The following is a 56,432-nucleotide window of genomic DNA, read 5'->3' on the forward strand; positions in this document are numbered from 1 at the left end:
CTGGAAGGACCACCGGACCGATCCCGGGGCGGCCCCGGGGCCGGCGGTCGAGGGAGGTGCCTCGCGATCATGACACTCTTCATGGACGTCCACCGCGGCATGACCGGGATCACCGCCGATCAGCTCATGGCGGCGCACCAGGCCGACCTTGCCATCGAGGCCGAGGAGCACGTCCACTTCAAGCAGGCCTGGGCGGACCCGGAGTCGGGGACCGTCTACTGCCTGTCCGAGGCGCCCTCGAGGGACGCCGTCCAACGCATCCACGAACGCGCCGGACACATGGCCGACGAGATCCACGCGGTTCCGCTGAGCGTCTGAGCGGCTTCCTGCTTCACCGCGTCCGCGCGCGCCCCCGGGGAAGCGGGAGGAGCGCGGGGACGCGCAGGCGGTAGGCGAGGAAACGGTCGCCGAACTCCGCCGCCATCATGTTGTCCTCCACGCGGACACGGTTCAGCAACCACGGGACCGCCGCCACGGCGTAGAGCAGCCACACCCCGAAGCCCAGACCCAGCGTCGCCCCGAGCACCACACCCAGGAACCCCGTGTAGATGGGGTGCCTGACGTGGCGGTAGGGGCCGGTCGTGCGCAGCTCGTGCCCCTCCTGGACCAGCGGGACGCTCGCCCACATGGCGCCCAGTACGAGCCGCGCCCAGACCAGCAACGCCGTCGCTGCGACAGCGAGCGCGGCGCCGGCCACCCCGAGTGCCGGGTTCCAGTACCGCAGGTGGCTCCAGAAGCCGCTGCCGCTGTCCGAACGGCGCGTCAGTGCCATCAGCACCACCACCCCGGCCGCCAGGGCGAGGCGCGCCGGCAGTGACGCGCGCAGTCCGCGCAGCCACGCCCCGCGGCGCTGCTGCGACCCCGCGCTGACCAGCCCGAACCAGATCGCGCCCGCCACCCAGGTCGTCCCGAACACCGCGAGGCAGCCGTAGATGACGCCGTGGACGGCCGTCTGTACTCCGCTCATGGCTCCACTGTCGCGCCGGTGCGGGACCGCCTGCCTCCACCCGGAGGTGGAGGCTGCGTGCTGCCCGGGTGGAGAGATTCAGGCCGCGCCAGTTGATCCGGTCACGATCGGGCAACTATGGTTCACTTTCGAACCGTTGCGCAGTCGATCTTCGAACGGAGATCCGCGACGGTTCCCGTCGAGTCCGTCGAGGGCTCGGACGCTCCGCGCACGCCGCGGGCGCCGGGGTCGGAGACGGAGCCGGGGACCCAATTCCCCGGGGTGAATCGGCATCAGGTCGACCGCGGCGCGCGGGTGCCCACAGGGGGCGCCGGTACCGGGGTCGTGAGGTGTCGTAGGGCGAGACTTCCGGCCCGAACCCGTCAGCTCACCCGGTAGACGGCCAGGAAGAAGGAGCCCGTCCAGGTGGCGTCCCACCGCCGTCCCGCCGCGCCCAGCCGCACCCGCACCCGAATATCCGCGCTCACCGTCGTGGCGGCCACCAGCGTCGGTCTCGCGACGCAGACCGCGCAGGCTGCGCCGCAGCCCACGACCGGGCAGCTGAAGTCGCAGCTCGACCAGCTGAACAGTCAGTCGGACAAGGCTGTCGAGGCCTACAACGAGGCCCAGGCCAAGCAGCAGCAGCTCCAGAAGAAGGTGTCGATCCTTCAGGACGAGATCGCGCGGGACCAGGCCAAGGCCAACGACCTGATGGACAGCGTGGGCGCGATGGCCGCGAACCAGTACACCGAGGGCGCGGTCGACCCGACACTGCAGTTGCTGCTGACCAGCGACCCCACCGCCTTCCTGCAGAAGGCCACCTCGATGGACCAGATGTCCAGCAACGAGGCCGCCAAGCTGCAGACGCTCGCCGCCGAGGAACAGACCCTCAACCGCGAGAAGGCCCAGGCGCAGCAGGAGCTCCAGGCCCTCCAGGCGGTCACCCAGCAGGCCGCCGCCCTCAAGGCGGCCGCGGCCGACAAGGTCAAGGCGACGCAGAAGCTGCTGGACTCCATGACGCCCAGCCAGCGCACCCAGCTGACCGGCGGCACCGGCTCCAACCTCCCCCACGGGGGCAAGGCGGGCGACTCCGTCGAGGCGGCGGCGTTCGCGGCGGCGCAGACCCGCATCGGCTACCCGTACCACTACGGCTCCACCGGTCCCACCCAGTTCGACTGCTCCGGCCTGATGATGTGGTCCTACGAGCAGGCCGGCTACCAGCTGGGCCGCGACACCTACGCGCAGATGGGCGACGGCACGGTTGTCGCCTCCGAGGCCGACCTCCAGATCGGCGACCTGGTCTTCTTCAACGGTGGTGAGCACGTCGGCATGTGGGCCGGCAACGGCATCATCCTGCACGCCCCGCACACGGGCGCGCTCGTGCGGTACGAGTCCATCACGACGATCGGCTCGATCTACGCGATGCGCCACATCTGAGACACACACGCGGGCGCCTGCCCGTTGCGCCGCCCCGGAGCCTTGAGGCGCCGGGGCGGTCTGTGTGTGCGCCCGTCAGAGGTGCCAGTGCAGGACCGTGGCGTCGTCGTGGCGCTTGCCGTGGAAGGCGCCCTCGGCGAGGGCGAGTTCCGCCTTGCGGACGGAGTCGACCAGCTGGGTGGGGCCGTTCGCGGCGAGGGTGTCCAGCAGTTCGGTCCAGGTCCAGCCGAAGCGCTCGACGAGGCGGCCGACCCCGTCGGACAGCGCGGCGGCCTCGCGGATGTGGCTGAGCGGGAACGACGCCGTCGCCGCGTGCTCGGCCGCCTCCGGGCGGGTGGAGGCGACCCAGAAGCCGCCGGGCGTGTTGCGCAGTGCGCTCACCGACGTGCGGTCGTAGGCCGGGAGGTGGTCGATGCGGTCGTCGGAGACGACCTCGATCCGGTCGTCGATGGTGCGGACCACGACCGGGGAGTCCGCGAGGACCAGGCAGTCGAGGCGGTCGGCCACGGCGTCCGCGCGCAGGAGTGCGACGGTGCTGGAGGGGCTCTCGGGGTTGCCGTGGTCGCACTGCGGGTGCAGGTCGCGGGTGCGCAGGATCGCCTGCCGCAGCACCTCCGGCAGCGGTTCGTCCGGGTGCGCGAGCAGGAACGCTCCGAGTTGGCCGGCCAGGCGCGCGACGAACCACGGGACGTCGTGGACGCAGCCGGTGGGCAGCCCGCTCGGGGTCGCCCCGTCGAGGACCAGCGCGAAGTGCGGCCCGGCCAGGACGAAGTCCTCGTTGGCGATCGTGTCCGGGCTCGGCTCGCAGCTGTAGCGGATCTCCACGGCTCTCCTCCAGGCTCCGCCCGTCGGGGCATATGCGACCTTCTCCGATCATGCCCCGAGTGGCCCCGGAGACGCAGGAGGCTTCTCTAGTCTGCTGGTATGGATCCCGAATCGGAGCCCATGACACCGGAGCCCTTCACATCGGAACCCGCGCCGGAGCCGGCCACTCCACCGGATGACCGGTCGCTCGACCAGTTGGTCGCCGACCTGTTCGACCAGCCGAGCCCGCCCGCCGCCGCCGAGCCGCCCGACGAGCCGCCCGCCGGGCCTGGTGCCGGGCCTGGTGCGAACGCCGCCGACGGTCCGGGCGGGACGTCGGCCGAGGCCGCCGCCGTGCCCGGTGCCGACGCCACCGAGGGCGTGCTCGGGCCGCGCAGGCTGGACCCGCCCGCGGCGGCGGCCCTGCTGCGCCTGGCCGCGCGCGTGGAACGCGACCTGCTGGCGGCCGGGCTGAACGCCAAGCCCTACGAGGTGACCCCGTCCTCGCTCGCGGGCGTCGAGGTGGAGGTCGACGCCTTCGACGACGCGGTCGGCGGCGTCTGGCTGCACTGGCGCACCCACCCCTCGGTGGCCGCGGAGGGGCAGGACTCGACGTCGGTCCGCGTGGTGATGGCCGAGGCCCTGGTCCGCACCCTCGCCGCGCTCGGCTACCGCGCCGAGCACGGCGACGACAGCCTCCGCCCCTTCGCGGTCCACGTGCTGGCCGGTCCCGCGTCAGCGTGACGGCGTGGTGGCCGAGGTGACGCCGGACGGCCGGGGCGATCGCAGCTCGCAGAAGCCGTCGGAGCCGATGTTCATGGAAGACTGGTCGGGATGAACGACGAGGAGTGGCTCGCAGCGCAGTTCGAGGAACACCGGCCGAGGCTGCGGGCGGTGGCCTACCGGATGCTCGGATCCTTCGCGGATGCCGAGGACGCCCTGCAGGACGCCTGGGTGCGGATCGCCCGCGCCGAGGTGAGCCCGGCGGAGATCGACAACCCGGCCGGTTGGCTCACCACGATCGTCGGCCGGGTGTGCCTGAACGCGCTGCGCAGCCGCAAGGCCCGCCGGGAGGAGACCTGGGACACCTGGGACGGGCACCTGCCCGACCCCGTCGTCACCGACGAGGGCCCGCTCGGGCCCGAGGAGTCGGCCCTGCTGGCCGACTCCGTCGGCCTCGCGCTGCAGATCGTGCTGGACGCGCTCTCGCCGGACGAGCGGCTCGCCTTCGTGCTGCACGACATGTTCGAGGTGCCGTTCCCCGAGATCGCCGCCGTGCTGGACCGGGAGGCCGCGGCCACCCGCCAGCTCGCGAGCCGCGCCCGCCGCCGCGTCGCCGACGCGGGCGCGCCCGCACCCGACCGGGACCTGGCCCGGCAGCGTGTCGTCGTCGACGCCTTCTACGCCGCCGCGCGCGAGGGCGACCTCGACGCCCTGGTGTCCGTGCTCCACCCCGACGTCGTCGGCCGCGCCGACTTCGGCGCCCTGCAACTGCCGCGCCCCGCGCTGATCCGCGGCGCGGAGACCGTCGCCCAGAACGCCCGCATCGGCTACACCCCGGGCGCGGAGCTCCGCCCCGTGCTGGTCAACGGCGCCGCGGCCACGCTCGTCCTGCGCGAGGGCCGTCCGTACGTGCTGATGGCCTTCACCGTCGTCGAGGAGCGCATCGTCGCCATCGACATCTACGGCGATCCGTCCCGGCTGAGCGAGGTCGCGGCGTCCGTGCTGTGAGCCGGCGACCGGCCTCAGTTCTGGCGCAGCGCAGGCATCGGCACCGGCACGCTGTAGGTGGACGAGCCGACCCCGACACCGCCCTGGCAGGAGTTGGGCGGGTCGGTGGTGACGCCGCGCGTCGACGGCATCTCCGCTGCCCAGAACATGTAGCCCAGCAGTCCCGGCGTCGTCCCGGCCCCGGCGGGCGCGGCGCTCTGCAACCAGCTGCCGGTCGTGTTCTCCAGCGAGGTCGAGAACGTGGTGCACTCGGGCCGCACGGACGAGCCCTCGGCGATGTACAGGCTGCCGGTGAACTTCGCCGGTGCGAGCGGCGGGATCGGCGGGCTGTAGGTCGGCTTGCCGGTCAGGTGCTCCTGCCAGTTGGACTCCGCGCCTGCGGCGTTGCCGGGCTGCTTGCTCGGCACCATCGCGTTGGCGTAGTCCAGCACGGGATTGCTGGTGTTCAGCCAGTTCGCGGTGGCGTACTGGTCCAGCCCGACCAGCCAGCGGTCGCCCGCGGCGACGTCGATCGTGAGCCGGGCGGTCGGGTCCGCGCCGGTCGCGTCGTAGGGGTGCGCGGCGCGGTAGGCGCTGATGAACGACTGCAGCCCCGTCAGGTTCGGGCTGGAGGAGTTCTCGTAGTCGATCTCGATGCCGACCCCGAGCTGGGTGGCGAGCGCTGCGGCCTTCTGCCCGAGCAGGGTGGGGTTCTGCGAGAGCGCGGTGTCCCAGTCGTTGGCGTAGGTGATGCCGCCGATCGAGAGCATCACGCGGATGCCGTGGCTGGTGTAGTAGTTGACGATCGCCTGGGTCATCCCGTTCGGCACGCCGCCCGTGTCCCCGGCGTCGGTGGTGCCGTTCAGCAACCGCAGCGGGTTGACGAAGCTCAGCACGACCAGGTTGACGGAGGGGTGCCCGTCGCCGCGGTCGATCAGCCAGTGGTTCTTCTGGTCGTAGTCCGTCATGTCCCGCACGGCCGCCCAGGTGCACGCGTCGTCGGAACACGCCCAGGCTCCGTACACCTGCATCGGACTCGTTGCCGTGGGCGCGGCCGCCTGGACCGCTGCGGTCCTCGTCGCGGCCTGCCCGGGCTCGGCGCCGCCGAGTGCGGCGCCGGTCAGCGCGAGCGTCGCGGCGGCGAGCAGGGTGGGGGTTCTGCCTATGTGCATGCGCATCCATCGCCTCCCGGCGAAGAGGGCTGAATAGGTCGCCCCAAGGTTGATGATCTGCTGATGCCCTGTCAATGGTCCGGACCAATACCGGGGTGAGGGCGGAGGACGTGCGGGGCTCGCGGGCCGTGTGAGGCATCCTGCTCGCGTCGCCGTGGCGCGGGTGACCCGGGAAGGTCGACCATGAGGCCATGACCTCCTCACCCCGCCCGCCGCACGCCGAAGGCCGACCGGATCCGACCGGCGGGACCGCCGCGCTCGGCGGAGAGTCCGCTCCCGCTCGCGGGTACCTGCTGGACAACGCGCGTGCCGAGGCGGGGGAGCGTTTCGTCTGCTTGGCCGAGCTGTTCGACGGTGTGACGCGCGGGCACTTCGACCGCCTGGGTGTCGGCGCCGGCTCGCGCGTCTGGGTGGTGGGGGCCGGCGGCCCCAGCATCCCGGAGGCACTGGCGGCGACCGTCGGTCCGACCGGGCACGTGCTGGCCACGGACATCAACCCGTCGTGGCTGAAGGACGGTGACGGGTACGAGGTGCGCCGGCACGACGTCGTCGCCGATCCGCCGCCGGAGCCGGGGACGTTCGACCTGGTGCACGCCCGGCTCGTACTCGTCCATGTGCCGGACCGAGCCCGGGCGCTGGCCAACATGGTGGCGGCGCTGCGGCCCGGTGGCCGACTGCTGGTCGAGGACGCCGACACCGCGCTGCAGCCACTGGCCTGCCTGGACGACAGCGGGCCCGCGCAGCGGCGTGCCAACCGGATGCGGGACGCGATCCGGGAGCTGTTGGCGGGTCGTGGCGCGGACCTGCGCTACGGCCGGACACTGCCGGGAGCCCTGCGTGAGGCCGGCTTGGTGGATGTCGCCGCCGCGGGTTCCTTCCCCGTCGGCGGCCTGGCCTGCGACCGCCTGGAGGCGTCGACCGTCCGCCACGTCCGCAACGAGCTGCTCGCGGCCGGCCTGGCCGACGACGCCGAGATCGACGCGCACCTGGCCGCGATCCACGCGGGCGAACTCGATCTGACACTCGCGCCGCTGATCTCGGCCTGGGGCCGCCGCCCGGCCTGACAGAGCACTACCAGCCGCTGTCCAGGGTCCCCAGCCTTCGGCCGAAGGCTGGGGACCCTGGACAGCGCCGGGCCGACAGGCTTACTGCGGCGGGGTGAACTGGATCCACTTCTCCGCGTAGTTGCCGTTGCAGAACCACAGTTCGGTCCAGCTGCTGGGGCTGGTGCCGTAGCCCGAGACGTTGAGGCACAGGCCGGAGTTGGGGTTGTAGATCGTGCCGTCGCTGCGGAGCTGCCACTGCTCGGCGGGGTTGCCGTTGCAGGCCCAGATCTCGGTGTGAGTGCTGGGACTGCTGCCGTAGCCCGGGGTGTTGAGGCAGAGGCCGGAGTTGGGGTTGTAGATGGTGCCGTCGCTCCGGAGCTGCCACGACTCCGCGTTCTGGTTGACGCAGTTCCAGATCTCGCCGTGGGCGCTCGGGTCCTGGCTGTAGCCCGCGACGTTGAGGCACAGGCCCGAGTTCGGGTTGAACAGGTGGACAGCCGCCGAGTCCTGGGGTGCGTTCTGCGGGGCGGCCGAGGCCGAGCTGACGGGTGCGGCGGCGAGGACGGCCACCGTGGCGCCGGCCAGGGCGAGGCCTACCTGGCGACGGCCGTGGCGAGCCCGCTGGGATCGTGTCATGGGAGTTCCTCTTCCATGGGGCGAATATGTCCATGACAATTTCTGCGCTGGCCGAGGCCCGCGCCACCGCCTTCGACCGTGGTCGAAATCGGGAGCAAGTACCCCCGCCTACTGGCAGGTAGGCAAGCTCGTGCCGATCGGATAACGTCCACTTGTCGCGCACATGACCTTCACATGTGACCCGGGGGGCTGATGCTTCGAATCCACTTCACCGCCGACGACCTGCGACGGATCAGCTGGGCATCCCATCCGGAGCCGCTCATGGAGACCGTGCTCAGCGTGCAACTGCTCCAACAGCCCCAGGCGGACGCCAGGCCGTTCGCCGGCTGGTCCGCCCGGGTCCGCCGGGGCCTCGGACGCCGCGAGCGGCCGGTGTTCGACCTGGCCACGCCTGACGACGGCACCGTCCCCGAGCTCCTGCTCGCCCCGACCGGGGCCAGGACCCTCGCCGACGGCCTGACCGCCGTCCGGTCCAAGCCGACGGCCCAGGCCGTCTCCGACCTGGCTGTGGCCCGCAGTCGGCGTCCCGATCTGCCGCAGTGGGTCGTCGACGTCCACCACCGGCGTCCGGCCGCCACCAGTCGACTGGCCGCGCTGCTGGACACCTACCACCGGCTGGCGATCGCGCCGACCTGGCGGCGGGTGAACGACGCCTTCCGGGCGGCGTTCGCCGGCGCGTCCGCCGCCGAGCCCGAACGGGGGCTGGGTGGTCTTCACCCGTCTGTCAGCTGGGATTTCCCGACCCTGACGGTCCCGTGCCATATCCCGCACGACGTGGACGTCCGGCTCCGTGGCCGGGGTCTCGTCCTGATCCCGGTCTTCTTCCTGCGCGTCCCGACAGCGCGCGTCGACAACTACGACGAGCGGGCGCCGGTGGAGCTCTACATCCCGGTTCACCAGCGGTTCTCGGCTGCCGGCGGTGATCCGTACGACGACCCGGGCCTCACCCACCTGCTGGGCCGCACGCGGGCGGCGGTTCTGACCGACCTCACCGACATCCGCAGCACCACCGAACTCGCCGCCCGGCTCGGCATCTCCGCGTCGACGGCCAGCCACCACCTCAACGCCCTCCGCGAGGGTGGCCTGATCACGACCGTGCGCGAGCACGGCGCCGCTCGGCACAGCCTCACCCATCTCGGGCTGCGCCTGCTCTACCGGCCGGCCCGCCGCTGAGCGCGCCGTCGCGGCACGTGGCCGATTGCTCCCTGTCGGATCGGGTGAAAGCACGGTAAAAGTGGAGAACTCGCAAGAAAACCAATCTAATTGGGGGGAATCATGCGTTTACGTTCACGTGCCTGGATCCTGACCAGCGCGAGCCTGCTGGCCGCGGGCCTCGGCATCAGCGCCGGTTCGGCGGACGCGGCGGACACGGCGGGTGCGGTGGGCGCCGCCGGCGCGGCGTCCGGGCAGTACTCCGTGCAGGACCTCGGCACCCTCGGCGGCAGCCACAGCGAGGCGACCGCCATCGACCGCACAACGGTCGTCGGCGACTCGCTGACCGACGGCGACGCCGCCGAGCACGCCTTCGCGTACGACCTGCGCCGCCACACCATGACGGATCTGGGCACCCTCGGCGGTGCCTCCAGCTGGGCGACCGGCGTCGCGGGGGAGTACGTCGTCGGCCAGTCGGACGTCGTGGGCGGAGGCGCGACCCACGGCTTCGCCTACGACCTGCGGACCCGCCGCATGGTCGACCTCGGCACCCTCGGTGGCAGCACCACAACCGTCGCGGGCCTGAGCGGCGACACCGTGGTGGGGACCTCGTCGCTGCCGGGCGACACGGTCAGCCACGCGTTCGCCTACAACCTGCGCACCGCGACCATGACCGACCTCGGCAGCCTCGCCGGGCCGTCCGGGGACAGCACCGCGGCGGCCGTCAACGGTGGGATCGTCGTGGGCAGTTCGTCCCTCCCGGCCACGCCCGCCGCCACGAGGCACGGCTTCGCCTACAACCTGCGGACCGGGGCGACGACCGATCTCGGCACGCTCGGCGGCAGCGCCAGCACGGCCACCGACATCAGCGGTTCCGTCGTGGTCGGCCAGTCCCGGACGGCCGGGAACGGATACGCCGGTTACGCCTACGACCTGCGCACCGGCGTCCGCACGGACCTGGGATCCCACCTGCTGACCGGCGAGCTGATCAGCGGGAAGGTCGTCGTTGGCGGTGACAGCGTGCTCGCCACCACCTACGACCTCACCACCGACACGACCGCCACGGTCGGCCCCGGAAAGGGGGTCACCCAGGTGAACCAGATCCTGGGCACCGTCATGGTCGGTGACAACTTCGCGCCCAACTCCCTCGCCTTCGTCGCCCGCACCGAAAACGGCGAGTTCACCTACCTGGCCTCCCTCGGCGGCCTCAACTCCTACGCGACGCAGGTCAACCGCCAAGGCGTCGTTGCCGGCAGCGCAGCGCTCGCGCCCACGGAGCCGTTCAACGCCAACGGCCCGTTCCACGCCACCGTCTGGGTGCCGGACACGCAGGGCTGAGGCACTAGCTGCTCGCGGTCAGCACGGCCTGCAGGGCTCGGGCCTCCTTCAGCAGCCGGGAGGAGCCGCGCTGCGCGGCGAGGGACGTGATCTCCGGCAACGGACCGGTCGCGCCGCAGTGGGCGGCGCAGTCGGTGGCGACGGCGAACAGCTCCGGGACGCCGCGTATCGGCTCCGGTGCCAGGAGCCCCGGCAGCGCGGCGCGGAGGACCGAGAAGACCGTGGCGTGGGCGCCGGAGTCGGCAGCCTGGCGGAGGGCGAGGGCCACCTTGTTCAGCTGGGCGACGCCGGAGCGGACCGCCTCGGCGAGGTCGGTGCCGAGGCGGGCCGGGTCCAGTGCGCCCTGGGCGGCCAGGAGCAGGAGCGCGTCCACGGCGGCGGTGCGGTCGGGCGCCGACGCGGCGCCGAGCGTGCACGCCACCGTCAGGTGGACCGCCGGGCCGGCCGGGCCGCCCGCCTCGACCAGTTGGAGGAGCAGCGGGGACCGGTTCGCGGTGGAACGGGCGTTGTCGATGATCGCGTAGCCGAGCCGGGCCGCCAACTCCTCGCGGTGGCACGGCAGCACCGCGAGCGCGTAGGGCGTCACGATGTCGCCGACAGCGAGGATCGGGCGCCCCTCCGGATCCACCAGCGGCCCGAGCGCCCGGCGCAGCACCGGATGCAGCAGGGCCTGGTGCTCGGGGGCGAGGCCGGGTTGGGTGACCATCGGACGGGCACCGGGCCTGGCCGGCACCCGATCGGTGCGCTGGCCGGGCAGCCCGCCCTCGGCGATCCACTGCGCGACCGCCTCGCCCTTCACCGTGCGCAGGCGCCCGGCGGCCTCCAGCACCGCCCGGTCGTCGGTCGGCAGGACGCGGAGCAGCGCCTGCCCGAGGTCGACCGCGCCGAGACGACCGTCCACGGCCTCCAGCGCGGCAAGGCGCTCCACCAGGACCGCCGCCTCCAACGTGCCGTCGGCGTGGCTCGGTGTGGCCAGCAGGAACGGAACCGTCCCGAACACGACCAGCGCGGCGGCCTCCTCCACCCGGGCGGCCGTCACGGCGCGGAACCGCTCCTGGTGGTCCGTCCGCAGCGGGCCCTGCCCCTGCAGCATCGCGTGCGCCCGCACGGCCGGGAGGTCACCCATCGCCGCAGCCGCGACCAGGGCGATCCACCAGTGCTGCGGCGACCAGTGGTTGAGCTCCGTGGCCCAGGGACGCTCGCCCAGCACCGGCTTGAGCGCGACCCGCAGCGCCTCGCCGTCCCGGAAGGACTCGCGGACCAGCCCGTCCAACGTCCGCTCGAAGGCGGCGACGCTCGGGTCGCCCGCCAGGACGGCGGCCAGCTCCTGCGCGACCGCGACCGGACCGTCCAGGCTCTCCCCGAGCGGCACCCGCTGGGGGAGCGGCGGCAGCAGCTCGACGTAGGGCCCGCTCCCGTCCGTCGCGGCCGGAGCGGCGAGGCCGAACAGCTCGGCCGCGCGAGCGGCCTGGGCCGGGCCCAGCAGCTCCGTGGCCGCCTGCAGCTCGGGCACCAGCGCCGAGCCGGCCGCGTCGAGGTGACGCGCCGCCACCTTGAGCGCCCGCTCCTGCAGGTCGACGTCGCTCTGCCCGAAGACCTCCACCGCACCGCGCACCGCGACCGCCGCCCACGCGGGCGAACGTCGCCCGGACCGGTCCAGCCAGGCGAGCTGGGCGCGCAGCAGCTTCTTCTCGCTGCGGAAGGAGACCGTGGCCGAGGCCTCCGCCAGCTGCTCCGGCTCCAGCAGGCCCGCGGCGTCCGCCTCGGCGAGCTGGGCCTGGCCGAGCCCGGCCACCGGCGACAGGCCGTCCAGCAGCGGAAGGTAGGCGCGGACCCGTGCGGCGATCTCCTCCGGAGTCGGCGCGAGCTGCTCCAGCAGCCGTTGGAAGCCGCGCTGGTCGCCCGGGCGTCCGCCGCGGCCGAGACGGGCCAGGCAGCGGTCGAGGATCTCGTCGCGCGGGACCACGCCGGCCTCGACGAGCCCGAGGATGGCGCCGCGCCACGCCTCGCCCAGCCGGTCGCCCGTGCCGGCCACGTCGAACAGACCCAGGACGAGGGACGGCGTCGACGGCGCCTGGATCAGCCGTTGCAACATCTCGCGACGGTGCTCGTGCGTGGCGGAGGGCCAGTCGTGGTGGCGCTGCCACGCCAGCACCACGCCCTCCGTCACCGGCACCGGCTCGCCCGCGGCGTGGGCGATGCGTTCGACGGCCGGGTACTCGTCGCCGAACCACACGCCAGGCCGCCGGTCGGCGATCCGGTGCAGCAGTTCGGCCTGCCACTGCGGACTCTGCCGGTCGACCACGGTCAGGGCGGCCCCGCTCTGCCAGACCACGATCCCGGCGGCGGAACCGATGCCGTTCGCCCAGGAGAACGCGGAGGAGGGCGCGGTGTTGCAGCCCAGCCCTGCCACCAGCAGCGCCAGGCTGCGGGGCCCCGCGTGCTCCCACCAGGCGACGGCCATCTCTTTGCGGCGGCGCTTCAGTTCGGGCAGCAGGGCGCGGCGTTCCGTCGGGCCGAGCTCGGCGAGCGCGGCCACCGCGCCGTCGACGTCGCCATGGTCCACACAGTCCAGCAGGCTCATCGCGCCGCCATCCCCCTCGCGTCGTTCACTTCGTTCACGTCTTGCTCGTCCTGCGCGGCGGATGTCTCCGCCGCCAGGCCCACGGCCAGCACGTGCTTGCACGGCCCGCGCCCGCCCCGGTACTTGGCCCACCACAGGCAGGTGCAGCCCAGGGAGCCGTCGGCGGCGCGTCGGACGCGCTGCACATGATCCTCCACCTGGACGAGGGCCCCGCCGTCCGCCTCCGGCCGGACCGCGCCGGCGGCGACCAGCGCGCGGGCGGCCCGCAGCCGCGGGTTGTGGGACTCCGCCCGGCCCGCGTCGTAGGGGAGTCGGCGGTGGAAGAAGGCCGCCTCGGCCAGCACGGAGGGGCGCAGGTAGCGGTATGCGTGAGCGGCGGCTTGCGTCATGTCGGGAACGCTAGGGCAGGCCACTGACAACGCCCGGGCCGCCCTCGAGGGAGCGGCCCTCGAGGGTGCCGCTCCCGGCCGGCTCAGTGCGCGGCGAGGTGGCGGCGGCGCAGCACCCGGCAGGGGAGGTAGGCCAGGAGCGATCCGCCGAGGCAGATCGCGATCTGCAGGCGGTCGGACGTGCTGTCGCCGGCGAGGGTGGTCCACGCGGCCCAGACGACGATGCCGGTCAGGGCGGTGGCGAGCAGCCCGAGGCCGAACCATCCGCCGGGCACCTTGTAGGGGCGGGGCAGGTCGGGCTCCTTGACGCGCAGCCGGACCAGGGCGGCCAGCTCGCCGAGAATGGTGAGGTTGGTCAGCAGTACGTCGAAGGTGAGCAGGTTGGTGAAGGAGTCGTTGCACATCAGGGCGTAGACGACGGAGCACAGCACCAGTGAGAAGACCGGGGTGCCGTAGCGGGGGCTGAGTCGCACCAGTCGCTTCGGCACCCACCCGTCCTCCGCCATCACGAAGGGGATGCGGGCGTTGGACATGAGCAGGGAGGCGAACAGCCCGCAGGCGGCGAACATCGCGCCGACGCTCACGGCGTACTGGAGCCACGGGCCGCCGAGGTCGCGGGCCACGTCGACGAACGAGCCGTCCTGCCAGCCAGCCCATCCCTTTGTCGCCATCGCGCCGAGCGCGGGCAGCACGTAGGCGGCGATGATCACGACCATGGCGAGGCCCAGGGCGCGGGGCAGGTTGCGGCGCGGGTTCTCGATCTCCTCGGTGATGGTGGAGACGGAGTCGAAGCCGTTGTAGTTCCACATCACCACCGACATGCCTGCCGCGGCCGCGGTCCACAGGCCGGTGTGCGGGGGCGTCAGCGGGCCGACGGGGTTGACGTGATGGGTGAACAACTGTGGGATGCCGAGCACCGCGATGGCGACGAAGGGCGCGAGGGCGAGGCCCGCGAGCAGCACGGAGCTGTCACCGACGCGCTTGGCGCCGAGGATGTTGAGGGCGGTGAGCGGGACGATGACGCAGGCGACGCCGATGAGCCAGTGCAGGTCGACCCGGAATCCGCCGCCGAAGCCGAGCGGCACGGTGAACAGAACCGTCGTCCCGTCGCCGGCGGGCGCCCAGATCCGGGCCAGGTAGTCGGCGAACATGACCGGGTAGAGCGCCATGTCCACCCAGCTGGTGAGCCAGGACAGGAAGCCCTGCTGGAAGCCCCAGAAGTGACCGAAGGCCCGCTTGGTCCACTCGTAGTAGCCGCCCTCGACGGGGATCGCGGTGCCGAGCTCGGAGGTCAGCAGCGCGACGGGGATGCCGTACAGGACGGGCGTCACGAAGAGCAGGATCATCCCGAGGCCGGGGCCCGAGGCGCTGAACAGGGGCTCGAGGCCGTAGGCGCCGCCCGACACCGAGAAGAAGATCAGGGCGACCAGGGGCAGTAGCCGCACCGAGGGCTTGAGCTTGGTGGCCTCGGTGGCCTGGGCAGGGGCTTCGGTGGACAAAGGCGGGCTCCCCGTCGACGTAGTGGGCCAGCCCAGTGTCGAGGTGAAACGTGTAACTCGCCATTGGCGACCTGTTCGGAACAGGTCTGCCTGCCTGACACCCTGTCCGTCGACCGACCCGCTGTCAGGTCAGGTCGAGGTGGGGCTCGAAGGCGCTGAGCAGCAGCGAGCGCATGCGGTCGGGGTGCATCCCGGTCGAGTGGGCGAGGATCTGGATGGCCAGACCGTCGACCATCGCGGTGAACCGCTCCGCGAGGGCCTCGACGTCGGTGTCCGGGGCCAGGCCCTCGGCCTGGCAGTCGCGCAGCAGCCCGAGGACGACCTCGTACCAGCCGGAGTAGACGCGGCGCTGCGCCTGGCGCAACTGGGGTTCGAGCATGGCCTGGTTCCAGAACTGGATCCACACCGACCACTCGTCGACGTCGTCCGTGGTGAGCGGGAGTTGCACCTCGATGAGCCGGCGCAGCCGGTCGCGGGCGGAGGTGGCCTGCTCGAACTCCACGTCGAGGCGGGAGCGGAAGCGCTGCGCGTAGTACTCCAGGGCGGCGTGCAGCGTGGCTTCCTTGCTGGGGAAGTGGTAGTGCACCGTCGCCGTGCTGGTGCCGCAGTAGCGGGCGATGTCGGAGACGCGGACGTTGTGGTAGCCGCGACGGGCGATCAGCACGGTCGCGGCCTGGAGGATCTGCTCGCGGCGCTCCTCGGCCGACACCGCCTCGGCACGGTCCCGGCCGGCTTCGGGCGGGAGGACGGGGGCCGGGCCGGTGCCGTCGAGGAGGTAGCCGGTGGAGACGCCGCAGGCCTTCGCGATGGCCGCGACCTCCTGGTCGCGCAGCCGGCGCGTCCCGCGCAGCGCCTTGGACAGGGCGGTCTGGTCCATGCCGATGCGCTCGGCGAGCTCACGCTGCGACAGCCCGGCCGAGCGGATCGCGGTGCGGATCCGCTCCGGCAGTTCGGCGGGCGGCGCTTCCCCGGGGCCGCTCGTGCTGCTCGTGCTCGCCATGCTCGTCATATCGGGGTCAGTATGTCAGGCACGGTGTGCCGTTCATCCGGGCTGCCGCACCACGGGGCCCAGGGCCGCGGCAACCTCGCGCGCGGCACGTTCGCCCGAGGAGATCGCGCCGTCGATGTAGCCGTTCCAGACGGACGCGGTCTCGGTGCCGGCCCAGTGGACGCGTCCGGACGGGCTGCGCCAGCCGTCGCGCCCGTGCGAGGTCCAGCCACCCGGGGTGAGGAAGCACTCGTAGCCGCCGATGGTCCAGCCGGTGCGGGGCCAGATCTGCTCGACATAGTCGATCGGTTCGCCGGCCCTCTCCCCGACCACCTCGGACAGGCAGGTCAGCACGGCGCGGCGGCGTTCGGCGTCCGGTGCGGCGGCCCAGCGGTCGACGCGGTCACCGTAGACGAAGGCGACGAGGACGCCGCGTGACGCGTCCTGGGGGGAGTTGTCGAAGACCACGCCGACCGGTCGCTCGCCGTAGAGCGTGGCGATGCCCGAGCGGCCGGCGTCGCGCCAGAAGGGCTCCTCGTACACCGCGTGGACCTTGGCGACCCGACCCATCGGTGCGTGGCGCACCCAGCCGAGCCGCGCGGGCGGCAGCGGCGGGTCGAAGGCGATCCGCTCGACGGCCGCGGGGGGCACGGTCACCACGGCCCGCGCCGCGTGCACCACGGTGCCTCCGCCGGTGTGCACGTGGACTTCGGTCTGCGTCTGACGGATCGACAGAACGGGTTCGCCGAGCCGGATCCGGGCCCCCAGCGACCGTGCGAGGGCCCGGGCCACCGCGTCCGCGCCGTCGCCGAGGCGCGAGTCCTGCGCACAGCCGGACGTCTCCATCAGCTGTTCGTAGCCGCCCCCGGAGGCCAGGTAGAACAGCACGTGGAAGAAGGAGATCTCCCGGGGCTCCGCGCACCAGACACCCTGGACGGCGAGGGCCAGCCGCTGCAGGGCGTCCTTGTCGTCGGTCTCGGTGCGGAGGAACTCCTCGGCCGAGAGCGCGTCGAACTCCGCGAACCGCGGGGTTTCCCAAGGGCGTTCGAGGTCGACGGTGCGGGCGAGGGTGTCGAGCAGGGCGGTGATGCGCTCGTACTCGGCGATGCCGGGCCCGCTCTCGGGTGCGCCGCCCGTGTAGTCCGCGCGGGTGCCGTCGGCGCGGATCTCGACGTGCCGGCCCGTCTCCCAGGTGGGGAAGGTCGGGCAGTCGAACTCGGCGGCCAGGGCCTGGAACCGGCGCTGGGTCGGGCCGATCCACTGGCCGCCGTGGTCGAGGCGCACGCCTGACGCGCGCACCTGGCTGAAGACCCGGCCGCCGACGCGGTCGGCGGCCTCCAGCACCACGACGTCGATGCCGGCGTCGGCGAGCCGCCGTGCGGTGGTCAGCCCCGCGTAGCCGGCGCCCACGACCACGACCTCGGCGTGGACGGCAGAGGGTTCTCGTCTTGTCGCTGTCACATCGCCCACCATGTCGCAACACTGTTTTGACAGTCAAGAGTACTGGAATATTGCGATCCGTGTCTTGACAGTGCTCCGGGCGGCCATCAGGCTGACTCACCAATCGGTCGTTGCGTTCGTCAAGAGTGCCTTTGTTTCCTTCCAGTCGGGAGCGGCAATGCCAAGAGAATCGCAAGACAGCCCGGGTGTGGGTGAGCCCTCGGACAAAGGCCTGCGCTCCGGCGCGCTGGGGATGGCCACCAGCCTGATCCTGGCGGTGGCGTCCGCGGCGCCCGCCTACAGCCTCACCGCGACGCTGGCGTTCATCGTCGGCTACGTCGGCGTCCAGGCCCCGGCCGTCGTCGTGGTCGCCTTCGTCCCGATCCTGTTCGTCTCCTTCGGCTACGCCGCGCTCAACCGACGCGACCCGGACTGCGGCACGATCTTCACCTGGGCCTCGCGGGTGCTGAACCCGAACCTCGGCTTCCTGGGCGGCTGGGCGATCATCGCCTCCTTCGTCCTGGTGATCGGCAGCCTCGCGCAGGTCGCCGGGCAGTACGTGTTCCTCCTGGTCGGCGCCAAGGGGATCGGCTCCACGCCGGCGGACCCGCGGGTGCTGCTGGCCGGCCTCGGCTGGCTGCTGCTGATGACGCTCGTCTGCTACCGCGGCATCGAGATCGCGGCGGCCGTCCAACGCGCGCTGCTGTTCCTCGAGTTCGCCATGCTGCTGGCGCTGTCGGTCGTCGCGCTGGTCCGGGTGTACGCCGGCAGCGCGCCCACCGGCATGCACCGTCCGCAACTGTCCTGGCTCGACCCGTTCCACGGCGTCTCCATGGGTGCGTTCGTGAGCGGACTGGTGCTCATGCTGTTCATCTACTGGGGCTGGGAGACCGCACTCACCGTCAACGAGGAGACCGCCGACCGGCGCCGTGTCCCCGGGCGCGCCGCCACCTGGTCGACCGTCCTGCTGGTGGCGCTCTACCTCGTCGCCACCTACGCGGCGATCTCCTTCGCCGGCATCGGCGACACGGGTATCGGGCTGAACAACCCCGACAACTCCGGAGACGTGCTCTACCCCCTGGGCACCGCCGTCTTCGGCGCCGGTGGCCTCGGCTCGGTGCTGTGGCACCTGCTGATCCTCATGGTCCTCACCTCGGCGGCCGCCTCCACCGAGACGACCGTGCTCACGCTGAGCCGCACCATGCTGTCGATGGGCGACCAGGGCGCCCTGCCCCGCGCGCTGGCCCGGGTGCACCCACGCTTCCGGATCCCGCACGTCGGCACGGTCGCGGTGGGCGTCGTCGGAGCGGTCGTCTACACCGTGATGAACTTCCTCGGCCACGGCCTCGCCATCGGCGACGCGGTCTCCTCCTGCGGCGTCATGATCGCCTTCTACTACGGTCTCACCGGCGTCACCTCCGCCTGGGCCCACCGTGACGGTTGGCGCACCGGCGCGGCCGACCTCTGGCTGCGGCTGGTCTGCCCCCTGATCGGCGGGGCCGTCCTGCTCGCCGCCGGCGCCTGGAGCCTGGTCCACGCCTGGGACCCCGCCAACAGCTACACCAGTTGGACGTTGCCGTTCACCTCCGGCACCCGGGTCGGCGGCACCTTCGTCATCGGCACCGGAACCGTCCTGCTGGGCGTGGTCGTCCTGCTGGTCTGCCGCCGCGTCTACCCCGACTTCTTCCGGCACCGCTCCGTCGCCCAGCAGCCGGAGTTCGTCCACGCGGAGGTGAACCCCCGTGCCTGAGCCGACTCGTGCCGAGCGGCTGCCGCGGGCCTTCGTGGACCCGGCCTCCGTCGCGGTCGTGGGCGCCAGTGACGACCGGGCCAAGTGGGGTTACTGGCTCGCCCGCGGCGCTCTCGCGGGTGCCGGACGACGGGAGGTGTGGCTCGTGAACCGCCGTGCCAGCACCATCCTCGGCCGAGTGAGCCACCAGGACGTGACCGAACTGCCGGGCACTCCCGAGCTCGTCGTGCTCTGCGTCCCGGCCGCCCAGCTGCGTCCCGTCGTCGAGGCCGCCCTCGCCAAGGGCTGCCGGGCGTTCCTGGCGATCACCGCCGGGCTGGGGCCCGAGCACGACGACCTCGTCGCGCTGCTGCGCCGCTCCGGCGCCCGGATGATCGGCCCGAACAGCCTGGGCCTCTTCCGTGCCGCCACCGAACTCCAGCTCGCCTGGGGCGAGTTCACGGCCGGACGGCTGGCCGTCGTCTCGCAGAGCGGCCAGCTCGGCTCGGAGATCGCGAGCCTCGCCGCGCGGGTGGGGCTGGGCGTCTCCTGCTTCTACTCCGTCGGCAACCAGCTCGACGTGGCCGCCGTCGACATCCTCGAGTCCCTCGTGGACGACGCGGACACCACGACCGTGGCGCTCTACCTGGAGAGCTTCGCGGGCGGCGGACGGATCGTCGCCGCACTGCGGGCGCTGCGGCGTGCCGGCAAGCACGTGCTGGTCCTGACCACCGGCGCGAGCGACGGCAGCCGCCGGCTCGCCCGCTCCCACACCGGATCGATGACCTCGGCGCTCGACGTCGTGGACGCGGCGTGCCGCGCGGCGGGTGCCCTGCGGGTCGCCACCCCGGCGGAACTCGTCGATGTGGCCCGCCTGCTGGACGTGGACGCCATGCCCGGCGGGCGCCGGGTCGCGGTCGTCAGCGACAGCGGCGGGCAGGGCGCGATCGCCGCGGACGTCGCCGCGGCGCAGGGGCTCGTCACGCCCGTCTTCAGCGAGGCCCTGCAGGCCCGCCTGCGGGATCAGCTGCCCGCCTCGGCGGCGGTCGCCAACCCGGTGGACCTCGCCGGCGCGGGGGAGGCGGACCTCCAGGTCTACGCACGGCTCGTGGAGCTCGTCGCGGCCTCGGGCGAGGTCGACGCGGTGCTGCTCTCGGGCTACCTCGGCTGCTACGGCGAGGACTCGCCGAGCCTGCAGGACGCGGAGCTGGCCGTCGTCGACCGGTTGGGCTCGCGCGGGCCGGTGCCGCTGGTCGTGCACAGCATGAGCGCGGGCTCCGCCGCGGTCGCGCGGATGGGGGAGCACGGCATCCCGGCCTTCCCGGCCGTCGACGCCGCCCTGTCCGCCCTTGGCCGCGCAACGGCCTTCGGCCGGGCTTCCGGCGTCGACCCGACCGCTGCGGGCGGCCCCGCCACCCTCCTTGCCCACACGGCCGAGCACGCCCCGATCGCGGCCCCCGGCTCGGCCGCCCCCTCAGACGGCCCCGCATCCGCCCTCGGGGGGACCGCTGCCCTGAGCCCCGCCGACGGGCGCGACCGCGCCGTCGGGCTCGGCTCGGCAGTGGCCGTTGGCTCAGCCGTTGAGGGCGGTCCGGCCGACCCCGGCCGTGGATCCACCTTCGCCGGGACCGCTGTCCCGAGCACTGCCGTCGGGCTCGGCGTGGCCGCAGGGTTCGGATGCGGGTCCGCCGTGGATCCTGCGGCGCCGCCGTGTGCCGCGGAGGTGCCGGGGTCCGGGTACTGGGCGGCGCGGGAGTTTCTGGCCGCCCACGGCGTCGCGGTGCCCGACGCCCGGCGGGTCAGCGATGACGCCGAGGTCGCGAAGGCCTGCACGGAGCTGCGGTCGCCGTTCGTGCTCAAGGCCGCCTGGATCGAGCACAAGAGCGAACTCGGCGCCGTCCGGACCGGGTTGACTCCCGACACCGCCGTGGCCGCGTTCCGCGGGATGTTCGCACGGCTCGGACCGGGTGCGTACGTGCTGGAGGAGCAGGACACGCGAGGCGGTGTGGTCGAGATGCTGATCGGCGGCCGTCGCGACCGCGACTTCGGTCCCACCGTCGCCGTCGGGTTCGGTGGCGTCCAGGCGGAGCTGTGGCGGGACGTCGCGCTCGAACTGGCCCCCGTCGACCGGGCCACGGCGGCCCGGATGCTCGCCCGCCTGCGCTCGCACGCCCTGCTCGACGGCTGGCGCGGGCAGCCGGCCGTCGACGTCGACGCCCTGACGAACGCGATCGTCGCGGTGTCCGAGGCCATCGCCCGCACCGACGAGATCGACGAGATCGAGATCAACCCGATCCGGGTCGCCCCCGAGGGCGCCCTGGCGGTCGACGCGCTGGTGCTCTCCCGAGGCGCCACCACCACAACCATCAACCTCCACGACGAGGCAGGAGCACCCGCATGACCAGCACCTCCACCGAACCCTGGCCCCTGAGCGACGAGCAACGCGCGATCGTCGAGCTGTGCCGGACCTTCGCCGCCAACGAGATCCGGCCCCGCGGCCGCGAGGTCGACGAGGCGGACGTCGAGTCGCCGCTCGACGTCTTCCAGGCCGCGGCGAAGGTCGGCATCACCGACTTCATGCTGCCGGAGGAGTACGGCGGCGGCGGATTCACCGACCTGGTCACCCAGTGCCTGGTCCAGGAGCAGCTGTGCTGGGGCGATCCGGGGATCGGCAACTTCGTCTGCTCCAACGGCTTCTTCGCCGACCCGCTGCTCGAACTGGGCACCGAGCGGCAGAAGGAGGAGTGGCTGCGTCCCCTCGCCGGGCCGAACCCGCTCTACACCGCGCTGGCCACCACCGAGCCGGGCTCGGGCTCCGACGCCGCCTCCATCGTCACCGCGGCGACGCGCATCGACGGCGGCTACCTGCTCAGCGGCCAGAAGGCGTGGATCTCCAACGCCGGCCTCGCCGACCAGTACGTGGTGTTCGCCAAGACCGACCCCGCCAAGCGGTCCTCCGGCGTCTCGGCGTTCCTGCTGCGCAAGGGCGCCGAGGGCATGCGGTTCGGCGAGCCGATGCGGAAGATGGGTCAGCGCGCCATCGTCTGCCGCGAGATCTACTTCGACGAGGTCTTCGTCCCCGAGGCCGATCGGCTCGGCGCGGAGGGGCGGGGCTTCCTCGGGCTGATGAAGACCTTCGACGTCTCCCGCATCGTCCTCGCCGCGGCGGCGACCGGGGCCGCCCGCGCGGCCTACGAGTACGCGCTCCGGTACGCCCGGGAGCGCAGCCAGTTCGGCAAGCCGATCATCGAGCACCAGGCCGTGGCCTTCCGCCTGGCCGACATGGCGACCCGGATCGAGTCGGCCTGGCTGCTCACCCTGCACGCGGCGCGGCAGTTCGACGCCGGCGCCGACACCACCAAGCTCGCCGCGATGGCCAAGCTGCAGGCCTCCGAGACCGCCATGGCGGTCACCTGGGGCGCGGTGCAGACGCTCGGTGGCTGGGGTTACTCGCGCGAGTACCCGGTCGAGCAATGGATGCGTGACGCCAAGCTGGAGGAGATCGAGGAGGGCACCTCGGACATCATGCGCCTGATCATCTCGCGCCGCCTGTGACCCGTCCGATTCCCCGACCTGGCAGCAGGAGTGACATGAGTTTCGACAACGAGTTCACCCGGATGTTCGGGGTCGAGCACCCCCTCGTCTGCGGGGGCATGCTGGCGGTGGGCACCGCCGAGCTGATCTCCGCCGTGGCCGAGGCCGGCGCGTTGGGATTCCTCAGCGCGTTGACCCAACCCACCCCGGAGGCACTGGCCAAGGAGATCGCACGCTGCCGCGAGCTGACCGACCGGCCCTTCGGCGTGAACCTCACCATCCTGCCGACCATCGAGCCGGTGCCCTACGAGGAGTACCGGGCGGTGATCGTCGACTCCGGTGTGGGGGTCGTGGAGACGGCGGGCAGCAACCCGGCCCCGCACCTCGCGGCCTTCAAGGCCGCCGGGGTGAAGGTGATCCACAAGGCCGTCTCCGTCCGGCACGCGCTCAAGGCCGAGGCGCTCGGCGTCGACGCCGTCAGCATCGACGGCTTCGAGTGCGCCGGCCACCCCGGGGGCGACGACGTGCCCGGCCTGGTCCTGATCCCGGCCGCGACAAGGCGGCTGAGGATCCCGGTCATCGCCTCCGGCGGCTTCGCCACCGGCAGCGGCCTCGTCGCGGCGCTGGCGCTGGGCGCCTGCGCCGTCAACATGGGCACCCGGTTCGAGGCGACGCTGGAGGCGCCGATCCACCCCAACGTGAAGGCCCGGATCGTCGCCAACGACGAGCGCGACACCCGCATCGTCTTCCGCGAGTTCGGCAACACCGCACGGGTGGCACGCAACGCGGTCTCGGAGGAGATCGCGCGTCTCGGCGCCCGGCCCGGTGCCACCTTCGCCGACGTCGCCGCGCTCGCCTCGGGCCGGCGCGGCCGCCAACGCGTGCTGCGCGACGGCGAGGTGGAGGACGGCATGTGGTGGGCGGGCCAGGCCCAGGGCCTGATCGACAGCGTCGAGAGCTGCGCCACGGTGGTCGACACCATCGTCCGTGAGGCCGAGTCCGTCATCCGTGGGCGGCTTCCGCAGCAGCTCGCACGGCACGGGGTCGGGTGAGCTCTTAACGCGTCCTTAACGCCTCCCTGACGCCGGAACGGATCCGCGCGGTCCGGGCGGGACGCTAAGGTCGGCGAGGCCGATCATCGAATGATCGTTTTGTCGACAAACCCTCTGGGAGTCCTGGTGTCCGCGTCCCCCCGATCGGGCACCGCGCCCGCACGTCCCGAACGACTGATGAGCTGGCTGCTCGAGGACATCGAGCAGGCCACGCAGTCCGGCTCCGGGTCGAGGTCGGCGCCTGCGCCGGCCGAGAGCCACGAGCAGCACGACAAACAGGTCTGGTGGAAGGTCATGTGCCTGACCGGCCTGGACTACTTCTCCACGCTCGGCTACCAGCCGGGCATCGCCGCCCTCGCGGCCGGGCTGCTGTCGCCGCTGGCGACGGTCGTGCTGGTGGTCGTGACGCTGCTCGGCGCCCTGCCCGTCTACCGGCGGGTCGCCGAGGAGAGCCCGCGCGGGGCGGGGTCCATCGCGATGCTCGAGAAGCTGATGCCGTCCTGGCGGGGCAAGCTGTTCGTCCTCGCCCTGCTGGGCTTCGCCGCCACCGACTTCCTGATCACGATCACCCTCTCGGCCGCCGACGGCGCCGCGCACCTGGTCGAGAACCCGGGGCTGAGCGGGTTCCTGCACGGTCACCAGATGCTGATCACCCTGATCCTGGTCGCGATGCTGGGTGGGGTCTTCCTCAAGGGCTTCACCGAGGCGATCGGCCTCGCGGTCTGGCTGGTCGGCGCCTACCTGCTGCTGAACGTCGTGGTGGTCTGCGTCGGGCTGTGGAAGCTGCTCCAGGCCCCGCACCTGACGGTCCACTGGGCCGACGCGCTGACCCTCCAGCACGGCAACCCCGCCGTCATGGTGGGCCTCGCGCTGCTCAGCTTCCCGAAGCTCGCGCTGGGCCTGTCCGGCTTCGAGACCGGCGTCGCGGTCATGCCGCACATCAAGGGAGACCCGACCGACGTCGAGGCCAAGCCCGCCGGGACGATCCGCGGCACCAAGAAGCTGCTCACCACCGCGGCCGTGATCATGAGCGTGTTCCTGATCACCACCAGCTTCATCACCACCGTGCTGATCCCGCAGTCCGCGTTCCAGGACGGCGGGCCGGCCAACGGTCGCGCGCTGGCGTACCTCGCGCACCTCTACCTCGGCCCGGTCTTCGGCACCTGCTACGACTTCTCCACCATCGCGATCCTCTGGTTCGCCGGTGCCTCGGCCATGGCCGGCCTGCTCAACCTGATGCCCAAGTACCTGCCGCGCTACGGCATGGCGCCGCACTGGGCGCGGGCGATGCGGCCGATGGTCATCGTCTTCATCGTCATCGCGTTCGTCGTCACCTGGCTCTTCGACGCCAACGTCGACGCCCAGAGCGGCGCCTACGCCACCGGGGTGCTGGTGCTGATCAGCTCCGCGGCCGTGGCCGTGACCATCGCCGCCTGGCGGGCGCGGCAGCGCAACCGGGCCTGGCTGTTCGGGGTCATCGCCGCGATCTTCTTCTACACCACCGTCGCCAACGTCATCGAGCGCCCGGACGGCGTGAAGATCGGTGCCTGCTTCATCGCCGGGATCATCCTGGTCTCCATGCTCTCCCGCCTGGTCCGCGCCTTCGAGCTGCGGGTCACCGACGTGGTGCTGGACGACCTCGCGGCCGGGTTCGTCCGCGATCTGGCCCGCCGCCGCGTGCAGTTCATCGCGGTCAAGCCCGAGCACGACAGCGCCGCCGTCTACCGGGACAAGCTGGAGCAGATCCGCGACGACCACGGCCGCCCGGACGGCGAGGACTTCGTCTTCGTCGAGGTCAGCGTCGGCGACCCGTCCGACTTCGAGACCGAGCTCAACATCCGCGGCGAGATCCGCCACGGCCGCTACCGGGTGCTGACGCTGCAGAGCTCGACCATCGCCAACGCGCTCGCCGCGTTCCTGCTGGACGTCCGCGACCGCACCGACGGCAGGCGGCCGCACATCTACTTCGACTGGACCGAGGGCAACCCGATCTCGCAGCTGCTGCGCTTCCTCTTCCTCGGTCAGGGCGAGGTCGCGCCGCTCACCCGCGAGGTCCTGCGCGAGGCCGAGCCGAACCGCGCCACGCGCCCGAAGGTCCACGTGGGCTGATCACCGGAGCGGCGCCGGGTGGCGCGCGGCCACGACGGTGGTGACGCGGCCCGAGTCGACGTCGTAGACATGGCCGGAGACGCTGACGTCGGGGGAGAGCAGTGGCGCGGCCAGCAGCCGGGTGACGTCGGTGCGGACCGTGACGTGGGGGTCGGCCACCTCCGAGGCCGCGAGGGCGGCCTCGGAGAGCCCGGTGGCCTGCGCCGCCTCGCTGCGGAAGGCGGGGTCGGCGAGAAAGCCGGTGCCGCACTGGGTGTGGTGGACGACGGCGACCTCGAACAGCGGACCGGTCAGGCCGAAGACCCGGCGGGCCAGGAAGGCCAGGTAGGCGAGGTCCTCGATCACGGACGCGGTGACGCGACCGCCGGCGTTGCGGATGACGGGGGCGTCGCCGAGTTCGAGGCCGAGGACGGTGGCCGGGTCGACGCGGTGGTCGAGGCAGGTGAGCACGATCAGCTGCGCGGCGGGCGGCGCGAGCGGGATCGGCGTGTAGGTGCGGGCGAAGACGTCGTTGCGGGCGAGCAGCGGGGCCATCCGGGTTCCGGCGGCCGGGGCGGGCTCGGTGGTTTCGGGCTGGGTCATGGCACGGACCTGTTCCGGTTCGTTCGAGCACTTTGTGGACACTGTCCACGTTAGCTCGGGAAGTGGACAGCGTCCACGTACCGGTATCCTGCTGTCGTGGCAGCCCGAACAGGAGCAAGCGGGTCAGGAGCAGACGAGCCGCCCACCAGCACCGGGCGGCGCCCGCGTGGCGCGGTCCGCGCCGGGCTGGTCGCCGCCGGGGTCGAGTTGGCGCGGGCCGGCGGCCCGGACGCGGTGGTGCTGCGGGAGGCGACCCGCAGCGTCGGCGTCGTCCCGAACGCCGCCTACCGGCACTTCCACGACCGCGACTCCCTCCTCGCCGCCGTCTGCGCCGCGGCGATGGCGGAGCTCGGCGACCGGATGGCCGCGGCCGTGGCCCGAGTCCCGGGCGAGCCCGCCGATCCGACGGCGGCGCGGCTGCGTCTCGGCGCGATCGGCACCGCGTATCTCGCCTTCGCCCGCGAGGAGCCGGGCCTGTTCGCCACCGCCTTCGCGGTGCCGCAGCAGCATGCGTACGTGGTGCCCGCCGATGCCGCCGAGGACCGCAGCCCCCTCGGTCAGCTGCGGGCCGCGCTGGACGCACTCGTCGCCGCCGGGGCGCTCGACCCGCGCCGCCGTCCGGGCATCGAGTTCCCGATCTGGTCCGCCGTCCACGGCCTGGCCGTTCTCACCGGACCGGGCCCGCTGCGCGACGTCGGCGCCACCGAGCAGGCGCGCCTGCGTGAGCTGACACTCGCCTTCATCGGTGACGGCCTCGCTTAGCGGCCGTGCCGTCCCGTGTGCTGGGCGTGCCGTAGCCCGGTCCGGTCGTCGGGCGGGTCGCTCGCCCGTCCGGCGCACAAGCGGTGACGCTGCTTCCGGTTCTCCGAAGATACTGGTGCCATGCACCAGCCCGGCATGACGCGGCGCGCCCTCCTGCAGACCGGACTCGGGCTGGCCCTGGGCACGGCCCTGGCGGGCTGCAGCTCCGGGGCCGGCTCGGATGCCGCGCTCTCCGACACCGGCGGCACCGGTGCGCCCGCCGCGAGCCCCACCCCGTCCGGTTGGGCGATGCCCGCGGAGTGGCTGGAGCACGAGCGCACGTTCATGGCGTGGCCGGCCCTGACGGAGGTGTGGGGCGACCAGCTCACCGCCGTCCGCGCCGACATCGCCGGCCTCGCCCAGGCCATCGCCCGGTACGAGCCGGTCGTGCTGATGGCCCGCGCGGACCAGGCCGACCAGGCGCAGCAGCAGGTGGGCAACGACGTCGAGGTGCTCGCGCTCGAGGTCGACGACCTCTGGGCCCGCGACACCGGGCCCACCTTCGTCACCGGGCCCGGTGGCCTCGCGGGGGTCGAGCTGAACTTCAACGGATGGGGCGACAAACAGACCCACGCCAACGACGCCCACGTCGCCGCCAACCTGCTCGCCCACTACGGCGTCCGGCGGATCCAGGCGCCGATCACCGGGGAGGGCGGCGCCATCGAGACCGACGGCGACGGCACGCTGATGGCGACCGAGAGCTCCCTGGTCAACGACAACCGCAACCCCGGACGCAGCCGCGACGAGATCGAGGCCGACCTGAAGACCCTGTTCGGGGTGGAGAAGGTCATCTGGTTCAAGGGCGTCGCCGGACAGGACATCACCGACTGCCATGTCGACGCACTCGCGCGGTTCGTCGGACCCGGCGTCGTCGCCCTGCAGCGGCCCGGTCCGAACACCCCGCCCGACATCTGGTCCACCGCCTCCGACCAGGCGCTCACCGTCCTGAACGCGGCCACCGACGCGCACGGCCGCCCCTTGCGCGTGGTCCCGATCACCGATCCGGACCTCGACCTGATCCAGGGCACCGGCAAGGACTTCCTCGCCACCTACCTCAACTTCTACGTCTGCAACGGAGCGGTGATCGTGCCGCGCTTCGGCGACCAGCAGGCCGACGACAAGGCCGCCGCCACCCTGCGCGACCTCCACCCGGGCCGCGACGTCGTGCAGGTGTCGATCAACGCCATCGCCTCGGGGGGCGGCGGCATCCACTGCTCCACCCAGCAGCAGCCCAAACTCGGCGCCACCACGCCCACGCCGGAGGCCTCGTGACGAGGCCGGGCTCCACCCGGCTCGGCCGGGCCCGCCGCCGCGTCCCGGGCTGGCTCCTGGTCACCTGCCTCGTGCTCGCGCTGTGCGGCGCCGGTGTCGGGCTCTACCTCAACGAGCGCAACAGCCGTCAGCAGGTCGTCGTCGTCGGCAACCCCACGGCCGAGGACTGGATCGAACTCGACGTCACCGCCCAAGGGGTGGACACCTCGGCGCTGGAGGTCTCGCTCTCCGTCGACGCGATCCCGCACGGCAGTCTGGCCGAGGGGCCCGACTCGTACGTCTTCACGCGGGAGGTGGAGATCACCTCCGTCGGGCTGACCGCCTCCACCTTCCGCACCACGGCCGGCGACGTGGCACCGCTCCAGGTCGTCACGGCCGGCCTGAACAGCGGGACCCCGACGGACTACCCGTTCGACCACTACTCCATCTCCGCCGGCTGGGCCGCCACCGATCACGGGAAGACCGTTCCGCTGTCCATCACCTACAGCGACTCCGACCCGTTCTTCGTCGTGCGGCCGACCAAGTCCGCGACCGGCGGCTCCGTCGCCCGGCTGGAGGCGCGGGCCGGTCGCTCGCGGGCGACGTTCATCCTGGCGTGGTTCATGATGGCCGCGATGTGGGCCCTGGCCCTCGCCGTCCTCGGCGGGGCCGAGGTGCTGGCACGCAAACGCCAGGGTTTCGTCTGGCCGGCGCTGGGGTGGATGGCCGCGACCCTCTTCGCCCTCGTCGGCCTGCGCAACGCCGCGCCCGGCAGCCCGCCGATCGGGTCGCTGATGGACTACGTGGCGTTCTTCTGGGCGGAGGGCATCATCGCGGCGAGCCTGGCGGTCACGGTCGCACTCGCGGTGCGCAACGAGCGCCGCGACCGCGCGGAAGCGTCGACGACATGAGCAGCCCGAGCGCGAACCCGATGGCAGCCGCCGTGAGGTGACCGATCGTCGTGAAGTCCGGCAGCCGCATCGTCCACGCGACGCCGGCGAGCGGCCAGGCCAGGACGGCGACGGCCCAGAGGACCCGCGCGGCCCGCCCGCGCACGAGGGTGAAGGTCGCGCAGGCGAGGACCGCCTCCGCCCCGTAGCTGATGCCGACGTCGTGGGCGGCGCGCAGGCTCGCCGGATACCACCCGTGGGCGATGGCCAGCGCGATGACGGGTGCGACCAGCAGCGTCGCCCCGATGTGCCCGGCGGCCAGCACACCGCAGGCGCGGGCCGTGCCGTAGCGGCGCTCCAGAGCGGCGAGGACGACCGTGATCCCGGCGACGAGGGTGATCAGCGTGCCGCCGAAGGCGAGGGTGAACGGGTGGCCGAGCGGGCTGTCGACAACCAGACCGCTGCCGAGCAGGGCCAGGAGCGGATGGTCCTCCAGGTTGTCCAGGTTGGTGCTCAGGTACTGCTCGGCGCTCGCGGCGGCACGGGCGGTGAGCACGTGGTCGAGGACGAGGTGGACGCCGACCAGGACAAGGAGGTACGCCGTGGTGGCGGGGCTTGCGCCGACGCGGGCCCAGGCCCTTTGACGGACGCTCATGCCGGCGTGGGGGCGCTGTTCCACCGGTCCGGGGCGGGTGCGGCTGCGGGGGCGCGTGCGGTCGCCGGGAGCCTCGGGCTGGATCATCGGGCTCGACTGTAGCGGGCGGTGGAGCGGAGGGCGGCGTTCGCCTGCCCGACGCCGACTGTGCATCTTCGGGACCGGCTCAGTCCCTACAGGGCCACGACAATCGTGTCCCGGTGATTGGGCTAGCCCAATGACCGGACCGTCGTCCCCCTCCGTCAGAAGGACGCCCGCGATGAGACGATCCGCTCTCCCGCCGCGCACCGCCCGCCCCCTCCCCAGGCTTGCCGCCGCCGCCACGCTGACCGCGCTCGTCGCGGCCGTCGCGCCCGTCGCGCTCGGCTCGGCGCAGACCGCCTCGGCCGCCACCCAGAGCGCGAACCTGCTGCTCAACGGCAATGCCGAGACCTCGCAGTGCAGCCCGGGCGGATGGGAGGAGACCACCGTCCCCGGCTGGAACATCACCTCCGGCGACCCGGTGATCAACTGCTACGGCGTGCCCACCGGCGCCTCCACCAGCACGCCCGGCTCGCCCACCAAGGGCACCGCATACTTCCAGGGCGGCTCCCGCGGCTCCTCCGAGATGACACAGGTCACCGACGTCTCCTCGGCGGCCACCGCGATCGACGCGGGCGGCGTGCACGCGACCGTCTCCGGCTGGCTCGGCGGCGTCGGCTCCTACAACGACGCAGCCGCCGTCACCATCACCTACCGCAACGCCTCCGGAACCTCGCTCGGCACCTCCACGATCGGCCCGGCGCTCGCCACCGACCGCGGCAACACCACCGAGTTCGTCCAGCGCAGCACCACCGGCGCGGTCCCGGCGGGCACCCGCTCGATCCTCACCACGGTCGACTTCACCATGACCGGCACGCAGAACGACGGCATGGCCGACGACCTGTCGCTGACGCTGGACACCCCGATCACCGCCCCGACGCTCACCGTCCCGGCCTCCAGCGTGCCCGGGTACGACCACGTGTTCTTCGTGATGATGGAGAACAACAACTACTCCGCCTCCTCCAACACCAAGGACGGCGGCGCCGGCGTCATCGGCAACTCCAGCGCGCCCTACATCAACAACACCCTGGTGCCGATGGGGTCGCTGCTGACCAACTACCACGCCAACACGCACAACTCGGACCCGAACTACGAGGCCATCGCGTTCGGCAACTCCTACGGCCGCAGCGCCAACGCGGTCGGCGGCAACAACTCCAACTGCATCACCAGCACCTCCTGCACCGCGACCAACAACGGTCTGGGCGACAACCTGGACGCGGCCGGCAAGAGCTGGAAGGAGTACATCCAGACGCAGACCAGCAACTGCCAGACCACCAGCAGTGGCCAGTACGAGAACGACGACGCGCCGTTCTACTACGCCGCGAAGATGAAGAACGACAACGCCTACTGCCAGGCCCACTGGCAGCCGCTGCCGCGGCTGCTCAACACCGACCTCGCCTCGGCGGCCACCACCCCCGCCTTCGTCTGGGCCGACGCCGACTCCTGCAACGACATGGAGGACTGCGGCATCGCCGCCGGTGACACCTGGCTCTCGCAGACGCTGCCGACGATCTTCAACTCCCCGGCGTGGACGCAGCAGAAGTCGCTGCTGATCGTCAGCTGGGACGAGGACGGCGCCAACTCGCCCGGCGGCTTCGGCCCCGGGCAGACCAACCAGGTCGCGACCATCGTCGTCGGCTCGCAGGGCACCGTGAAGGCCGGCTACCAGGACGCCAACCGGTACGACCACTACAGCACCGCCCGCGTCATCGACAGCGCGCTGGGCCTGCCCGCCATGACCAACAACGACAAGTGGGCCACGCCGTACAACGAGGTCTTCACCGGCACCCAGTCGACCGGCAACACCGTGACGGTCACCGACCCCGGCAACCAGACCGCGACCGCCGGCACCGCCGTCTCCTCGCTCCAGCTCGCCGGCAGCGACTCCGCCTCCGGTCAGACCCTCACCTGGTCCGCCACCGGCCTGCCGGCCGGGCTGAGCATCAGCAGCTCCGGCCTGATCTCCGGCACGCCGACGACCGCCGGCACCTCCACCGTGAACGTCACCGCCACCGACGGCACCGGGGCCTCCGGCTCGGCCTCGTTCACCTGGACGGTGGCCTCCTCCGGCACCGCCTACCAGGTGCCGATCGCCAACCCCGGCGCCGAGACCGGCTCCTGCGGCACCGGCGGAGGCGGCTACCCGGCCCAGGGCTGGACCGCCACCTCCAACCTGCCGCAGCAGGTCTGCTACGGCGCCCCCACCTACCCGACCACGGCGCAGGGCCCGCAGGCCCCGGCCACGCCCGGCAACGCGTTCTTCGACGGCGGCCCCTACGCCTCCTCGCAGATGACGCAGACCGTCGACGTGTCCAGCGAGTCGACGCAGATCGCCACCGGCACCCTCCCGTACAACCTGTCGGGTTGGCTCGGCGGCTACAGCACCCAGGGTGACAAGGTCGGCGTCGTCGCCACCTTCCTCGACGCGAGCGGCACCTCGCTGGGCACCGCCACGCTGGCCCCGGTCACCCCGGCGATGCGCGGCAACGCGACGGAGCTGCTGAACGAGCAGGCCACCGGCACCGTCCCGGTCGGCACCGTCTCGGTCAAGTTCACCGCCTCGTTCACCCGCTCCGCGGGCACGGACGACGACGGCTACCTGGACGACCTGGGCATGTCCTTCGGCAGCTGACGTCCTGTCGCTCGCCGGTCCGGACGGACGGCCCTCACCCGCTCCCCGGGTGAGGGCCGTTTCCGCTCACCGCAGGACCAGCAGATCCATCCAGCTGACGGCCGGTTCCGCCGGGTGCTCGGCGGCGGCAGCGCGCAGCCGGGCGAGGCCGCGGGCGTACGCCTCGTCACTCAGGGCGCGGAGCTTCGAGTCCGCGTCACGGCTGAGCCGGTCGGCGAAGACGCCGAGCGTGGACGCCGACTGCTGCGGCAGGCTCCGCAGCGCGGTGCGACGGAAGCCGACGCTCTCGAAGGCCGCAGTGACGCGCTCGACGGTGGGGTAGCCGTCCACGCCCTCGGCGGTCTCGGGGAAGAAGCGGACCCGCAGGTCGTCCTGGCTGCGGCCGGGAAAGGTGTTCCGGACCAGCACGGGGGCGCCCGGCACGAGCACGCGCCGCAACTCCCGTGCCGCCTTGTCCAGGTCGGCCAGGTGGTGCACGACGGAGCCCAGCCAGGCGGCGTCGGCACACGCGTCCGGCAGCGGCAGCGCTTCGGCCCGTCCGTCGACCGGCTCGACCCCGCCCGACACGGGCGCGATGAGCGCGCGCATCGCCGGGGCCGGCTCGACGGCCAGGACCCGCACGCCGAACCAGTCGTGGAACGCCGCCGCGAACGCGCCGGTCCCGGCGCCGACATCCACGACGGTCATGCCGGGGGCCAGGCCGGCCTCCTCGGCGACGGCCTCCCGCCATGCCGTCAGCCCCTCCCGGGGAAGCTCGCGCGAGGCCCGGTAGGCGGCGGCGGACTCGGCGTCGTACGACGTGGCAGCCATGAGGGGCGCGGCCTCCCAGGCCTCGGTGCCGGCCGCCCGGTCGGTCCCGGGGCCGTGCGGATCACGACGGTAGTCAGCGCGACGGGATGTTGTCTAGACCAATCCGACGGCCTCACATGGGCAGGGAGAGCAGTCGCACCGGCCCTGCCGGCCAGTGGTCCCCGTTGTGCAGCGGTGTCACCATGGTCCGCAGCGGCATGGTCGCCAGACGGCCCTCGGGTTGTCCGACGAGGACATCGCCGTCGAGCGGGTGCCAGCCGAGTCGCGCGTAGAGCGGCACGAGGGGCGGGCGGCAGAACAGGAGCGCGTGCCGCGGGCCCATCGTGCGTGCGTGCTCCAGCGCGGCCGTGACGACGAGTCGTGCCAGGCCACGCCCCTGCATGTCCGGCGCGACGGCCACCCCGCCGACGCCGATCACCTCGGTCCTGGCCTCGCCGATCGCCACCGGCAGGCGCAGCAGGCCGGCGTGGGCCACGAGCCGGCCCTCGTGCCGGACGGCGAAGTGCTCGTCCTTCGGCAGCCAGGTCAGGCCGGTGAAGGCGATGCCGAACGGGTCGTCGCCGCTGCCGAGGATCTCTGCCTGATCCGTTTTCGAGTACGCGGCGAGTCGCACCACGACCGGCGCCGGCGAGGACGGGTTCTCGGGGATTCCCACATGATCACTTTAGCGGACCGGCCAGGGCGCGGTGTCGCCCTGATGGACCAGCCGAGGTCATTGTCATCTCAGATCTGAGATAGTGTGACCCGCGTGACTGAAGACTACCTCGTGCGCATCGGCAAGCTCATCCGTACCGCCCGTCAGCACAAAGGCTTGACGCAGGCCGAGCTCGCAGAGGCGTTGACCACCAGTCAGAGCGCCGTCAACCGGATGGAGCGGGGTCAGCAGAATCTCAGCCTTGAGATGATCGCCCGAATCGGTGAAGCCCTCGACAGCGAGATCGTCTCGCTCGGCTACGCCGGTCCGATGCACCTGCGGGTCACCGGCGGACGTCGGCTCACCGGCGCGATCGACGTGCGCAGCAGCAAGAACGCCGGCGTCGCCCTGCTGTGCGCCTCGCTGCTCACCACCGGCAAGACCACCCTGCGTCAGGTGGCCCGGATCGAGGAGATCTACCGCATCCTCGAGGTGCTGACCAGCATCGGCGTCAAGGCCCGCTGGATCAACAACGGCAACGACCTCGAGCTCACCCCGCCCGCCCGGCTCGACCTCGAGGCGATGGACGCCGACGCCGCCCGACGCACGCGCAGCGTGCTGATGCTGCTCGGTCCGCTGATGCACCTGGAGCCGCACTTCCGGCTCCCCTACGCCGGCGGTTGCGACCTCGGCACCCGCACCGTCGGCCCGCACCTGGCCGCGCTGCGCCAGTTCGGACTGCGCGTCAACGCCACCGACGGCCACTACCACGCGGACGTCGAGCCCGGCGTCACGCCCACCCGCGCCATCGTGCTGACCGAGCGCGGCGACACCGTCACCGAGAACGTGCTGCTCGCCGCCGCCCGTCACCCCGGCGTCACGGTGATCCGCAACGCCAGCCCGAACTACATGGTCCAGGACGTCTGCTTCTACCTGGAACGGCTCGGCGTCAAGGTCGAGGGCATCGGCACGACCACGCTGACCGTGTACGGCGTCGAGAAGATCGACTGCGATGTCGACTACGCCCCCGCCGAGGACCCGGTCGAGGCGATGAGCCTGCTGGCCGCCGCCGTGGTCACCTCCTCCGAGCTGACGATCCGCCGGGTGCCGATCGAGTTCCTGGAGATCGAGCTCTCCGTACTGGAGGAGATGGGCCTCGACCACGACCGCAGTGAGGAGTACCTGGCCCGCAACGGTCGCACCCGCCTGACGGACCTGACGGTCCGCCCGTCCAAGCTGACCGCGCCCGCGGACAAGATCCACCCGATGCCGTTCCCCGGCATCAACATCGACAACGTCCCGTTCTTCGCCGCGATCGCCGCCGCCGCGCACGGTGACACGCTGATCCATGACTGGGTCTACGACAACCGCGCGATCTACCTGACCGAGCTCAACCGCCTCGGCGCCAACATCAAGCTCCTCGATCCGCACCGCGTCCTCGTCCAGGGCCCGACCACGCGCTGGCGCGCCGCGGAGATGATGTGCCCGCCGGCCCTGCGCCCGGCCGTGGTCGTGCTGCTGGCGATGCTCGCCGCCGAGGGAACCTCGGTGCTGCGCAACGTCTATGTCATCAACCGCGGCTACGAGGACCTCGCCGAGCGCCTCAACTCGATCGGCGCGCGGATCGAGACCTTCCGCGACATCTGAGCCGGCCGCCGCGGAGTTCAGCCCAGTCCGCGGTGGGCACCCCACTGCGAGGCCGCCCGGTCGGCGGCCTCGGCCGCGAGGGCGGCCAGCTCGGGCCGGTCGGGCAGCGGGAACGAGACGTAGGCGCCACGACCGCCCGCGGTCGGTCGGCCGTAGGCCTTCGCCGCGAGGTGCCCGTCCGGCAGCAGCCGGACGGTGATCGTGGTGAGGGTGAACTCCTCGCCACGCCGGGTGTCGGTCCAGCGGAGAGCCTCCGGGACCGCGACATTGATGGCCAGGGCGTTCACGTCGATGGTCGCGTCGCTGCTCATGTCGGCATGCTCCCACGACGTGCGCGGATCAGGAGCGGGGCCCTACGGCTCGGCCCGCTCGGTGGGGTCGGCCGCACTCCACTCGATCGCCGGGGGCACCACCCGTCCGCAGACCGGGTTGCCCTTGGCGTCGGTGAGGCCCAGGCGCCCCACCAGTGCGCCGCGGCGGCGGGCCTCGTCGAGGACGGCGGGTGGGACGTCGGCCAGCATCAGCTTGGCGCGGCGGAACATCCGCGGCGCCTCCTCCTGCGGCTGCCGCCCGCTCCAGGAGAGGTAGACGAACCGTCCGCCGAGGCGGTTCTGCACGTACGGGCCGCGCAGTTCGCCCTCGGGCGTGAAGGAGCAGGGAAACGTCCAGGTGGCGGTGGAGGCGTCACCCGGCTGCGGGTCCAGCAGCTCCGCCGGGCGGTCCTTGCGCTGGACGGCCACGGCGATCCCGCTCACGCCGGGAAAATCCGGCCCCGGTCCGCAGGCCCGTCCGGGGAGCGTGTGGGCCTCGATGCGCAGTTGCATGCTGCCAGTGTGGGTGAGGCGGGGGAGCGGACGCCATCGGTGGCGAGCGGGAGTTCGAGAACCCGGCCGACAGCGGCCGACAGCGGCCGACCAGGCACGGCGCGTCGCGTACGGGGAGCTGTCGACCGCGCTCGCGCCGCCCACCGGGACTGCGACCTCGTGCACGTGATAGCGCAGTTGATCCGTACTCACGCCCGGTCGGCGCATCGGGTGGCGTCCGGTGGCGTCCGGTGGTCTTCCGTGGCGAGCACCTGCGTCCGGTGCGGTCCGGCTCACCGACCGGCGGGTGCCCAGAGCGGGAGGCGCAGGTCGAGCCCGTCGGCCTCGCGGCCGGTGCGCGCGAGGGCCTTGGTGACGGGCTCCGGGAAGGCCCAGGCGCCGAGGAGCGCGCCGGTCAGCAGCGTGGTCAGGCGGTGCCAGGTCGGGGCGCGGCGGACCATGGCGTGGTCGCTGCCGGAGATCACGCAGCGGGCCACCTGGGCGCCGACGGTGCGGGCCCGGGCGGCGAGGTCGAGCGACTCCCCGGGCGGGGTCACCCGGTCCTCGTCGGAGTGGACGATCAGCACCCGGCGGTCGGCCAACTGCATCACCGGCTCGTTGTTCGGACACCAGGGCGCGAGCGCGACGACGCCGGCCACGGAGGTGTGCCCGCCGATCCGCAGCGCGGCGCGACCGCCCATGGAGTGGCCGAGCAGGACCACCGGCATGCCCGGGCCGACCTCCCGGACCAGCTCGGCGAGCGCGTCCTCGGCGTCGACCGCCGCGTCGGCTCGCTCGCCGTTCCAGCCTCGGCAGCGGTAGCCGACCTCGGCCACCCCGAGCGTGTCGCCGAGCGGCGACCGCCGAAGCGCCCGCTCGAACGGCCGCATCCGCTGCAGCGGCGGGTTCAGCCGCGACGGCGGCCTCGTCCCGTGCTCCTCCCCGCCGTGCAGCACGAGGACCACCCCGGCGGGCGGTGGTGCGGGGCGGTGACGCCAGAGGAGCGACACGGCGGCGGGCCTCCCACGATCACGACGACGAGGCGACCGGACCGGAGGCCTCTCCCTCAGAGCCTATGCGCCCACGCCGGGTCCCCGTGACCGGCCCGGGCCGGGTTGCGGCGCGGATCACACGGTCTCCGAGTCCGGTGCGAGCACGAGGTCCCCGGCTCCGGCCCGTTCGCTCGGGCCTGCTCGCTCGGGCTCGTTCGCTTGGGCCTGCTCGCTCGGGCTCGTTCGCTTGGGCCTGCTCGCTCGGGCTCGCTCGCTCGGGCCTGCTCGCTCGGGCTCGCTCGCTCGGGCCTGCTCGCTCGGGCTCGCTCGCTCGGGCCTGCTCGCTCCGGCCTGCTCGCTCGGGCCTGCTCGCTCCGGCCTGCTCGCTCCGGCTCGCTCGCTCGGGCCTGCTCGCTCCGGCCTGCTCGCTCCGGCTCGTTCGCTTGGGCCTGCTTGCTCGGGCTCGTTCGCTCCGGCTCGCTCGGGCTCGTTCGCTCCGGCTCGCTCGGGCTCGTTCGCTTGGGCCTGCTCGCCCCGGCCCGCTCGCCCGGCACGGCTGCCCGGCCCGGCCGCGTGCCTCGCTGCCCGGCGGCGGGCAGACGTGCCCGCCGCCGGGCAGCGTCAGTGCTGCGCGAGGCGGGCCAGCAGTGCGGGGCGCAGGGCGGTGACGTCCACGTCGAGGGCCGTGAGGACGTCGACGGCCGTCGCGTGTTCCGTCCCGCTCGGGCCGACGGCCAGGACGCCGAGGAGCATGTGCTCGGTGCCGAACCGCTCGTGGCCGAGCTCCTTCGCCTCGCGCAGCGTCTGCTCCAACGCGGCCTTGGCGTGCGGGGTGTAGGCCGGGCGCGGGAACTGGAACGCGCCCTCGCCGAAGCTGTCGTCCGCGCGCCGCTGGATCTCGGCGACGTCGATGCCGAGCGCCGCGAGGGCCTCGCGGGCCGGTCGGCCGCCGGTCGCGGGGACGCCGGCGGCGGTCAGCAGGCGGACCGTCGCCTCGCGGGTGCGGTCGAGGTCGACGCCGTGCGCCGCCAGCACGGCGCCCGCCGTGCTCTCCGGGTCCGTGACGAGGCCGAGCAACAGGTGCTCGGTGCCCATGAAGTCGTGGCCGAGGGCGATCGCCTCGTCCTGGCCCGCGACGATCGACCGCTTGGCGCGGTCGGTGAAAAGGTCGAACATCCTCAGCTCTCCTTACCGGTGGCCTTGCGCCTGCTCGCATGCTTCTCGTGGACCGACTGCCGACTGACGTTGAGCGCCGTCGCGATGCTCTGCCAGGTCCAGCCCTGGTCACGCGCGTTGTCCACGTGGAGGCGCTCCAACTCCTCCAGCAGCCGCCGCAGCGCGACGACCGCGCTGAGCCCGACGGCCGGATCCCTGGCCGTGACCTGCCCGAGCAGGTCGGCGGCCCCCGCTTTGTCGGCGTCCTCAGGAACTCCCATGCGTGTCAGGGTAGCCTGACAGCCGGTGCGCGTGTCAAGGATTCCTGACACGCGCACCGGCTGCGGGCCGGAGGGCTACGGAGGGATTGCGCTGGTTACTTGGCCAGGCGGCCGAGGAGCAGCGATGCGGCGGTCACTCCGAGCGCCGCGGCGACGACCAGGACGGCGAAGTCGGCGCCCAGGTGCGCGGGGATGCCGAGGAGCAGTCCGCGCAGGGCGTCGACCTCGTAGCTGAGCGGGTTGGCCTTGCTGATCGCCTGCAGCCAACCCGGCATCACCGAGACCGGATACAGCGCGTTGGAGCCGAAGAACAGGGGCATGGTGATCGCCTGGCCGATGCCCATGAGCCGGTCGCGGGTCAGCACGATCCCGGCGATCGACATGGACAGGCAGGAGAAGAAGGCCGAGCCGAGCACGACCACGGCCGCGACGCCGAGCAGGCGCAGCGGGTTCCAGGTGAGCGCCACCCCGAGCAGCGCCGCGAGGACGACCACGACCAGCGCCTGGATCACCGACTTCACCCCGGCCGCGAAGGCCTTGCCGGTCACCAGCGCCGCCCTCGGCGTCGGGGTGACCAGGAGCTTGGTCAGCACCCCGGAGTCCCGCTCCCAGATGATCATGATGCCGTAGAAGATGGCGATGAACATCGCGGACTGGGCGATGATGCCCGGTGCGAGGAAGTCCAGGTAGGGGATGCCGCCCGTCGGGATCGCCCGGATGCGGGTGAAGGTCTCCCCGAAGATCAGCAGCCACAGCGCCGGCTGGACCGCGCGGGTGTAGAGCTCGGTGCGGTCGTGGCGCAGCTTCTGCAGCTCGACCATGCACATCGCGCCCATGCGCGCGAGCACCAGGCGCCAGGCATGGCGGGGCGGCGGTGGCGTGAGCAGCAGCCGCAGCTCCACCGGCCGCGGGCCCGCGAGCAGCGCGGTACCGCCGGCGGGGGCGGTGGGCGGGGCGTGTTCAGCGGCGGGCTGCGGCACGGGAGCGGCGGACATCGCGGAAGTCCCCTCCTTCGTCGGGTCGGTCGGCACCGGTGAGCCCGGCGCCGGCGTGGTGGCGGAACACGTCCTCGAGGCTGACCCGGGCGGGGTCGGCGTCCAACTGTGCGGCCAGCTCGGCGCGCAGGTCGCCGGGCGCGCCCATGGCGCGGATCCGGCCGCGGTGCATCAGCGCCACCCGGGCGCAGTGCTCGTCGGCCTCGTCCATGTAGTGCGTGGTGACCAGCACGGACATGCCGGTCGCGGCGCGGACCTGGGCGATGCAGTCCCAAACCCCGGCGCGGGCCAGCGGGTCCAGGCCGATCGTGGGCTCGTCGAGGATGAGCAGACGGGGTGCGCTCACCAGCGCCTGCGCGAGCTCCAACCGGCGGACCATGCCGCCCGAGTAGGTGCCGGCCAGACGTCCGGCGGCCTCCGAAAGGTCCACTGCGGCCAGCGCCTCGTCCACGCGGGCACGACGTTCCGCGCGCGGCACGTCGAAGACCCGGGCGAACAGCTCGACATTCTCGCGACCGGTCAGGCCGCTGTCGGCGGACAGCTGTTGGGGGACGTAGCCGAGCAGGCGGCGCACCTGCATCTTCTTGCGGGCGCAGTCGAGGCCGAACACCGAGACCATGCCGGCCGGCACCGGCAGCAGCGTGGTGATGGCACGGATCGCGGTCGTCTTGCCCGCGCCGTTCGGCCCGAGCAGCCCGAAGACCTCACCCTGCTCGACGGTCAGGTCCAGACCGTCCACCGCGCGGGTGGCGCCGAAGGAGTAGGTGAGCCCGGTGCAGCGCACCGCGGCCTCCGCCTTGGGAGCGGGCGTGGTGTCGGCGGTCATGACGCGGCCTCCTCGCGCAAGCCCTCGGCCAGACGGCGCAGCGCGGGCAGGGCGCCCGCGAGCGCCTCGTGGTCGGCGGCGTCGAGCCGTCCGAGCTGGTCGGCGAAGAGTGCGCCGCGCCGCGCGTCCCAGTCGGCGAGGCGGGCCAGGGCCTCCGGCTGGGCGTGCAGGCGGGCGGCGCGCCCGTCGGTCGGGTCCGTCTCGCGCCGCAGCAGCCCGGCTTTGGTCAGCTGGTTGACCAGCGTCGACACCGAGTTGTCGGCAAGGAAGAGCTCCTGCGCTGCCTCGGAGACCCGCAGGCCGGGCCGGGCCGCGACCAGGCGCAGCAGCTCGATCTGCGCACCGCGCAGCCGCGGCTGGGCGAGGCCGGTCCGCAGCCGCCGCCGTACGAGCCGCTGGATCGCCGGCAGCAACTCCGCGAGCTCGGCGGAGGGATCGGGTATGTCTGTGCTCACTCCACTATTACCTCTCAATGAGAGGTAATAGTCCATGGGTGCCGACTGGGAGATTGCTGGGAGGACTGTTCAGGGGTTCGCAGGCGCGCCCGGCGCGGCGGACGCTGTGCCCCTGGCCCGTCGCGGCGCTCGTGGGGGCGTTCTGGATCGGTGTCCGCCAACCTTGCGCGACAGCTTGGCCCGCAGGATGCTGCACAAGCACGAGCGGATTTCCCCTTGCGAGGCACCTGGCGACCCGCCAAAGGGGGTCAACGGATGAGTGACACGAGTGGTCGGCCTCAGGCAGGAGACGGGAGCGAACAGGCCGGCGGGCATGAGCATGAGGAGCAGCGGGACGGTCGAAAGTTCGACATCCGGATCGGCAGCGTGAGCATCGGCGTCGGTGTCTGGCTCGGCGTGCTGATCCTCCTGGTCGGCGGAGCGGGTGCGGGGATCGCGATCAGCGACGCGGCCGCTCCCTCGCTCGACTTCTCGAAAACCGTAGGGGTTTGGCAGTACGACGCGCAGGTGAACAGTCCTTCCGAGACCGGCACCATCACCCTGACGATCCGCATCGATGCCGACCGAACGTTCACGGCCGCTGCTCAGGCCACGATGGTGGGCGATCCCGCGGCGAACGGAACGATCAGTCAATCCGGTGAGTGCTCGGGCAGCGTCGAAGTGAGCGGCGACCATCTCGTGTTCCATGCGACGGGAGGAGCTGCGTGCAGCGGGGAAACGGCCAAACTGGTCCGGAACGACACCATGCTCGAGCTCGGCCACCCGCTGATCGCCACCGACAGCTCGGGTACCACCCGCGAGACGATCGACCTCGTTCGAGGGCACTGAGCAAGCCGTAGGTCTCCTCGAAGGGCGAGCGTTTCACCCTGGTGTGCCGCTTGCGCCGTTCGCACGTGGCACCCTCCTCGAACTGGTCATGTACGGCGAAATGCCCGGCTTCTGGACCATGGGGGGAATGTGAAAGAGAAGACAGTTGGAGCGATCATTGTTGCGGTGATCGGTGCGGTGGCATCGATCATCGCGGCCACCATCATGGCCGGCGGCGGCCAGGGCTCGTCGGCCTCCGCCTCCGGGGGTGGAGGCGGGAATGGCGGTTCGTCCGGCGGGCCCACGGTCATCACTCTCCCGCCGCCGTCCAGCGGGATCGATTTACCGACGGCGAACTCCAATGCCGTGACCAGACCGGTCACCGTTTCGGCGGCCATACTCACGATGACCGTCACGAAGGTCACGCTTTCCGGCGGGCAGACGACGGTCGACTTCAGCATCGCCAACACGAGCGGCAATCCTGTGTCATTTCCATTTGCCGCCAAAGAGCTTGAGGTTCCCGGCAGTCCCACGCTCCAGCCGCATGACTTCCAGGGGTCGTGGTCGGACAGTGTCCAAGGTGGCGGGACCGTGAACGAGGAACTGATCTTCGACGCCCTGCCAGCGGGGACCCGGCAGGTCACCCTCAGCCTCACAGGCATTCAGACATTCCATGTCTGCGACGCCTGCCCGCAGCAACTCGCGGTCGACATACCGCTGAGCAGTTGAGTGCTCCTGAGTTCCAGGGGGCGTTTCAGGCCTCCTAAGCCGCGACGGCCGAGGCGCGGTCGGCGGCGATGCGGAGCGCGAGTCCGGCAAGGACGGTGCCCATCGCGTAGCGCTGGATCCTCAGCCAGGCCGGGCGGCGGGAGAAGAAGGCCGCGATGGTCCCGGCGCAGAGGGCGATCAGCGCGTTGACGCTCACCGAGACGGCGATCTGGGTGAGGCCCAGCAGCAGGGTCTGCTCGCCGACGTGGCCGCGCGCCGGGTCGACGAACTGGGGGAGCAGGGAGATGTAGAGGATTGCCAGCTTCGGGTTGAGCAGGCAGGTCAGCAGGCCCATGGTGTAGAGGCGGCGGGGAGAGTCCGGCGGCAGCGGCTGCGGGGCGAACACCGCAGTGCCGCCCGGCTTGACCGCCTTCCAGGCGAGCCGGAGCAGATAGGCGGCGCCGGCCAGCTTGATCGCGGTGTAGAGCACGGGGACCAGGGCGAAGAGCGTGACGATCCCGGCGGTGACGGCGACGAGGTAGACCAGGAACCCGGTGGCGACCCCGGCGAGCGAGACCAGCCCGGCGCGGCGGCCCTGCACGATCGACCGGGAGACGAGGTAGATCATGTTCGGTCCTGGGGTGAGCACCATCCCCAAACCGACGGCTGCCAGGCCGAGTTCTGCGTGCAAGCTGATCGCGTTCATGGCAGCGATGCTAGGGTCGGCATCTGCTCGGTGCAATATGTGTATTACCCTCGGTGCAATCGAGGAAGGGCCTGCGCATGGACGACTACCGCCGACTCGCGGACGAGATCGCCGCCGCCATCGCGGCCGGCCGCCTGCGTCCCGGCGACCGTATGCCCACCCAGCGCGCCTTCGCGCACCGCCGCGGGATCGCCGCGTCCACGGCCGGACGCGTCTACGCCGAGCTGGTGCGGCGCGGCCTGGTCGTCGGGGAGGTGGGTCGGGGCACCTTCGTCCGTGCGACGGGCGGACTGCCCGGCGCGGGCGTTCCGCTGCTCGAGCCCTCCCGGGCCCGCATCGACCTGGAGCTCAACTATCCCGTCGTGCCGGAGCAGTCGGCACTGCTCGGCGCCGCCCTCGCACCGTTGCTGCGGCCGGACGCCCTCGACCTCGCGCTGCGGCCGGTCCGCGCCGAGGGCACGGCCGCCGCGCGCGAGGCCTTCGCCGCCCTCTGCGCGCGCGAAGGCGGAGAAGGTGAAAAAGGTGAAGACGTCGCGGGCGAGGGCGGTTGGGCGCCCGCGCCGGAGGCGCTGCTCTTCACCGGCAGCGGCCGACAGGCCATCGCGGCCGTTCTCGCGGCCCTGGTCCCGCCCGGACAGCGTCTCGGTGTCGAGGAGTTGACCTTCCCCGTGGTCAAGGCCGTGGCGGAGCGGCTCGGCATCGTCCCGGTACCGATCGCCATGGACGGCGACGGCCTGGACCCGGCCGCCCTTGCATCCGTCCACCGGGCCACCCCGCTGCGGGCCGTCTACCTCCAGCCGCGCGTCCACAACCCGCTGGGCTTGAGCATGTCGCCTGCACGCCGCGCGGAACTCGGTGCCTTGCTGCGGCAGCTGGACCTGCCCGCCGTCGAGGACGCCGTCTGGTCCTTCCTGCGCCCGGAGGTGCCGCCGCTGGCGGCGACGGCGCCGGAGCGGGTCGTGCTGGTCGACAGTCTCTCCAAGCGGCTGGCACCTGGGCTCAGCAGCGGATTCGCCGTGGTCCCGGACGCCTACCGGGAGCAGGTCGCCGCGTCCGTGCGGGCGGGCGGTTGGCTGGCGGGCGGATTCGCCCTGGAGGCGGCGGTCCGCTGGATCGGCGACGGCACGCTCGCCGCGATCGAGGCGGCCAAGCGCGCCGACGCGACGGAGCGCCAACTCCTCGCCCGAGAGCTGCTGCCGGATGCCGTTCTGCGCGCCGACCCCGGCTCGTACTACTGCTGGTGGGAGCTGCCGACGCCCTGGCGTGCCGAGACCTTCGTCGCCGGAGCCGCGCGCGCCGGCATCGGCCTGACCCCGGCCGCGGCCTACGCGGTAGGGTCCCGCGTACCGCCCGCCGCGGTCCGGCTCGGACTCGCCTCCCCACCCCTCCCGCTCCTCGCCGAGACCCTGTCCACCCTCGCCCACCTGGCCCGCGGCGGACCGGTGGACCAGCCGGAGTGACGCCCACGGCGTGCGCGCCTGAGGACCGCTTGCGCTCGGGGCGCTCACGCCTCGGGTTGCTCTCGCTCGGGTTGCTCTCGCATCGGGCCGCTCACGCTCGCGCCGCTCGGACCGCTCACGCTCGGACCGCTCACGCTCGGACCGCTCACGCTCGGACCGCTCACGCTCGGGCCGCTCACGCTCGCGCCGCTCGGACCGCTCACGCTCGGACCGCTCACGCTCGGACCGCTCACGCTCGGACCGCTCACGCTCGGGCCGCTCACGCTCGCGCCGCTCGGACCGCTCACGCTCGGACCGCTCACGCTCGGACCGCTCACGCTCGGACCGCTCACGCTCGGACCGCTCACGCCTCAGGCTGCTTGCGCTCCGGGCCGCTCGCGTCCGGGCTCGGTGAGTCGGCGGCCGGTCAGTCGGCGGTCGGCTGACCGGTGGTGGGCTGACCTGTGGTGGGTGGGGCCGGGGGTGCGGTCCCGATGCGAGCGGCCACTGCGCCCGCCGCCGTCGCTGCGGCGATGGAGACGAGCGCGCCGAGCAGCAGCGCCGCCGACTCGCCGGGGTGCAGCAGGTGCAGCTGCGTGCCCAGCGTCGCGGCCGCCACCGGCACGCCCAACTGCGCCGACGCCAGCACGCCGTAGGCCAGCGGCTGGCCGGTCAGCCGCATCGAGGCGTGCGAGAGGACCGTCGCCGCGCCGAGCAGCAGGCCCAGCAGGATCGCGGACGGGTGGCTGCCCAGCTGCCGAAGGTCCAGCGAGGCGCCGAGCCACACGAAGAAGAGCGGACCGAGGAAGCCCTCGGTGAGGGCGAACAACTGCCTGGCCAGCCGACGCGGCTCCCCGATCGCGGCGACGACCAGTCCGAACGAAAAGCCCGCCAGCATGATCGACACGTGCGTGTGCGTCGCGAGTGCGGCGAGCGCGAAGACGATCGCCAGGCTGATCCGCAGCTCCAGTGCGAACTTGCGCTCGCGCGAGAGCCGGTGCACGCGTCGGTGCCAGCCGCGCCGCTCCGCCTGCCGCAGGATCAGGAACAGGACGAAGGAACTGCCCAGCACCGCCACCGCCCCGAGCGCGGCCCGCGCCGCGTGGGCCGGGTCCACGGCCAGCGGCAGCGCGACGATGCACACGGTGTCCGCGACTGCGACCTGCGGCAGCAGCGCCAGCACGTCCGGACCGCCGGACAGGTGCAGCGAGTCGAGGATCGGCAGGATCAGCGCCGCCGAGGAGGAGGCGAGGAGCACCGCGTACAGGGCGGTGTGCCCGGTGTGGAAACCCTGCGCCAGGGCGAAGGCCGGCACGATGCCGACCGCCGCGACCGCCACGGCCCGCAGTGCGCCTTTGGCCAGCCCGCCGCGCAGCGCCTGGTCCCGGACGGGGACATGGGCTCCGGCCACGAACATGATCAGGGCGAAGCCCATGTCGGCGAGGAACGCGAAGGTGGGGTTCGCGGCGTGCAGGTACCCGGCGAACGTCGGCCCGAGCAGCACGCCGGCCACGAGCTCGCCGATGACGACGGGGATGCGCCAGCGCGTGGGCAGGGCCAGCAACGGGCCGAGCATCCCGGCCACCACGACGACCGCCAGGGTCGAGAAGTCCACGCGCCGTCACCCTTCGCCGCTGCCGCCGTCGCTGCCGCAGGTCAGGTCGGACCCGTCGGCGTGGGGGAAGCGTAGTCCCCGGCGTGGCGCGTGCCGGTCAGGCGCAGGCGCGGAAGACCGGCAGGTGAGTGTGCGGGGCCGGCGGGGCCAGGCGCACCCGGGTGCCTTCGGGCACGGTGCCGGGCAGCGCGTCGTCGAGGGAGGCCTGCACGGTGAAGCCCTCCTCCATGACGACCAGGCAGATGGTCTCGCCGTCGGTGTACTGGCGGTGGCGTGGTGTCAGCAGCCGGTGCACGATGCCGGCGCCGGCGCTGGCCTGCTCGTCCAGTTCGGACGAACCGCAGATGGGGCAGAGCAGGGTGGCGCGTCCCGTGGGCGAGCCGCACCAGCGGCAGCGGTGGTAGCGCAGGACGGGGGTCGACGCCTCGTCGCCCGCAGGGACGACGGCGAGGGGCATGAGGGTGGAGGAAGGCATGGGGGCTCCAGTGAACGCGAACGGAGGGGTCGTTCAGCGGCGCAGTGCCGAGAAGGACTGTATGGCACTCAGTGCCCCTCGTAAAGGCACTCAGTGCCCTTGCTTGGCCGAGCAGTGCAATCTGCGTAGTTCGGCTGCGTTCGCCCGCCGGATCTACTCCCCGAGCGCGCCCTCCACGTCGCGCACCACGCGCCACAGCGGCGTGCCCTTGCGGGCCAGCAGCACCACGACCTGCTCGTCCTCCCCGCCCGCGCCGTCCACGGCCCCGGGCGTCGCGGCCCGCGCAGAGGGCTGGGCCGACTGCTGGGCAGGGGAGAAGGCCCGGGCCACGTACCCGAGCGCCTCGTCCATCGCCGCCTGCACGTCGCCCTCGCCGCCCGCGCGCAGCCAGGTGCGCAGCGCGTGGTTGTGCGCGGCGACCACGGCAGCCGCGACCACGTCCGCGCGCAGCGCGCCGTCGGCGCGGTCCGCGCCGCGCTCGCGCAGGTGCTCCGCGAGCGCGCGCTCGTAGCGCCAGACGACGGAGAGCTCGTGCGCGCGCAGCCCCGGCACCTGCCGGGTCAGGCGGTACCGCTCCACGGAGAAGACCGGATCGGCCGCGTACATCCGCAGCACCAGTCGGGAGGCGTCGCAGGCCTGGGTGACCGGGTCGCCGTCGAGGGGGGCGCCGCGCAGGAACGCGGTCATGTCGGCCAGGCAGCCCTCGTGGTCGGGGAAGACCACGTCCTCCTTGGAGGGGAAGTAGCGGAAGAAGGACCGCCGCCCCACGCCGGCCAGCGAGACGATGTCGTCGATCGTCGTCTGCTCGAAGCCCCGTTCCAGAAAGAGCTGGAACGCGGCGCGGACCAGCGACTCCCGCATGGTCGGTTTCGGGTCGTCCCCGGAGGTCACAGCAGCTGCCATGTGCAGAACGTAACACCAGATCGGGGTCCGGAGCGCCCCCACGATGGCACTGAGTGTGCATAATCGAGGGTACTGAGTGCCATATGGGTGCCATAGGGGTGCCGACAGATCTCGGGAGCGACCGTGAGCGCAGATTTCGACCTGTACCAGATCTCCGAGGAGCACCAGATGCTCCGCGAGACGGTCCGGGGCCTGGCCGAGGCGAAGATCGCCCCGTTCGCCGCCGAGGTGGACGAGCAGGCTCGCTTCCCGCAGGAGGCGCTCGACGCGCTCATCTCCTCCGAGCTGCACGCCGTCCACGTCCCCGAGGAGTACGGCGGCGCCGGCGCCGACGCGCTCGCCACGGTCATCGTCATCGAGGAGGTGGCCCGCGTCTGCGTGTCCTCCTCGCTGATCCCGGCCGTCAACAAGCTCGGCTCGCTCCCGGTGATCCTCTCCGGCTCGGAGGAGCTCAAGCGTCAGTACCTGACCCCCCTCGCGGCCGGCGACGCGATGTTCTCCTACTGCCTCTCCGAGCCCGACGCGGGCTCCGACGCGGCCGGCATGAAGACCCGCGCGGTCCGCGACGGCGACGACTACATCCTCAACGGCGTCAAGCGCTGGATCACCAACGCGGGCGTCTCCGAGTACTACACGGTCATGGCCGTCACCGACCCGGAGAAGCGCTCCAAGGGCATCTCCGCGTTCGTCGTCGAGAAGGGCGACGAGGGCGTCTCCTTCGGCGCGCCGGAGAAGAAGCTCGGCATCAAGGGCTCCCCGACCCGCGAGGTCTACTTCGACAACGTCCGCATCCCCGCCTCGCGGATGATCGGCGCCGAGGGCACCGGCTTCGCCACCGCGATGAAGACCCTGGACCACACCCGCATCACCATCGCCGCCCAGGCGCTGGGTGTCGCCCAGGGCGCGCTGGACTACGCCAAGGGCTACGTCCAGGAGCGCAAGCAGTTCGGCAAGGCGATCGCCGAGTTCCAGGGCATTCAGTTCATGCTGGCCGACATGGCCATGAAGCTCGAGGCCGCCCGCCAGCTCACCTACGCCGCCGCGGCCAAGTCGCAGCGCGTCGACGCGGACCTCACCTTCTTCGGCGCCGCGGCCAAGTGCTTCGCCTCCGACGTCGCCATGGAGGTCACCACCGACGCCGTCCAGCTCCTCGGCGGCTACGGCTACACCCGTGACTACCCGCTGGAGCGCATGATGCGCGACGCGAAGATCACCCAGATCTACGAGGGCACCAACCAGGTCCAGCGCATCGTCATGGCGCGCAACCTGCCGTAGGGATAAAAGCGCAGGTCAAGTGCCTGATCGTCGGTGCCGAACGGGCGCCCTTCCGTATCCGGAAGGGCGCTTGCCTGCATGAATGTTCCGTATATGCGAGGGCACCACCGCCCAACTGCTCACCGCGGTCGGCGCAGTCTTGCTCGTCGTTGCTGGTCAGCGGCTTGCGGTGGTTCGGATCGCTGGTTTCGCTCCGCGTTCCGAAAGGCCTGTGGGTGCGTCTGTTGCGCGTATGTTGCGACGCAGGCTTCGACAGGAATACAGCTTGCCACGGGGCAGCTGATCACCGGTACATGCTGATCGCGGGGCGGACTGGTCGGCGATCTTCGCGCCGCCGCCCGCCCCGAGGACCTCTGCGTCGGGCGCCACCCTGGGCGCCGGTGCTGACCTGCCGCATCCGGACGCGTTCCGGCCGGGGCGACGCCTTACCTGTCCGGAACGATGTCGGCCGTGGGTGTCGAGCAACAGTGCGTGTCCGCTTCAGCCGGTCTGCGGGCCGCGGACGACGACGATGGGGCAGGTGGCATGGTGGGTGAGGTGCTGCCCGACGGAGCCGAGCAGGGCTTCGGAAAATCCGCCGTGCCCACGGTTTCCCACGACCAGCAACGCGGCGCCGTTGGCTTCGTCCAGGAGTACGCCGGCCGGGTGGCCCTGAACAACTCGGGTTCGGATCTCGATGACCTGATCAGTCCCGAGAGTCTCATCGATGGTTGCGGCGAGGATGTCGCGAGCGCTGTCCTCCCAGTCGAACGAGGGCTCTCCGGGCGGGGACCAGCCGGTCCAGTTGTGCGGGAAGTCCCAGGCGATCGCGGCCACAAGGGCGTATCCGGTCAGTTCGGCCTGCCGGACGGCCCAGCGCAGGGCGGCCTTCGAGGGTTCGGAACCATCGACGCCGACCACGATGAGTGGGGCTGGTATCGCAGTCGTGTCGCTCATTGGGTACCTCCGTATCCGCTGCCGACGTTCATCTCAGCCTGTGTGCCTTCCACTGTTTCCGGAGGTCGGCGTGGCTGCCGCTCCACCGGTTGACGTCCTCTCAGAAGACGAGCTGTTGCCCTCCGTCGATGTCGTAGGTGGCTCCAGTGAGTGCCGTGTTGGCCATGAGATGGACAGCGAGCGCGGCGACGTCGGCAGGAGTGACGACGCGGCCGACCGGGAGCCTTTCGGTGAGCTCGGCGCGGCGCCCCTCGAGTCGGTCTTCGAGCACCGCCGCCGACAGCGGAGTGTCGACCAATCCAGGCGCGATGGCGTTGACGCGGGCGGGAGCGGTCTCCAGCGCCAGCGCGGCGACGAACAGGGGCATCACGGCGCTCACAGCGGAGGCGATGCCGACGCCAGGTGCGACGCGGCGCGAGCCGGCGTCACCCATGAAGATCAGCGTCCCCCCGGGCCTCATCTTGCCGACAGCGTTGCGCGTGACCTCGAGCCCCAGTTCCACTTGACCGCCGAGGGCGTCGCGCAGGTGCGGCGAGTCCACCTCGAGCAGTGGGCCGTAGCCCGTCGCCATCGCGCAGCGGGTCGGCTCCGTCGCGAAGTGTCACCTGACAGCAGCTGACCGAACCGGGCTCTCGCTTGGTTCGAGGGAACCTCGTGGATCCGCGGATGCGGGCCGGATTCCTCGGCCGATCGCATGGGTAGGGCACAAGCCTGTTCCCTTCCGCAGAACCTTGTCGCTCGATCAGGCCCTCGTGATGGTTCTGCCTGGCATCGGCTCCGCGAGTTTCGTTCGCCATTCGGGCGCGCCGAAGGCGTCGGCGAAGTACTGGGTCTCGTGGATAACATGCTCGTGTTTGAATTCCATGATGCTTACCGAATAACTGGGCACACCGTCGTACCTGATCAGGCACTCACTCACCCACAGACTCCCGCCGCCGGTGATTCGCCGAACCGTGAAATGGCGATTCGCGGGGTGTCCGCCGCGCTGGGCCGAAATCGCTGAACGGCCTCGGAATCGCTCGCCCGACTGCGGGTAGTCGAGGATCGCGTCATCGGCGTACACAGCATGTTCGGCTTCGCTGTCCCCACGTTCCGATGCTCGCCAGTGTTCTTCGACAGCGGCTCTGGTACGGGCGTCCGGATCCATCAAGGCGCCTCTCTCCTGAACTTCCGAGGTTCCACGGCAACCGCCCAGATTTCATCGTAGGCGTGCGCGCAATCATGCGCATCGGGACGGTGTCTCGTAGTGGTCGCAGCGCCTTCCGTGGACGAGTTGCCTGATCTGAAGCTCGGTATGTCGTGGTCGTCTTCACGGGCGCTCCTCGGTGATCGAGCAAGATCCCGGCCGACGTTCAGGCTGGGCCGGAGGCGGATCGGGGGGGGCCTTTTCATCCGACGTCATCGTGTTGTCCCGGCGGCGATCCATGGGTGCCGATCCCGAGGGCACGGAGCCGGTTCATTCCGAGAACCCAGAACTCGAAGAGACGGGATCTTCGTACCATGTGGACAACTGTTTGTTTCGTACTTCCGCGAGCCAGGTGATGGACGAGGAGCGCTCCGCAACCGACACCCCCGCCAACGGGCCGGGACGGCTGGTCCTGTCGGCCGACGCGGTCCGCCGCAGGCGTCGCGCGCTGCGCCTTCTCGCGCCCGTCACCGTCCCGCGTCCGGCTCGGGATGAGTGCGACTCGGACGTGTGGCTTGTACGCAACGTCTGGCGCGGAGCCTGTTGTGATCTTCGACCGAGGGGAAGCGGCCGGGGTTGAGGACGGGGTTCGGACGTCGGCACCGCGCCGACAGGAGCGGATGACGAGGCTGCCCGAACCAGTAGCAGACCGAGACAACCGGGATGCCGGGCACCGCGCGGTGGTGAGCTGTCAGTGGCCCGCGCTCTGGCCACCGTCCACGTGCAGGATCTCGCCGGTGACGAACGGCGCGTTCTCCAGGAACACCACCGCGTCGACCACATCACGGATCTCGCCCATGCGGCCGAGCGGATGGAGCCGCGCCAGAGCCTCGCGGTCGGCATCGACGTTCGGGAACGTGTCGATCACCCCGAGCGAGACGGCGTTGGCACGGATGCCTTGCGCCGCGTACTCGATGGCCAGGCCCTTGGTGGCGGCTTGCAGACCGCCCTTGGTGAGCGAGGCCAGCAATGCCGGGGCTGCGGACTGCGCGTGGTCGACGAGGCTCGTTGTGACCTGGACGATGTGGCCGCCGCCCTGGGCGATCATGTGCGGGACTGAGAGCTGGGTGATGTGGAAGAAGCCGCCGATGTTGACGGCGGTGACTACTTCGTAGTCGTCCGTGGTGTAGTCGCTGAAGGGCTTCCCGATGAAGCGGCCGGCGTTGTTGACCAGGGTGTCGATCCGGCCGTAGCGGTCGAGTGCGGCCGCGACGACGCGTTCGGCGGCCTTCCGATCGGCAACATCGCCCTGGACCGTCAGCAGATCGGCCTCGTCGGAGGAGGCGATGGTGCGTGAGGTGGCGACGACGGCGTACCCGAGTCGGCGATAAGCCTCGACCAGACCCGCGCCGATGCCCTGCGAGGCGCCCGTCACGATGGCGACTTTGGGGAACTCCTCGACCTTATCCATGTCCTGAAGCTATCAACGTGTAAGGAAGCCACAACTCGAACACGACCGGTGGACCTTGCGCCGGCGGAAGCGGAGGCCGGATGTGACCCGACCCCTTCTCTCCGGCAGGTTCCACTACGACCGAGCGCGCCTTCAACGACGCCTGGTCCGGGACCGACCACCTCGACCTTGCGCACGCGCACGCTGGGCTCCGCCACCATCACGGCTGTGCGGTGGCGCGCGAGGTCTTCGCGAAGTACGACGCGGCGCGCGGCGCAGCCAGCGACCAGGGTTGACGCCCAGTCGGCGCTGTCAGGGATCGAGGAGCATTCGCACTCGACGCCACGCCGGGCGGAAAGGGCGGCGGGCCCCCTGTCTCCTGACGTTGCGTCAGTGTTGAGTGGGAGGGCCGAAAGCCATGGCAAGCGGTGCGAACTCATGAAGGGAGTTCGCGCAGGTCAGCCGGGCTGCACAGGGCAAAGCCCCAGGTGGCCCGGCTTTACCTCCAAGACCACCCAGATCTACCAAGGCACCAACCAGGTCCAGCGCATCGTCACGGCGCGTAACCTGCCGTAAGGGTAAATGCCCAGGTCAGCGGCCTGATTGCACGACCACAACAGGCGCCCTTCCGCCCCGGAAGGGCGCCTGCCTGCGTAGATCCCGGAGATCTACGAGGGCGCGGCTACGCGACCCCTGATGCAGGCCCGGGGCCGACGAACCACGTCCAGGCCCGATCGGACCCCGGAGTGCTGGCCGTGCCGTCACCGGAAGGCCGGCACCGTGGCGGGCAGGCCCATCAGCACCGCGCCCGCCGCGTCGTACATCATCGGACTGAGGAACGCGTGCGACTGTGGCACGAGGGCATCGCCGAGCAGTTCCTGCAGGGGGTGGCCGGTGAAGATCGGCGCGGTGCCGGACAGGCCGACCACCTTCGCGACCACCTCGGCGGACGTGCGGGCCAGATGGGCCGCCGAGAGCCGCAGGTGGGCGTTGAGGTCGTCCCGTACGGCCGCCCCGTCGGGCACGCTGTCCCACGCCTCGTCCGCGGCCTCGAAGAAGTAGGCGCGCGCGGATCGCAGCATCGCCTCAGCCTCGGCGATGCCTGCGCGGTAGTACGCCCGGTCGGCGAGCCGGGGCGCAGCGGTGATACCGACACGCCCGGCACCGGTCTCCTCGGCGAAGTCGAGCGCGGCCCGTGCGACACCGGCGGAGACGACGGACAGTGCCTGGGCCGCGTAGGCGATCGGGGGGTAGCGGTAGATCGGCTCGTCGATGGTCGGCGCGCCGCCCCTGATGAAGGTGCGCCGTTCCAGCACCGGCACCTCGTCGAGGACCAGGTCGAAGGAGCCCGTCGCCCTCATGCCGATGACGTCCCAGTCCTCCACGATGGTGACGTCCGCGGGCCGCACCACTGCCCCCCGCGGCTTGCCGTCCGTCGAGTCGTCGCCGGGGATGCCGACGCAGAGCACCTCGGCGGCCTTGCAGCCGCTGCCGAACTTCCACCGTCCGGTGACGGAGAAGCCGTCGGTCGTCCGGCGGGCCTCCTGCACGGGATACAGCGCGCCGGCGAAGACGACGTCCGGGCCGTCGGCGTAGATCTCCTCGAGCGACTCCAGCGGCAGCGACCCGAGGTAGGTGGTCTGGCAGCCGAAGGCGGCGACCCAGCCGGCCGACCCGTCGACCGTGGAGATCCGCTCGACCAGGCGCAGGAAGTCGGCTGGCCGCATCGGGTCGCCACCGAAGCGCCGCGGCGTCGCTGCCCGGTAGACGCCGATCTCCTTCAGCCGGGCGACGAAGTCGGCCGACACGAACCGCTGCTCGTGGAACTCGGCTCGGCGCCGCCGCAGTTCGTCGAGGACGTCGTCGACGGTGGTCCTGGTGTGGGTCATCGGTGCGCTCCCCGGGTCGTAGGCAGTTCTTCGACCATAGAAGGCGAGCGCCGGCGACGAGATCGCCACTCCGCGACAGGGGAACAAACTCCGAGTCGGCTTGGCCCAGGCGGGTGTGACGGTGAGCCCCGCCCGGCGCCCATTGAGCGCGGACGGCTGCCGCACTGGCGCGCCGGGCAGCCCGATCTTGTTGATTCATGACCAAGCATTCTGACGCTCAGTCAATTCCTGGATCCTTAGGCGATCACATGGCTGGCAAAGGCCATGCCATGATGTGCCCCGCAATCGATCACATCACCGGCTGATGTTGTCATGAGAGGACCCCATGAGAGTCTCGAACGCAGCAACGCTCGCAACGGCCGTCGGCCTCGCCGCAGCGATGACCGTTTCGATCCCCTCCACGGCGCAGGCTTCGACGATCGTCGGCACCTTGAGCCGGAGCATCTATCTGGCCGCATCCTCGAACGGAGGGTTCAACATCCCCTACTCCGGCACGGCGTACTGGAAGGTTCCCGCCACTGCCTGGTACTCGTGGTCGATGTCGCCGATCCCCACTGTGGGTAACGGTACGCCACGCTCGATCTACCTTGCCGCGGGCACCTACACGGTATCCTGCTCGTTCTCCGGCACCGGCACGGACTGGCACGCCGGGAACAACTACTCCGGCGGCTGCGAGATCATCAACCCCTCAACCGGTGGCTACGCCGACCTCCCGTACAACAGCTCCATGTACTTCGACATCCCTGCAGGTACCTACAACTTCGAAACCCAGCTCGCGACGGCCTGAGTTCCACTGCGCCGGCTCGGTGGGATGAACCTCCGCTACTGAACTTGTCAGCGCAAGCAGCCTTTCTGGCGCGCGCAGTGAGCACCCTGGCGTTCTGCGCTGCAGCTGGCAGGACTGCCAGCTGGATGGCGGCAGTCTTGACCCTGGATATTCAACAGCTGGGTTGATCTGACGTCGAGTTGGCAAAAGGTGCCCTTGACCTGTGAGGATGCGATTGCGACGTCGTATCCGTGCGGCAGTCAAGGGCACCTTTGTCGTCAACCACCTGTCCCGCCTGCTGGCCGTACACCGTCACCGGATCAGTACCCGGAGGGGCTCTCGGCCGCTGGGCCCGTTCCGCCAGGCCGTGCTGGTGCTGCGCTGCTTCCGCGAACGTGGCTGCGTGCACTGCATGGCCCGTGACGTCGGCGTCTTCCAGGTCGTCGGCCACCGCCTTATGACGTTGCGTCAGTGTTGCGTAAGAGGGCAGAAAGTCGCGGCAATCGCTGCGAACTCATGAAGGGAGTTTCGCAGGTCAGCCGGGCTACTGAACTTGAATCCGTGATGTCGGGTTCTGCCACGCGGTGGTGGGGCCCGGCTCGTGGCTTCCCCATGACGCGGGAGGGCGAGGATGATGTCCGCGTGATTCGAGACCTGCCGCCGTTGCCGTTGCCCCAGTACGTCGTGGTCCGTCTCGGCTGCTCACCAGAGGTGCCCAGTGAGATCGCCGCCGATCTGCGGCAGATCGGCGTACCAGCAGGGCTGATCGGCTACGAGTACCAACCGCTGACCGAGGCGGCAGTCCTCGGCGGCATCGACGAGAGCGGTTTGGTCGTCTTCGGAACCAGCGGTCTGTTTGGACTCATCGCCATCGATGTGGCTTCGCGCCGCATCGTGCACATCCCCACAACCGAGTCTTCGACCGCCAATCACGTGAACAAGGACCTCGAAGCCTTCCACCGGTGCGTCGCGGCCACCATCGCCCGCTTCCCGTTCTACGAGGAAGGCGAGGAGGGCAGGTTCGACGAGGCAGCGGACGACCTTCGCGAGCTCCTCGCCACCCTCGATGACACCGCGCTCGCACACAACGGGCTATGGGAGACCCTGTGCGACGACGTCGCGATGGGCGACTACGCGAACTGGGAAGACTGAAGCACGTCAGCCCCCCAGTATCAGACCCGTGGCCGTCAGGCAGCCGTCGACCAGATCCGGTCGGTACTGGATCCTCTTGAGGCGACGCTTCACGGCTCGGGTGATCTGGCTCAGGTCCGCGGCGGCGAGG

52 protein-coding genes, 2 pseudogenes and 1 riboswitch are annotated in these 56,432 nt (G+C 71.7%); of the genes and pseudogenes, 23 read left to right on the plus strand and 31 right to left on the minus strand.

Annotation, left to right across the window (positions count from 1 at the left end; all coding sequences use genetic code 11):
- Positions 1-69 precede the first annotated feature (69 nt).
- Positions 70-318, plus strand: a complete 249-nt coding sequence (locus BMY61_RS32990; RefSeq protein ID WP_042450787.1) for an SCO4226 family nickel-binding protein — start codon at positions 70-72, stop codon at positions 316-318.
- Positions 319-331: 13 nt separating this feature from the next.
- Here the strand turns inward: BMY61_RS32990 and BMY61_RS32995 are convergent, their stop codons facing one another.
- A complete protein-coding gene (locus BMY61_RS32995; protein WP_042450785.1) occupies positions 332-967 on the minus strand; it encodes a methyltransferase family protein in 636 nt (211 codons plus the stop codon).
- Positions 968-1,206: 239 nt separating this feature from the next.
- Positions 1,207-1,343, plus strand: a riboswitch (cyclic di-AMP (ydaO/yuaA leader).
- A 29-nt stretch (positions 1,344-1,372) separates the two neighbouring features.
- Between BMY61_RS32995 and BMY61_RS33000 the strand changes: the two genes are divergently transcribed.
- Complete coding sequence (locus tag BMY61_RS33000; RefSeq protein ID WP_042450782.1) at positions 1,373-2,383, plus strand: C40 family peptidase; 1,011 nt, start codon at positions 1,373-1,375, stop codon at positions 2,381-2,383.
- A 75-nt stretch (positions 2,384-2,458) separates the two neighbouring features.
- Here the strand turns inward: BMY61_RS33000 and BMY61_RS33005 are convergent, their stop codons facing one another.
- On the minus strand, positions 2,459-3,208 hold the full coding sequence (locus BMY61_RS33005; RefSeq protein WP_042450781.1) for a hypothetical protein: 750 nt from the start codon (positions 3,206-3,208) through the stop codon (positions 2,459-2,461).
- Between the two features lie 99 nt (positions 3,209-3,307).
- Here BMY61_RS33005 and BMY61_RS33010 point away from each other — a divergent pair, with 99 nt between their 5' ends.
- Both BMY61_RS33010 and BMY61_RS33015 read left to right on the plus strand, forming a co-directional pair.
- Positions 3,308-3,931 (plus strand): hypothetical protein, encoded by a 624-nt coding sequence (locus tag BMY61_RS33010; RefSeq protein WP_143094645.1) that lies wholly within the window; start codon positions 3,308-3,310, stop codon positions 3,929-3,931.
- Positions 3,932-4,021: 90 nt separating this feature from the next.
- Positions 4,022-4,918, plus strand: coding sequence for a sigma-70 family RNA polymerase sigma factor (locus BMY61_RS33015; protein WP_042450779.1), 897 nt, complete (start codon positions 4,022-4,024; stop codon positions 4,916-4,918).
- Positions 4,919-4,932: 14 nt separating this feature from the next.
- On the opposite strand, the gene BMY61_RS33020 is transcribed toward BMY61_RS33015, so the two are convergent.
- Positions 4,933-6,075 (minus strand): glycoside hydrolase family 18 protein, encoded by a 1,143-nt coding sequence (locus tag BMY61_RS33020; protein WP_201777589.1) that lies wholly within the window; start codon positions 6,073-6,075, stop codon positions 4,933-4,935.
- 185 nt (positions 6,076-6,260) lie between these two features.
- Between BMY61_RS33020 and BMY61_RS33025 the strand changes: the two genes are divergently transcribed.
- Positions 6,261-7,133, plus strand: a complete 873-nt coding sequence (locus tag BMY61_RS33025; RefSeq protein ID WP_082015184.1) for a methyltransferase — start codon at positions 6,261-6,263, stop codon at positions 7,131-7,133.
- Positions 7,134-7,214: 81 nt separating this feature from the next.
- Here BMY61_RS33025 and BMY61_RS33030 read toward each other — a convergent pair whose 3' ends face one another.
- Positions 7,215-7,751, minus strand: a complete 537-nt coding sequence (locus tag BMY61_RS33030) for an RICIN domain-containing protein (RefSeq protein WP_042450777.1) — start codon at positions 7,749-7,751, stop codon at positions 7,215-7,217.
- 261 nt (positions 7,752-8,012) lie between these two features.
- Here BMY61_RS33030 and BMY61_RS33035 point away from each other — a divergent pair, with 261 nt between their 5' ends.
- Positions 8,013-8,924 carry a winged helix-turn-helix domain-containing protein gene (locus BMY61_RS33035; protein WP_143094646.1) on the plus strand — a complete coding sequence of 304 codons (912 nt, stop codon included), beginning with the start codon at positions 8,013-8,015 and terminating at the stop codon, positions 8,922-8,924.
- 102 nt (positions 8,925-9,026) lie between these two features.
- Positions 9,027-10,241 carry a hypothetical protein gene (locus tag BMY61_RS33040; protein ID WP_052438901.1) on the plus strand — a complete coding sequence of 405 codons (1,215 nt, stop codon included), beginning with the start codon at positions 9,027-9,029 and terminating at the stop codon, positions 10,239-10,241.
- A 4-nt stretch (positions 10,242-10,245) separates the two neighbouring features.
- Here the strand turns inward: BMY61_RS33040 and BMY61_RS33045 are convergent, their stop codons facing one another.
- The 5 genes and pseudogenes from BMY61_RS33045 to BMY61_RS33065 form a co-directional block, all read right to left on the minus strand.
- Positions 10,246-12,825 (minus strand): DUF6493 family protein, encoded by a 2,580-nt coding sequence (locus tag BMY61_RS33045; protein WP_042450775.1) that lies wholly within the window; start codon positions 12,823-12,825, stop codon positions 10,246-10,248.
- A pseudogene (locus tag BMY61_RS46670) lies at positions 12,822-13,163 on the minus strand (SWIM zinc finger family protein); the annotation flags it as partial. The gene BMY61_RS33045 and the pseudogene BMY61_RS46670, both read right to left, overlap by 4 nt.
- A gap of 134 nt (positions 13,164-13,297) precedes the next feature.
- Complete coding sequence (locus BMY61_RS33055) at positions 13,298-14,713, minus strand: APC family permease (RefSeq protein ID WP_052438900.1); 1,416 nt, start codon at positions 14,711-14,713, stop codon at positions 13,298-13,300.
- Between the two features lie 124 nt (positions 14,714-14,837).
- Entirely contained in the window at positions 14,838-15,722 is an 885-nt protein-coding gene (locus BMY61_RS33060) for a TetR/AcrR family transcriptional regulator (protein WP_052438899.1), read from the minus strand.
- Positions 15,723-15,755: 33 nt separating this feature from the next.
- Positions 15,756-17,162, minus strand: coding sequence for a flavin monoamine oxidase family protein (locus BMY61_RS33065; protein WP_236656102.1), 1,407 nt, complete (start codon positions 17,160-17,162; stop codon positions 15,756-15,758).
- A gap of 187 nt (positions 17,163-17,349) precedes the next feature.
- Between BMY61_RS33065 and BMY61_RS33070 the strand changes: the two genes are divergently transcribed.
- The 5 genes from BMY61_RS33070 to BMY61_RS33095 all read left to right on the plus strand — a co-directional run bounded on the left by BMY61_RS33070 (position 17,350) and on the right by BMY61_RS33095 (position 25,565).
- The gene (locus tag BMY61_RS33070; RefSeq protein WP_236656101.1) at positions 17,350-18,891 is read left to right on the plus strand and encodes an APC family permease; all 1,542 of its coding nucleotides are present in this window, start codon (positions 17,350-17,352) and stop codon (positions 18,889-18,891) included.
- The gene (locus BMY61_RS48040) at positions 18,884-21,271 is read left to right on the plus strand and encodes an acetate--CoA ligase family protein (RefSeq protein WP_052438898.1); all 2,388 of its coding nucleotides are present in this window, start codon (positions 18,884-18,886) and stop codon (positions 21,269-21,271) included. The genes BMY61_RS33070 and BMY61_RS48040 overlap by 8 nt, the downstream gene beginning before the upstream one ends.
- The gene (locus BMY61_RS33085) at positions 21,268-22,425 is read left to right on the plus strand and encodes an acyl-CoA dehydrogenase family protein (RefSeq protein WP_042450767.1); all 1,158 of its coding nucleotides are present in this window, start codon (positions 21,268-21,270) and stop codon (positions 22,423-22,425) included. The genes BMY61_RS48040 and BMY61_RS33085 overlap by 4 nt, the downstream gene beginning before the upstream one ends.
- Positions 22,426-22,460: 35 nt before the next feature.
- The gene (locus tag BMY61_RS33090) at positions 22,461-23,456 is read left to right on the plus strand and encodes an NAD(P)H-dependent flavin oxidoreductase (protein ID WP_042450765.1); all 996 of its coding nucleotides are present in this window, start codon (positions 22,461-22,463) and stop codon (positions 23,454-23,456) included.
- Between the two features lie 177 nt (positions 23,457-23,633).
- Positions 23,634-25,565 (plus strand): APC family permease, encoded by a 1,932-nt coding sequence (locus BMY61_RS33095; RefSeq protein WP_042450763.1) that lies wholly within the window; start codon positions 23,634-23,636, stop codon positions 25,563-25,565.
- Here the strand turns inward: BMY61_RS33095 and BMY61_RS33100 are convergent, their stop codons facing one another.
- Entirely contained in the window at positions 25,566-26,147 is a 582-nt protein-coding gene (locus BMY61_RS33100) for a carbonic anhydrase (protein WP_042450761.1), read from the minus strand. It lies immediately after the preceding gene.
- Positions 26,148-26,243: 96 nt separating this feature from the next.
- On the opposite strand from BMY61_RS33100, the gene BMY61_RS33105 reads away from it, so the two are divergent.
- The 3 genes from BMY61_RS33105 to BMY61_RS33115 all read left to right on the plus strand — a co-directional run bounded on the left by BMY61_RS33105 (position 26,244) and on the right by BMY61_RS33115 (position 29,110).
- Positions 26,244-26,909 carry a TetR/AcrR family transcriptional regulator gene (locus BMY61_RS33105; RefSeq protein WP_042450759.1) on the plus strand — a complete coding sequence of 222 codons (666 nt, stop codon included), beginning with the start codon at positions 26,244-26,246 and terminating at the stop codon, positions 26,907-26,909.
- Between the two features lie 120 nt (positions 26,910-27,029).
- Positions 27,030-28,220, plus strand: a complete 1,191-nt coding sequence (locus BMY61_RS33110) for an agmatine deiminase family protein (protein ID WP_042450757.1) — start codon at positions 27,030-27,032, stop codon at positions 28,218-28,220.
- Positions 28,217-29,110: a DUF4436 family protein gene (locus BMY61_RS33115; protein ID WP_052438897.1), complete on the plus strand. Its 894-nt coding sequence runs from the start codon at positions 28,217-28,219 to the stop codon at positions 29,108-29,110. The genes BMY61_RS33110 and BMY61_RS33115 overlap by 4 nt, the downstream gene beginning before the upstream one ends.
- On the opposite strand, the gene BMY61_RS33120 is transcribed toward BMY61_RS33115, so the two are convergent.
- Positions 29,049-29,831, minus strand: coding sequence for a rhomboid-like protein (locus tag BMY61_RS33120; RefSeq protein ID WP_052438896.1), 783 nt, complete (start codon positions 29,829-29,831; stop codon positions 29,049-29,051). The genes BMY61_RS33115 and BMY61_RS33120 overlap by 62 nt on opposite strands.
- Positions 29,832-30,003: 172 nt before the next feature.
- Here BMY61_RS33120 and BMY61_RS33125 point away from each other — a divergent pair, with 172 nt between their 5' ends.
- Positions 30,004-32,457 (plus strand): alkaline phosphatase family protein, encoded by a 2,454-nt coding sequence (locus tag BMY61_RS33125; RefSeq protein WP_042450756.1) that lies wholly within the window; start codon positions 30,004-30,006, stop codon positions 32,455-32,457.
- A gap of 66 nt (positions 32,458-32,523) precedes the next feature.
- On the opposite strand, the gene BMY61_RS33130 is transcribed toward BMY61_RS33125, so the two are convergent.
- Positions 32,524-33,267: a class I SAM-dependent methyltransferase gene (locus BMY61_RS33130; RefSeq protein ID WP_042450754.1), complete on the minus strand. Its 744-nt coding sequence runs from the start codon at positions 33,265-33,267 to the stop codon at positions 32,524-32,526.
- Between the two features lie 112 nt (positions 33,268-33,379).
- The gene (locus BMY61_RS33135) at positions 33,380-33,916 is read right to left on the minus strand and encodes a GNAT family N-acetyltransferase (RefSeq protein ID WP_042450941.1); all 537 of its coding nucleotides are present in this window, start codon (positions 33,914-33,916) and stop codon (positions 33,380-33,382) included.
- 99 nt (positions 33,917-34,015) lie between these two features.
- Here BMY61_RS33135 and BMY61_RS33140 point away from each other — a divergent pair, with 99 nt between their 5' ends.
- Positions 34,016-35,548 (plus strand): UDP-N-acetylglucosamine 1-carboxyvinyltransferase, encoded by a 1,533-nt coding sequence (locus BMY61_RS33140; protein WP_042450939.1) that lies wholly within the window; start codon positions 34,016-34,018, stop codon positions 35,546-35,548.
- A 17-nt stretch (positions 35,549-35,565) separates the two neighbouring features.
- Here the strand turns inward: BMY61_RS33140 and BMY61_RS33145 are convergent, their stop codons facing one another.
- From BMY61_RS33145 to BMY61_RS33180, 8 genes are all read right to left on the minus strand, one after another.
- Positions 35,566-35,859, minus strand: coding sequence for a hypothetical protein (locus BMY61_RS33145; protein ID WP_042450752.1), 294 nt, complete (start codon positions 35,857-35,859; stop codon positions 35,566-35,568).
- 42 nt (positions 35,860-35,901) lie between these two features.
- On the minus strand, positions 35,902-36,372 hold the full coding sequence (locus tag BMY61_RS33150) for a DUF5990 family protein (protein WP_042450749.1): 471 nt from the start codon (positions 36,370-36,372) through the stop codon (positions 35,902-35,904).
- 272 nt (positions 36,373-36,644) lie between these two features.
- Positions 36,645-37,361: an alpha/beta hydrolase gene (locus BMY61_RS33155; protein WP_042450747.1), complete on the minus strand. Its 717-nt coding sequence runs from the start codon at positions 37,359-37,361 to the stop codon at positions 36,645-36,647.
- A 603-nt stretch (positions 37,362-37,964) separates the two neighbouring features.
- Positions 37,965-38,519, minus strand: coding sequence for a Clp protease N-terminal domain-containing protein (locus BMY61_RS33160; protein WP_042450745.1), 555 nt, complete (start codon positions 38,517-38,519; stop codon positions 37,965-37,967).
- A gap of 2 nt (positions 38,520-38,521) precedes the next feature.
- Complete coding sequence (locus BMY61_RS33165) at positions 38,522-38,779, minus strand: hypothetical protein (protein WP_042450743.1); 258 nt, start codon at positions 38,777-38,779, stop codon at positions 38,522-38,524.
- A 95-nt stretch (positions 38,780-38,874) separates the two neighbouring features.
- Positions 38,875-39,774, minus strand: coding sequence for an ABC transporter permease (locus BMY61_RS33170; RefSeq protein ID WP_042450741.1), 900 nt, complete (start codon positions 39,772-39,774; stop codon positions 38,875-38,877).
- Complete coding sequence (locus BMY61_RS33175) at positions 39,740-40,600, minus strand: ABC transporter ATP-binding protein (protein WP_042450739.1); 861 nt, start codon at positions 40,598-40,600, stop codon at positions 39,740-39,742. Before BMY61_RS33175 ends, BMY61_RS33170 begins: the two co-directional genes overlap by 35 nt.
- A complete protein-coding gene (locus BMY61_RS33180; protein ID WP_042450737.1) occupies positions 40,597-41,091 on the minus strand; it encodes a MarR family winged helix-turn-helix transcriptional regulator in 495 nt (164 codons plus the stop codon). The genes BMY61_RS33175 and BMY61_RS33180 overlap by 4 nt, the downstream gene beginning before the upstream one ends.
- A gap of 219 nt (positions 41,092-41,310) precedes the next feature.
- On the opposite strand from BMY61_RS33180, the gene BMY61_RS33185 reads away from it, so the two are divergent.
- On the plus strand, positions 41,311-41,883 hold the full coding sequence (locus BMY61_RS33185; RefSeq protein ID WP_042450736.1) for a hypothetical protein: 573 nt from the start codon (positions 41,311-41,313) through the stop codon (positions 41,881-41,883).
- 129 nt (positions 41,884-42,012) lie between these two features.
- A complete protein-coding gene (locus BMY61_RS33190; RefSeq protein WP_143094650.1) occupies positions 42,013-42,591 on the plus strand; it encodes a hypothetical protein in 579 nt (192 codons plus the stop codon).
- Positions 42,592-42,625: 34 nt separating this feature from the next.
- On the opposite strand, the gene BMY61_RS33195 is transcribed toward BMY61_RS33190, so the two are convergent.
- Positions 42,626-43,276, minus strand: coding sequence for a LysE family translocator (locus tag BMY61_RS33195; RefSeq protein ID WP_042450734.1), 651 nt, complete (start codon positions 43,274-43,276; stop codon positions 42,626-42,628).
- Between the two features lie 77 nt (positions 43,277-43,353).
- Between BMY61_RS33195 and BMY61_RS33200 the strand changes: the two genes are divergently transcribed.
- Positions 43,354-44,736 carry an aminotransferase-like domain-containing protein gene (locus BMY61_RS33200; protein ID WP_042450733.1) on the plus strand — a complete coding sequence of 461 codons (1,383 nt, stop codon included), beginning with the start codon at positions 43,354-43,356 and terminating at the stop codon, positions 44,734-44,736.
- Between the two features lie 406 nt (positions 44,737-45,142).
- Here the strand turns inward: BMY61_RS33200 and BMY61_RS33205 are convergent, their stop codons facing one another.
- The 3 genes from BMY61_RS33205 to BMY61_RS33215 all read right to left on the minus strand — a co-directional run bounded on the left by BMY61_RS33205 (position 45,143) and on the right by BMY61_RS33215 (position 47,708).
- Positions 45,143-46,330: a cation:proton antiporter gene (locus BMY61_RS33205; RefSeq protein WP_042450731.1), complete on the minus strand. Its 1,188-nt coding sequence runs from the start codon at positions 46,328-46,330 to the stop codon at positions 45,143-45,145.
- Between the two features lie 97 nt (positions 46,331-46,427).
- Positions 46,428-46,805 (minus strand): Zn-ribbon domain-containing OB-fold protein, encoded by a 378-nt coding sequence (locus BMY61_RS33210; RefSeq protein ID WP_052438895.1) that lies wholly within the window; start codon positions 46,803-46,805, stop codon positions 46,428-46,430.
- 153 nt (positions 46,806-46,958) lie between these two features.
- A complete protein-coding gene (locus tag BMY61_RS33215; protein WP_042450729.1) occupies positions 46,959-47,708 on the minus strand; it encodes a TetR family transcriptional regulator in 750 nt (249 codons plus the stop codon).
- A gap of 123 nt (positions 47,709-47,831) precedes the next feature.
- Here BMY61_RS33215 and BMY61_RS33220 point away from each other — a divergent pair, with 123 nt between their 5' ends.
- A complete protein-coding gene (locus BMY61_RS33220; protein WP_425314719.1) occupies positions 47,832-48,983 on the plus strand; it encodes an acyl-CoA dehydrogenase in 1,152 nt (383 codons plus the stop codon).
- 480 nt (positions 48,984-49,463) lie between these two features.
- On the opposite strand, the gene BMY61_RS33225 is transcribed toward BMY61_RS33220, so the two are convergent.
- From BMY61_RS33225 to BMY61_RS33245, 5 genes are all read right to left on the minus strand, one after another.
- Positions 49,464-49,919 carry a universal stress protein gene (locus BMY61_RS33225; RefSeq protein ID WP_042450726.1) on the minus strand — a complete coding sequence of 152 codons (456 nt, stop codon included), beginning with the start codon at positions 49,917-49,919 and terminating at the stop codon, positions 49,464-49,466.
- A 100-nt stretch (positions 49,920-50,019) separates the two neighbouring features.
- Positions 50,020-50,490, minus strand: a complete 471-nt coding sequence (locus BMY61_RS33230) for an SDR family oxidoreductase (protein WP_075004164.1) — start codon at positions 50,488-50,490, stop codon at positions 50,020-50,022.
- Between the two features lie 171 nt (positions 50,491-50,661).
- Positions 50,662-51,066 carry a nuclear transport factor 2 family protein gene (locus BMY61_RS33235; protein ID WP_042450724.1) on the minus strand — a complete coding sequence of 135 codons (405 nt, stop codon included), beginning with the start codon at positions 51,064-51,066 and terminating at the stop codon, positions 50,662-50,664.
- Positions 51,067-51,796: 730 nt separating this feature from the next.
- Positions 51,797-52,516 carry an SDR family NAD(P)-dependent oxidoreductase gene (locus BMY61_RS33240; RefSeq protein ID WP_042450722.1) on the minus strand — a complete coding sequence of 240 codons (720 nt, stop codon included), beginning with the start codon at positions 52,514-52,516 and terminating at the stop codon, positions 51,797-51,799.
- Positions 52,517-53,256: 740 nt separating this feature from the next.
- Positions 53,257-54,384, minus strand: a complete 1,128-nt coding sequence (locus BMY61_RS33245) for an acyl-CoA dehydrogenase family protein (RefSeq protein WP_042450720.1) — start codon at positions 54,382-54,384, stop codon at positions 53,257-53,259.
- 325 nt (positions 54,385-54,709) lie between these two features.
- Between BMY61_RS33245 and BMY61_RS45510 the strand changes: the two genes are divergently transcribed.
- Positions 54,710-55,171: a hypothetical protein gene (locus tag BMY61_RS45510; RefSeq protein WP_143094651.1), complete on the plus strand. Its 462-nt coding sequence runs from the start codon at positions 54,710-54,712 to the stop codon at positions 55,169-55,171.
- Between the two features lie 621 nt (positions 55,172-55,792).
- Positions 55,793-56,302 (plus strand): SUKH-4 family immunity protein, encoded by a 510-nt coding sequence (locus tag BMY61_RS33255; RefSeq protein ID WP_075004169.1) that lies wholly within the window; start codon positions 55,793-55,795, stop codon positions 56,300-56,302.
- A 6-nt stretch (positions 56,303-56,308) separates the two neighbouring features.
- Here BMY61_RS33255 and BMY61_RS48885 read toward each other — a convergent pair.
- Positions 56,309-56,432: pseudogene (locus tag BMY61_RS48885) on the minus strand (IS630 family transposase); the annotation flags it as partial.

This window comes from Streptacidiphilus jiangxiensis, assembly GCF_900109465.1.
Classification (GTDB): Bacteria; Actinomycetota; Actinomycetes; order Streptomycetales; family Streptomycetaceae; genus Streptacidiphilus; species Streptacidiphilus jiangxiensis.

Coding starts and splice junctions, on each gene's coding strand:
- BMY61_RS32990 (WP_042450787.1), top strand. CDS start 70: ATGACACTCTTCATGGACGTCCACCGCGGCATGACCGGGATCACCGCC.
- BMY61_RS32995 (WP_042450785.1), bottom strand. CDS start 967: ATGAGCGGAGTACAGACGGCCGTCCACGGCGTCATCTACGGCTGCCTC.
- BMY61_RS33010 (WP_143094645.1), top strand. CDS start 3,308: ATGGATCCCGAATCGGAGCCCATGACACCGGAGCCCTTCACATCGGAA.
- BMY61_RS33015 (WP_042450779.1), top strand. CDS start 4,022: ATGAACGACGAGGAGTGGCTCGCAGCGCAGTTCGAGGAACACCGGCCG.
- BMY61_RS33020 (WP_201777589.1), bottom strand. CDS start 6,075: ATGCGCATGCACATAGGCAGAACCCCCACCCTGCTCGCCGCCGCGACG.
- BMY61_RS33025 (WP_082015184.1), top strand. CDS start 6,261: ATGACCTCCTCACCCCGCCCGCCGCACGCCGAAGGCCGACCGGATCCG.
- BMY61_RS33030 (WP_042450777.1), bottom strand. CDS start 7,751: ATGACACGATCCCAGCGGGCTCGCCACGGCCGTCGCCAGGTAGGCCTC.
- BMY61_RS33035 (WP_143094646.1), top strand. CDS start 8,013: ATGGAGACCGTGCTCAGCGTGCAACTGCTCCAACAGCCCCAGGCGGAC.
- BMY61_RS33040 (WP_052438901.1), top strand. CDS start 9,027: ATGCGTTTACGTTCACGTGCCTGGATCCTGACCAGCGCGAGCCTGCTG.
- BMY61_RS33045 (WP_042450775.1), bottom strand. CDS start 12,825: ATGAGCCTGCTGGACTGTGTGGACCATGGCGACGTCGACGGCGCGGTG.
- BMY61_RS33060 (WP_052438899.1), bottom strand. CDS start 15,722: ATGACGAGCATGGCGAGCACGAGCAGCACGAGCGGCCCCGGGGAAGCG.
- BMY61_RS33085 (WP_042450767.1), top strand. CDS start 21,268: ATGACCAGCACCTCCACCGAACCCTGGCCCCTGAGCGACGAGCAACGC.
- BMY61_RS33090 (WP_042450765.1), top strand. CDS start 22,461: ATGAGTTTCGACAACGAGTTCACCCGGATGTTCGGGGTCGAGCACCCC.
- BMY61_RS33095 (WP_042450763.1), top strand. CDS start 23,634: ATGAGCTGGCTGCTCGAGGACATCGAGCAGGCCACGCAGTCCGGCTCC.
- BMY61_RS33100 (WP_042450761.1), bottom strand. CDS start 26,147: ATGACCCAGCCCGAAACCACCGAGCCCGCCCCGGCCGCCGGAACCCGG.
- BMY61_RS33110 (WP_042450757.1), top strand. CDS start 27,030: ATGCACCAGCCCGGCATGACGCGGCGCGCCCTCCTGCAGACCGGACTC.
- BMY61_RS33120 (WP_052438896.1), bottom strand. CDS start 29,831: ATGATCCAGCCCGAGGCTCCCGGCGACCGCACGCGCCCCCGCAGCCGC.
- BMY61_RS33125 (WP_042450756.1), top strand. CDS start 30,004: ATGAGACGATCCGCTCTCCCGCCGCGCACCGCCCGCCCCCTCCCCAGG.
- BMY61_RS33130 (WP_042450754.1), bottom strand. CDS start 33,267: ATGGCTGCCACGTCGTACGACGCCGAGTCCGCCGCCGCCTACCGGGCC.
- BMY61_RS33145 (WP_042450752.1), bottom strand. CDS start 35,859: ATGAGCAGCGACGCGACCATCGACGTGAACGCCCTGGCCATCAATGTC.
- BMY61_RS33150 (WP_042450749.1), bottom strand. CDS start 36,372: ATGCAACTGCGCATCGAGGCCCACACGCTCCCCGGACGGGCCTGCGGA.
- BMY61_RS33160 (WP_042450745.1), bottom strand. CDS start 38,519: ATGTTCGACCTTTTCACCGACCGCGCCAAGCGGTCGATCGTCGCGGGC.
- BMY61_RS33165 (WP_042450743.1), bottom strand. CDS start 38,779: ATGGGAGTTCCTGAGGACGCCGACAAAGCGGGGGCCGCCGACCTGCTC.
- BMY61_RS33170 (WP_042450741.1), bottom strand. CDS start 39,774: ATGTCCGCCGCTCCCGTGCCGCAGCCCGCCGCTGAACACGCCCCGCCC.
- BMY61_RS33175 (WP_042450739.1), bottom strand. CDS start 40,600: ATGACCGCCGACACCACGCCCGCTCCCAAGGCGGAGGCCGCGGTGCGC.
- BMY61_RS33180 (WP_042450737.1), bottom strand. CDS start 41,091: ATGGACTATTACCTCTCATTGAGAGGTAATAGTGGAGTGAGCACAGAC.
- BMY61_RS33185 (WP_042450736.1), top strand. CDS start 41,311: ATGAGTGACACGAGTGGTCGGCCTCAGGCAGGAGACGGGAGCGAACAG.
- BMY61_RS33195 (WP_042450734.1), bottom strand. CDS start 43,276: ATGAACGCGATCAGCTTGCACGCAGAACTCGGCCTGGCAGCCGTCGGT.
- BMY61_RS33200 (WP_042450733.1), top strand. CDS start 43,354: ATGGACGACTACCGCCGACTCGCGGACGAGATCGCCGCCGCCATCGCG.
- BMY61_RS33210 (WP_052438895.1), bottom strand. CDS start 46,805: ATGCCTTCCTCCACCCTCATGCCCCTCGCCGTCGTCCCTGCGGGCGAC.
- BMY61_RS33215 (WP_042450729.1), bottom strand. CDS start 47,708: ATGGCAGCTGCTGTGACCTCCGGGGACGACCCGAAACCGACCATGCGG.
- BMY61_RS33225 (WP_042450726.1), bottom strand. CDS start 49,919: ATGAGCGACACGACTGCGATACCAGCCCCACTCATCGTGGTCGGCGTC.
- BMY61_RS33230 (WP_075004164.1), bottom strand. CDS start 50,490: ATGGCGACGGGCTACGGCCCACTGCTCGAGGTGGACTCGCCGCACCTG.
- BMY61_RS33235 (WP_042450724.1), bottom strand. CDS start 51,066: ATGGATCCGGACGCCCGTACCAGAGCCGCTGTCGAAGAACACTGGCGA.
- BMY61_RS33240 (WP_042450722.1), bottom strand. CDS start 52,516: ATGGATAAGGTCGAGGAGTTCCCCAAAGTCGCCATCGTGACGGGCGCC.
- BMY61_RS33245 (WP_042450720.1), bottom strand. CDS start 54,384: ATGACCCACACCAGGACCACCGTCGACGACGTCCTCGACGAACTGCGG.
- BMY61_RS45510 (WP_143094651.1), top strand. CDS start 54,710: ATGAGAGTCTCGAACGCAGCAACGCTCGCAACGGCCGTCGGCCTCGCC.